The organism is Mesorhizobium sp. M0491, assembly GCF_040321265.1.
Lineage (GTDB): Bacteria > Pseudomonadota > Alphaproteobacteria > Rhizobiales > Rhizobiaceae > Mesorhizobium.
Map to the genome: position 1 here is coordinate 168457 of NZ_JAMYRE010000007.1, position 55563 is coordinate 224019.

The 55563-nt window shown below is 63.3% G+C and carries 56 protein-coding genes, 1 pseudogene and 1 riboswitch (2 of these 58 cut by a window edge); of the genes and pseudogenes, 24 read left to right on the top strand and 33 right to left on the bottom strand.

Going from position 1 to position 55563, the window contains the following annotated elements:
• On the bottom strand, positions 1-568 hold the 5' portion of the coding sequence (locus NKI69_RS11225) for a hypothetical protein (RefSeq protein WP_127288988.1). It extends 20 nt beyond the left edge of the window; the window shows 568 of its 588 coding nt (coding positions 1-568); it begins with the start codon at positions 566-568; its stop codon lies beyond the left edge, outside the window.
• Positions 569-693: 125 nt separating this feature from the next.
• On the opposite strand from NKI69_RS11225, the gene NKI69_RS11230 reads away from it, so the two are divergent.
• Entirely contained in the window at positions 694-927 is a 234-nt protein-coding gene (locus NKI69_RS11230; RefSeq protein WP_031213688.1) for a DUF2093 domain-containing protein, read from the top strand.
• Between the two features lie 120 nt (positions 928-1047).
• Here the strand turns inward: NKI69_RS11230 and lpxK are convergent, their stop codons facing one another.
• From lpxK to NKI69_RS11260, 6 genes are all read right to left on the bottom strand, one after another.
• Positions 1048-2073 carry a tetraacyldisaccharide 4'-kinase gene (gene lpxK, locus NKI69_RS11235; protein WP_352721301.1) on the bottom strand — a complete coding sequence of 342 codons (1026 nt, stop codon included), beginning with the start codon at positions 2071-2073 and terminating at the stop codon, positions 1048-1050.
• Between the two features lies 1 nt (position 2074).
• Positions 2075-3391: a lipid IV(A) 3-deoxy-D-manno-octulosonic acid transferase gene (waaA, locus tag NKI69_RS11240; RefSeq protein WP_023813559.1), complete on the bottom strand. Its 1317-nt coding sequence runs from the start codon at positions 3389-3391 to the stop codon at positions 2075-2077.
• Entirely contained in the window at positions 3388-4179 is a 792-nt protein-coding gene (locus tag NKI69_RS11245; protein WP_013532344.1) for a lysophospholipid acyltransferase family protein, read from the bottom strand. Before NKI69_RS11245 ends, waaA begins: the two co-directional genes overlap by 4 nt.
• Positions 4180-4184: 5 nt before the next feature.
• Positions 4185-4430 (bottom strand): DUF4170 domain-containing protein, encoded by a 246-nt coding sequence (locus NKI69_RS11250; RefSeq protein ID WP_013532345.1) that lies wholly within the window; start codon positions 4428-4430, stop codon positions 4185-4187.
• Between the two features lie 103 nt (positions 4431-4533).
• Positions 4534-5349: a 3'(2'),5'-bisphosphate nucleotidase CysQ gene (locus tag NKI69_RS11255; RefSeq protein ID WP_352721303.1), complete on the bottom strand. Its 816-nt coding sequence runs from the start codon at positions 5347-5349 to the stop codon at positions 4534-4536.
• Positions 5336-6679 (bottom strand): TldD/PmbA family protein, encoded by a 1344-nt coding sequence (locus NKI69_RS11260; RefSeq protein WP_352721305.1) that lies wholly within the window; start codon positions 6677-6679, stop codon positions 5336-5338. Before NKI69_RS11260 ends, NKI69_RS11255 begins: the two co-directional genes overlap by 14 nt.
• 155 nt (positions 6680-6834) lie before the next feature.
• Here NKI69_RS11260 and NKI69_RS11265 point away from each other — a divergent pair, with 155 nt between their 5' ends.
• On the top strand, positions 6835-7251 hold the full coding sequence (locus tag NKI69_RS11265; RefSeq protein WP_352442459.1) for a VOC family protein: 417 nt from the start codon (positions 6835-6837) through the stop codon (positions 7249-7251).
• Between the two features lie 23 nt (positions 7252-7274).
• On the opposite strand, the gene NKI69_RS11270 is transcribed toward NKI69_RS11265, so the two are convergent.
• Together NKI69_RS11270 and epmA are read right to left on the bottom strand one after the other, a co-directional pair.
• Positions 7275-8525, bottom strand: coding sequence for an NAD(P)/FAD-dependent oxidoreductase (locus NKI69_RS11270; protein ID WP_352679971.1), 1251 nt, complete (start codon positions 8523-8525; stop codon positions 7275-7277).
• A 112-nt stretch (positions 8526-8637) separates the two neighbouring features.
• A complete protein-coding gene (gene epmA / locus NKI69_RS11275; RefSeq protein WP_352721308.1) occupies positions 8638-9678 on the bottom strand; it encodes an EF-P lysine aminoacylase EpmA in 1041 nt (346 codons plus the stop codon).
• Positions 9679-9795: 117 nt separating this feature from the next.
• Here epmA and efp point away from each other — a divergent pair, with 117 nt between their 5' ends.
• Positions 9796-10365 carry an elongation factor P gene (gene efp / locus NKI69_RS11280; RefSeq protein WP_127289004.1) on the top strand — a complete coding sequence of 190 codons (570 nt, stop codon included), beginning with the start codon at positions 9796-9798 and terminating at the stop codon, positions 10363-10365.
• 160 nt (positions 10366-10525) lie between these two features.
• On the opposite strand, the gene NKI69_RS11285 is transcribed toward efp, so the two are convergent.
• Positions 10526-11404 carry an SDR family oxidoreductase gene (locus NKI69_RS11285; RefSeq protein ID WP_352721310.1) on the bottom strand — a complete coding sequence of 293 codons (879 nt, stop codon included), beginning with the start codon at positions 11402-11404 and terminating at the stop codon, positions 10526-10528.
• Positions 11405-11531: 127 nt separating this feature from the next.
• Here NKI69_RS11285 and NKI69_RS11290 point away from each other — a divergent pair, with 127 nt between their 5' ends.
• Positions 11532-12185 (top strand): TetR/AcrR family transcriptional regulator, encoded by a 654-nt coding sequence (locus NKI69_RS11290; protein ID WP_352553920.1) that lies wholly within the window; start codon positions 11532-11534, stop codon positions 12183-12185.
• A gap of 338 nt (positions 12186-12523) precedes the next feature.
• On the opposite strand, the gene NKI69_RS11295 is transcribed toward NKI69_RS11290, so the two are convergent.
• The 3 genes and pseudogenes from NKI69_RS11295 to NKI69_RS11305 form a co-directional block, all read right to left on the bottom strand.
• Entirely contained in the window at positions 12524-13258 is a 735-nt protein-coding gene (locus tag NKI69_RS11295; protein ID WP_352553918.1) for an NADPH-dependent F420 reductase, read from the bottom strand.
• Positions 13259-13275: 17 nt separating this feature from the next.
• A complete protein-coding gene (locus NKI69_RS11300; protein ID WP_352553916.1) occupies positions 13276-13632 on the bottom strand; it encodes a MarR family winged helix-turn-helix transcriptional regulator in 357 nt (118 codons plus the stop codon).
• A 186-nt stretch (positions 13633-13818) separates the two neighbouring features.
• Positions 13819-14020 (bottom strand): annotated as a pseudogene (locus NKI69_RS11305) (patatin-like phospholipase family protein); the annotation flags it as partial.
• A gap of 128 nt (positions 14021-14148) precedes the next feature.
• Between NKI69_RS11305 and NKI69_RS11310 the strand changes: the two are divergent.
• Positions 14149-14691, top strand: coding sequence for a dihydrofolate reductase family protein (locus tag NKI69_RS11310; RefSeq protein WP_352721312.1), 543 nt, complete (start codon positions 14149-14151; stop codon positions 14689-14691).
• A gap of 42 nt (positions 14692-14733) precedes the next feature.
• Here NKI69_RS11310 and NKI69_RS11315 read toward each other — a convergent pair whose 3' ends face one another.
• The 5 genes from NKI69_RS11315 to NKI69_RS11335 all read right to left on the bottom strand — a co-directional run bounded on the left by NKI69_RS11315 (position 14734) and on the right by NKI69_RS11335 (position 21310).
• A complete protein-coding gene (locus tag NKI69_RS11315) occupies positions 14734-15603 on the bottom strand; it encodes a patatin-like phospholipase family protein (protein ID WP_352721314.1) in 870 nt (289 codons plus the stop codon).
• A complete protein-coding gene (locus NKI69_RS11320) occupies positions 15600-16949 on the bottom strand; it encodes a M16 family metallopeptidase (RefSeq protein ID WP_352721316.1) in 1350 nt (449 codons plus the stop codon). The genes NKI69_RS11315 and NKI69_RS11320 overlap by 4 nt, the downstream gene beginning before the upstream one ends.
• Positions 16950-17199: 250 nt before the next feature.
• Positions 17200-18588 carry a M16 family metallopeptidase gene (locus tag NKI69_RS11325; protein WP_352721318.1) on the bottom strand — a complete coding sequence of 463 codons (1389 nt, stop codon included), beginning with the start codon at positions 18586-18588 and terminating at the stop codon, positions 17200-17202.
• 131 nt (positions 18589-18719) lie between these two features.
• Positions 18720-19274, bottom strand: a complete 555-nt coding sequence (gene rsmD / locus NKI69_RS11330; RefSeq protein ID WP_127266868.1) for a 16S rRNA (guanine(966)-N(2))-methyltransferase RsmD — start codon at positions 19272-19274, stop codon at positions 18720-18722.
• Complete coding sequence (locus NKI69_RS11335; RefSeq protein ID WP_352721320.1) at positions 19271-21310, bottom strand: pseudouridine synthase; 2040 nt, start codon at positions 21308-21310, stop codon at positions 19271-19273. The genes rsmD and NKI69_RS11335 overlap by 4 nt, the downstream gene beginning before the upstream one ends.
• Before the next feature lie 182 nt (positions 21311-21492).
• On the opposite strand from NKI69_RS11335, the gene NKI69_RS11340 reads away from it, so the two are divergent.
• Positions 21493-21942 (top strand): nucleoside deaminase, encoded by a 450-nt coding sequence (locus NKI69_RS11340; protein ID WP_023813544.1) that lies wholly within the window; start codon positions 21493-21495, stop codon positions 21940-21942.
• Between the two features lie 40 nt (positions 21943-21982).
• Here NKI69_RS11340 and NKI69_RS11345 read toward each other — a convergent pair whose 3' ends face one another.
• Positions 21983-22663 (bottom strand): hypothetical protein, encoded by a 681-nt coding sequence (locus tag NKI69_RS11345; protein WP_023813543.1) that lies wholly within the window; start codon positions 22661-22663, stop codon positions 21983-21985.
• Positions 22664-22869: 206 nt separating this feature from the next.
• Positions 22870-25863 carry an isoleucine--tRNA ligase gene (gene ileS / locus NKI69_RS11350; protein WP_023813542.1) on the bottom strand — a complete coding sequence of 998 codons (2994 nt, stop codon included), beginning with the start codon at positions 25861-25863 and terminating at the stop codon, positions 22870-22872.
• A 43-nt stretch (positions 25864-25906) separates the two neighbouring features.
• Between ileS and NKI69_RS11355 the strand changes: the two genes are divergently transcribed.
• Positions 25907-26164, top strand: coding sequence for a hypothetical protein (locus tag NKI69_RS11355; RefSeq protein WP_127257956.1), 258 nt, complete (start codon positions 25907-25909; stop codon positions 26162-26164).
• Here the strand turns inward: NKI69_RS11355 and NKI69_RS11360 are convergent.
• Positions 26154-26960, bottom strand: coding sequence for a MipA/OmpV family protein (locus NKI69_RS11360; RefSeq protein WP_023813541.1), 807 nt, complete (start codon positions 26958-26960; stop codon positions 26154-26156). The genes NKI69_RS11355 and NKI69_RS11360 overlap by 11 nt on opposite strands.
• A 194-nt stretch (positions 26961-27154) precedes the next feature.
• Here NKI69_RS11360 and NKI69_RS11365 point away from each other — a divergent pair, with 194 nt between their 5' ends.
• Complete coding sequence (locus NKI69_RS11365) at positions 27155-27709, top strand: HdeD family acid-resistance protein (RefSeq protein WP_023813540.1); 555 nt, start codon at positions 27155-27157, stop codon at positions 27707-27709.
• Positions 27710-27727: 18 nt separating this feature from the next.
• On the opposite strand, the gene NKI69_RS11370 is transcribed toward NKI69_RS11365, so the two are convergent.
• Together NKI69_RS11370 and NKI69_RS11375 are read right to left on the bottom strand one after the other, a co-directional pair.
• Complete coding sequence (locus NKI69_RS11370) at positions 27728-28708, bottom strand: bifunctional riboflavin kinase/FAD synthetase (protein WP_023813539.1); 981 nt, start codon at positions 28706-28708, stop codon at positions 27728-27730.
• A gap of 6 nt (positions 28709-28714) precedes the next feature.
• Positions 28715-29575, bottom strand: coding sequence for a TIGR01459 family HAD-type hydrolase (locus tag NKI69_RS11375; protein ID WP_352721322.1), 861 nt, complete (start codon positions 29573-29575; stop codon positions 28715-28717).
• A 230-nt stretch (positions 29576-29805) separates the two neighbouring features.
• Between NKI69_RS11375 and NKI69_RS11380 the strand changes: the two genes are divergently transcribed.
• Complete coding sequence (locus NKI69_RS11380) at positions 29806-31791, top strand: TadE/TadG family type IV pilus assembly protein (protein ID WP_023813537.1); 1986 nt, start codon at positions 29806-29808, stop codon at positions 31789-31791.
• Positions 31792-31922: 131 nt separating this feature from the next.
• Positions 31923-32555 carry a LysE family translocator gene (locus tag NKI69_RS11385; RefSeq protein ID WP_023813536.1) on the top strand — a complete coding sequence of 211 codons (633 nt, stop codon included), beginning with the start codon at positions 31923-31925 and terminating at the stop codon, positions 32553-32555.
• A 39-nt stretch (positions 32556-32594) separates the two neighbouring features.
• Here NKI69_RS11385 and NKI69_RS11390 read toward each other — a convergent pair whose 3' ends face one another.
• On the bottom strand, positions 32595-33464 hold the full coding sequence (locus NKI69_RS11390; RefSeq protein ID WP_164892996.1) for a LysR family transcriptional regulator: 870 nt from the start codon (positions 33462-33464) through the stop codon (positions 32595-32597).
• An 81-nt stretch (positions 33465-33545) separates the two neighbouring features.
• On the opposite strand from NKI69_RS11390, the gene NKI69_RS11395 reads away from it, so the two are divergent.
• Positions 33546-34295 carry a CTP synthase C-terminal region-related (seleno)protein gene (locus NKI69_RS11395; RefSeq protein WP_023813534.1) on the top strand — a complete coding sequence of 250 codons (750 nt, stop codon included), beginning with the start codon at positions 33546-33548 and terminating at the stop codon, positions 34293-34295.
• 48 nt (positions 34296-34343) lie between these two features.
• Here NKI69_RS11395 and NKI69_RS11400 read toward each other — a convergent pair whose 3' ends face one another.
• Positions 34344-35168 (bottom strand): DUF2189 domain-containing protein, encoded by an 825-nt coding sequence (locus tag NKI69_RS11400; protein ID WP_023813533.1) that lies wholly within the window; start codon positions 35166-35168, stop codon positions 34344-34346.
• A gap of 300 nt (positions 35169-35468) precedes the next feature.
• Between NKI69_RS11400 and NKI69_RS11405 the strand changes: the two genes are divergently transcribed.
• Positions 35469-36692, top strand: a complete 1224-nt coding sequence (locus tag NKI69_RS11405) for a TadE/TadG family type IV pilus assembly protein (protein ID WP_023813532.1) — start codon at positions 35469-35471, stop codon at positions 36690-36692.
• 142 nt (positions 36693-36834) lie between these two features.
• On the opposite strand, the gene NKI69_RS11410 is transcribed toward NKI69_RS11405, so the two are convergent.
• Positions 36835-37551 (bottom strand): glutathione S-transferase family protein, encoded by a 717-nt coding sequence (locus NKI69_RS11410; RefSeq protein WP_023813531.1) that lies wholly within the window; start codon positions 37549-37551, stop codon positions 36835-36837.
• A 106-nt stretch (positions 37552-37657) separates the two neighbouring features.
• Here NKI69_RS11410 and NKI69_RS11415 point away from each other — a divergent pair, with 106 nt between their 5' ends.
• Entirely contained in the window at positions 37658-38020 is a 363-nt protein-coding gene (locus tag NKI69_RS11415) for a winged helix-turn-helix transcriptional regulator (RefSeq protein ID WP_023813530.1), read from the top strand.
• A 70-nt stretch (positions 38021-38090) separates the two neighbouring features.
• Complete coding sequence (locus NKI69_RS11420; protein WP_023813529.1) at positions 38091-38600, top strand: CAP domain-containing protein; 510 nt, start codon at positions 38091-38093, stop codon at positions 38598-38600.
• Between the two features lie 9 nt (positions 38601-38609).
• Here the strand turns inward: NKI69_RS11420 and NKI69_RS11425 are convergent, their stop codons facing one another.
• The 3 genes from NKI69_RS11425 to NKI69_RS11435 all read right to left on the bottom strand — a co-directional run bounded on the left by NKI69_RS11425 (position 38610) and on the right by NKI69_RS11435 (position 42104).
• Positions 38610-40142 (bottom strand): DHA2 family efflux MFS transporter permease subunit, encoded by a 1533-nt coding sequence (locus NKI69_RS11425; protein ID WP_023813528.1) that lies wholly within the window; start codon positions 40140-40142, stop codon positions 38610-38612.
• A gap of 304 nt (positions 40143-40446) precedes the next feature.
• Positions 40447-41628, bottom strand: coding sequence for an HlyD family secretion protein (locus tag NKI69_RS11430; RefSeq protein ID WP_352553895.1), 1182 nt, complete (start codon positions 41626-41628; stop codon positions 40447-40449).
• Positions 41625-42104, bottom strand: a complete 480-nt coding sequence (locus NKI69_RS11435) for a MarR family winged helix-turn-helix transcriptional regulator (protein ID WP_023813527.1) — start codon at positions 42102-42104, stop codon at positions 41625-41627. The genes NKI69_RS11430 and NKI69_RS11435 overlap by 4 nt, the downstream gene beginning before the upstream one ends.
• 213 nt (positions 42105-42317) lie before the next feature.
• Between NKI69_RS11435 and NKI69_RS11440 the strand changes: the two genes are divergently transcribed.
• From NKI69_RS11440 to NKI69_RS11465, 6 genes are read left to right on the top strand one after another with little or no spacing between them, the layout of a single operon-like run.
• Entirely contained in the window at positions 42318-42926 is a 609-nt protein-coding gene (locus NKI69_RS11440; RefSeq protein WP_352721326.1) for a CDP-alcohol phosphatidyltransferase family protein, read from the top strand.
• Between the two features lie 51 nt (positions 42927-42977).
• On the top strand, positions 42978-44762 hold the full coding sequence (locus NKI69_RS11445; protein ID WP_502900172.1) for a bifunctional alpha/beta hydrolase/class I SAM-dependent methyltransferase: 1785 nt from the start codon (positions 42978-42980) through the stop codon (positions 44760-44762).
• Positions 44763-44767: 5 nt separating this feature from the next.
• The gene (locus NKI69_RS11450; protein WP_352721330.1) at positions 44768-46093 is read left to right on the top strand and encodes a phosphatase PAP2/dual specificity phosphatase family protein; all 1326 of its coding nucleotides are present in this window, start codon (positions 44768-44770) and stop codon (positions 46091-46093) included.
• The gene (locus tag NKI69_RS11455; protein WP_352721332.1) at positions 46090-46533 is read left to right on the top strand and encodes a hypothetical protein; all 444 of its coding nucleotides are present in this window, start codon (positions 46090-46092) and stop codon (positions 46531-46533) included. The genes NKI69_RS11450 and NKI69_RS11455 overlap by 4 nt, the downstream gene beginning before the upstream one ends.
• Positions 46530-47192, top strand: a complete 663-nt coding sequence (locus NKI69_RS11460; RefSeq protein WP_127257924.1) for a lysophospholipid acyltransferase family protein — start codon at positions 46530-46532, stop codon at positions 47190-47192. The genes NKI69_RS11455 and NKI69_RS11460 overlap by 4 nt, the downstream gene beginning before the upstream one ends.
• The gene (locus NKI69_RS11465) at positions 47192-48127 is read left to right on the top strand and encodes a phosphatidate cytidylyltransferase (protein ID WP_352721334.1); all 936 of its coding nucleotides are present in this window, start codon (positions 47192-47194) and stop codon (positions 48125-48127) included. Before NKI69_RS11460 ends, NKI69_RS11465 begins: the two co-directional genes overlap by 1 nt.
• 64 nt (positions 48128-48191) lie before the next feature.
• Here the strand turns inward: NKI69_RS11465 and NKI69_RS11470 are convergent, their stop codons facing one another.
• Positions 48192-48620 carry a Fur family transcriptional regulator gene (locus NKI69_RS11470; protein WP_023813521.1) on the bottom strand — a complete coding sequence of 143 codons (429 nt, stop codon included), beginning with the start codon at positions 48618-48620 and terminating at the stop codon, positions 48192-48194.
• A gap of 177 nt (positions 48621-48797) precedes the next feature.
• On the opposite strand from NKI69_RS11470, the gene NKI69_RS11475 reads away from it, so the two are divergent.
• The 4 genes from NKI69_RS11475 to NKI69_RS11490 all read left to right on the top strand — a co-directional run bounded on the left by NKI69_RS11475 (position 48798) and on the right by NKI69_RS11490 (position 52355).
• Positions 48798-49712, top strand: coding sequence for a metal ABC transporter substrate-binding protein (locus NKI69_RS11475; RefSeq protein ID WP_502896775.1), 915 nt, complete (start codon positions 48798-48800; stop codon positions 49710-49712).
• Between the two features lie 77 nt (positions 49713-49789).
• The gene (locus NKI69_RS11480) at positions 49790-50650 is read left to right on the top strand and encodes a manganese/iron ABC transporter ATP-binding protein (protein ID WP_352721376.1); all 861 of its coding nucleotides are present in this window, start codon (positions 49790-49792) and stop codon (positions 50648-50650) included.
• Entirely contained in the window at positions 50647-51507 is an 861-nt protein-coding gene (locus NKI69_RS11485; protein WP_127267054.1) for a metal ABC transporter permease, read from the top strand. Before NKI69_RS11480 ends, NKI69_RS11485 begins: the two co-directional genes overlap by 4 nt.
• A complete protein-coding gene (locus NKI69_RS11490) occupies positions 51507-52355 on the top strand; it encodes a metal ABC transporter permease (protein WP_502900173.1) in 849 nt (282 codons plus the stop codon). The genes NKI69_RS11485 and NKI69_RS11490 overlap by 1 nt, the downstream gene beginning before the upstream one ends.
• A 24-nt stretch (positions 52356-52379) precedes the next feature.
• On the opposite strand, the gene NKI69_RS11495 is transcribed toward NKI69_RS11490, so the two are convergent.
• The 3 genes from NKI69_RS11495 to NKI69_RS11505 all read right to left on the bottom strand — a co-directional run bounded on the left by NKI69_RS11495 (position 52380) and on the right by NKI69_RS11505 (position 55283).
• Positions 52380-53366 carry a FecCD family ABC transporter permease gene (locus tag NKI69_RS11495; protein WP_127289411.1) on the bottom strand — a complete coding sequence of 329 codons (987 nt, stop codon included), beginning with the start codon at positions 53364-53366 and terminating at the stop codon, positions 52380-52382.
• A 135-nt stretch (positions 53367-53501) separates the two neighbouring features.
• On the bottom strand, positions 53502-54449 hold the full coding sequence (locus NKI69_RS11500; RefSeq protein ID WP_352629671.1) for an ABC transporter substrate-binding protein: 948 nt from the start codon (positions 54447-54449) through the stop codon (positions 53502-53504).
• Positions 54450-54494: 45 nt separating this feature from the next.
• Positions 54495-55283 (bottom strand): ABC transporter ATP-binding protein, encoded by a 789-nt coding sequence (locus NKI69_RS11505; protein WP_352721338.1) that lies wholly within the window; start codon positions 55281-55283, stop codon positions 54495-54497.
• Between the two features lie 162 nt (positions 55284-55445).
• Positions 55446-55563: riboswitch (cobalamin riboswitch) on the bottom strand; it runs 89 nt beyond the window's last position.

The following is a 55563-nucleotide window of genomic DNA, read 5'->3' on the forward strand; positions in this document are numbered from 1 at the left end:
CGAACCCGAGGATCACGGCTCCCAGAAAACCGGCCATTATCGAAACAAAGCCAATTTTCACCAGCAACTGCTCAGGGTTCGGCACCGCACCATGGGATTGATTGGCCGGCCTGTGCCTGCCCGCCAATGTACCCAGGGCGGCAGCGTTGCGCGGGACTGGAGCCTGCGGCGGGATAAGCGACAGCAATGACAGCCCCGCAACCCTGGCAGGGGCATTGTCATTGGCCGTTGTCGAAAGCGGCAAGAAGGCTCGCAGCGTTTCGGCTTCGGGTTCTGCCTTTCTCGCCGCGATCGTTGCCAACGCCGCCTCTTCGCCCGTCTCAAGCTGGGCAAGATAGGCATCGACGATGCCAGCCGATGCGATCTGCTGCGATTTGACGGCCATCGGCGCGACCGGCAAAGTCAACAGCGCTGGCGCTGTCTGTTGCGCAAGCAGAGACGGCGCCGGCGGTTGGACCAGCGCCTTGACCAGTGCCGTCATGACTGGATCAGCCTGCCCCGAGGGCACTGCCTGCGGCGTCATCACTTCCCTGAGCAACGCGGGAAGACGAGTGGAGGAAATGTCCATTGCGGCCCACCAACACCATTTTTCCGCTTCACAATAAGCGTTCAGCATTGTCTCAGGCTTGTCGCATGCTTGACCTCGCCGGGAATTTATGGCGATGAAATCCTCATGAACCCTGGCGTCCCCGCATGATGAACCGTTTCGAAGGCCCCGGCGGCAAGGAAGCCCGCATCCGCTATCTGGATGGCGACTTCCAGGTTACCAGTCCCGGCGCGTTCGTGCGCTGCGCGGTGACAGGCGAAAGCATTCCGCTCGACGAGTTGAAATACTGGAGCGTCGCCAGGCAGGAGCCCTACATCAGCGCCACCGCCTCGCTGCGCCGCGAAATCGAGATGCATCCGGAGCTGCGTAAGCGCGGTTAGAGCAGTTCACCGTTTCACGGAACGGCGAACCGCTCTATCTCTTTGTTTGACGCAATTCCCAAGGGAAAGCGCTATGCGCTTTTCCCGGGAAAACCGTTTCACACTTTTCCTGGAATTGCTTTAGCCTTTCAGCTTGCGCTGGCGCCAGGCATCGAGCGTCTCGTCGATGATGCGCTCGGGAACGTGGTCGAGTTCGAAGACCGTGTCGATCTCCAGCACCTCGAGCCGGTCGAGAAAGTCCTGTGAGGCGCCGTGGCGTAGCCGGGCGGCGTCCTTGGCGGTGGTGATGAGCACCAGCCCTTCGGCGCGTGCGGTCGCCGCCAGCTCGGCAAGTTCGTCCTCGGCATAGAAATGGTGGTCCGGAAACGGCCGCGTCAACGCCAGCTCGCCGCCGGCTTGGCGCACCGTGTCGAAGAATTTCTCGGGATGGCCGATACCGGCGAAGGCGAAGAACCGCTTGCCGGCAAGCCCTGCCTTGCCGCTTGGCTCTGTATGGGCCTCGAAGATCGGCCGGCCGGCGCGTGCCGCCTGGCGGACCACGCTGTCGGCGGCGATGCCCTCGCCCATTTTCAACAGCCCGCTGGTGAAGACCAGTTGATCGACGATCCTGGCTCGGAGCGGACCGCCCGGAATGACACGGCCATTGCCGATGCCATAGCGCGCATCGACGACGACCAGCGCATAGTCGATGTGGATGCGGGCGCTCTGGAAGCCATCATCCATGATTAGGAAATCGCAGCCATTCCGTTCCAGCAGCAGCCGGGCGCCGGCGGCACGATTCGGCGTCACCGCCACCGGCGCGTGTTCGGCCAGCAGCAGCGGTTCGTCACCGACATGCCGGGCGCTGTCGTGATGGATATCGACGACATGCGGCTCGGCGAAGGAGCCGCCATGGCCGCGCGACAGGAAGCCTGGTTTGAGACGCATGCGCTTGGCCTGTTTGGCGAGCGCGATGGCCACCGGTGTCTTGCCGGTGCCGCCAACCGTGAAATTGCCGATGCACAGAACGGGTGCTTCGATCTTCTCGCGCTTGGCCCGCCGCATGCCGCGGCCGGCGGCGGCGGCATAGATGGCCGATAGCGGCGACAGCGCCAAGACCCGCCAGTCCGGCTCTTCCCACCAGAATGGTGGTGCTTCGGAGGCCACGCTAGCGCCCGTTCGCGCCCTTCAGGCGCGACTTGACGACCAGCGGCTGGATGTAGGGCTCAAGCGATTTCAGCGTGCGCGCCAGCGCGCCGCGCATCTCGTCGACGGTCGCTACACCCGCCGCCATCATCTCGTGGCGCGCCACTTCGTTGGTGAGAAGGAAATTGACGGCGCCGGCCAGCATGTCGCGATCGCGCACCAGCTTGGCGCCACCGCTGTCGAGGAGACGCTGGTAGGCCTCGCGAAAATTCTGAACATTGCGCCCGGCGAGAACCGCCGTGTCGAGCATGGCCGGCTCCAGCGGGTTCTGGCCACCCTCGGAGGTCAGCGAGCGGCCGACGAAGGCGATTTCTGTCAGCCGGAGATAGAGCCCCATCTCGCCGATCGTGTCGCCGAGCAATATATCCGTGTCGGCGGCGATCCTGTCGCCCTTGCTGCGCCGCGCGACCTTCAGGCCCAAGCCGGAAATCTGCGCCGCAAGGGCCTCGCCGCGATCGGGATGACGCGGAACGACGATCGTCAGAAGGCCATGGTGGCGCTTGTGCAGCGTCGCGTGGACTTCAGCCGCGACCACTTCCTCGCCGTCATGGGTCGAGATCGCCGCCCAGGTCGGGCGCGTGCCTATCTGCCGCCGCAGCGTCGCCAGCGCCCGTTCGTCGACGGGCGGCGGCGAGGTATCGACCTTGAGATTGCCCGACACGGTGACCGGCCGCGCGCCGAGCGCCAGAAACCGCTCGCCATCGACATCCGACTGCGCCACGACGTGAGCCAGGTTCTCGAACAACGCCTCGGCGATGTTGGCCCGTTTCTTCCACGACTTGAACGAGCGGTCGGACAGCCTGCCATTGACCAGCACCTGCGGCACGCGGCGCGCGCCAAGCTCGAGGATGGTCATCGGCCAGATCTCGGATTCGGCGATGATCGCCAGGTCCGGCTGCCAGTGATCGAGGAACCGGCTGACCGCCGGCTTGAGATCGAGCGGTACGTATTGATGGATGATCCGATCACCGAGCCGCTCGTCGGCGACCTGCGCCGAGGTGACCGTGCCGGTCGTCAGCACGATGTTGACGCCGTAGTCGAGAATGCTTTCGACCAGCGGCACGACGGCTATGGTCTCGCCGACGCTCGCCGCGTGGATCCAGATCACCGGCCCGTCGGGGCGCGCGCGGCCGGCGACGCCATAGCGCTCGCGGCGGCGGTAGCGGTCTTCCTTGCCGCGCGAGGTGCGCCAGGCAACATAGGGCCCGACCAGCGGATAGGCGGCCGCACCCGCGAAACGGTATGCCGACAGCATGGCTCGCGCCCAGCGGCCGCTCATCGCGGAGCATCCACGAGACGGTAGGCCTCGGCGGTCGCGGCATTGAGCGCGGTCGTCACTTCCTGGCGCTTGCGCTCCATTTCGGCGTCATCGGCGCCGGCCGCCACGAAGATCGGCTGGCCGATGACGATCGACGAACGGCCGAACGGCAGGTTGATGGTGGTCTTGTCCCAGCTCTTCTCCAGCACCTTGCGGCGGCTGGTGGTGATGGCGACGGGCACAAGCGGCCGGCCCGAGAGGCGGGCCAGGAGAACGATGCCAAGCCCTGCGTCTCGCGGCGTGCCGTGCGGAATATCTGCGATCATGGCGACGTTCTTGCCGACGGCGAGCGACTTTTTCAGGGCGATAAGCGCTTTTGCCCCACCCTTGTCGAGGTGCCTGGCATTTTCCCGCCCGCCGGAGCCGCGCACTGCCTCGATGCCGAATTTTTCCAGCATCAGCGCGTTGAGCTCGGCATCGGCGCTGCGCGAAACCATGGCGACCAGCGGCTTGCGCTTGGGATAATAGGCCGGCGTCAGCAGATGCTGGCCGTGCCACAGGGCTATGATGCCAGGCTCGAACTCGGTATAGGCGCCGCCCGAAAACCGCGCCGAGCCCTCGACGACGCGATTGGTGAGGCGCACGAAGCGGACGAACTGGGCGAACAGGCTGGCGATGGCGTTCTTGACGAATCGCGACTGCGCCAGCGGTTGGCGAATCTTGCGCCAGAAGGCCTTGGTCGTGCGGCTGCGTCCCCTGCCCGTGGGCGCGGCATCGCTTGCTGGCCCTTTCGCCAGGTCATGCTCCATCGAAGTCAACCGGCAGCCTTGTTGTCGGGGTCCAGCAGCCGGTGCAGATGAACGACGAAGTAACGCATGTGGGCGTTGTCCACGCTGGCTTGCGCCTTGGCTTTCCATGCCGTGTGCGCGGATTGATAGTCGGGATAGATGCCGACGATGTCGAGCCCGTCGAGATCGCGGAATTCGGTACCGCCAAGCTTCTTCAGTTCGCCACCGAACACCAGATGCAAAAGCTGTTTCTTTCCGTCTTCCGCGGCCATGTCGGTCCTTCACATATCGTGAGTTTGTGACAGGTCTAGACCAAAGCCGCCGACTTTGGAACCTTTAGGGCGAGATGAATTCATCTCGCCCGGGAAAACGCTTTCACGCGTCCAGACCGGCGATGACGCCGGCGAGCACGGCCAGCAATTCACCGCTGCCGGCAGCAAGTGCGCCGTGACGAGTCACCTCGCCGGCATAGAGCGGGGCGCGGCCATGCTGGTCGAGCAACTGGCCACCGGCCTCGCGCAGGATGAGATCGGCCGCCGCAATGTCCCAGTCATGCGCGTTCGGCTTGACGAAAGTGGCATCCAGCGCGCCGTTGGCAATCATGGCCAGCCGATAGGCGAGCGAAGGGCTGTAAGGCGCCCGCTTCAGCCGCGCCTGCCATTCGGCCGGCATCAGGTCGGTCAACTGCTTCAGCCCGGAAATCTCGGCCGTATCCGCCAGCTTGCGCACCGCAATGCGCTTGCCGTTGCGGAAGGCGCCCTGACCGGGCAGCGCCCAATAGGTCTCCTCCATCGCCGGGCATTCCAGCACGCCGGCCAACGTGCGGCCATGCTCGACGACGGCGACGCTGACACACCAGGTACGCTGGCCTTCCAGGAAACCGCGCGTGCCGTCGATCGGGTCGACGACGAAGGTGCGGCGTGCCGAAAGCCGAACCGGATCGTCGACCGTCTCTTCCGACAGCCAGCCATAATCCGGCCGTGCCGCCAGCAGCGTTTCGCGCAGATAGGCGTCGGCGGCGTGATCGGCCTCGCTGACCGGCGATGTGCCGCCCTTCATCCAGACTTGCGGGCTGTTGCCGAAGTAGCGCATGGCGATGGCCCCCGCCTCGCGGGCGGCATCGCGCAGCAGCGGCAGGTCTTCGGTGGCCCCGGAGATGGCCCCGGCTATGGTCAAGTCATGCTCCGGCAAGGGTCATGCCTTCGATCAGGAGCGTTGGGGCGGCGGTGCCGAAATTACGGTCGAGGTCATCGGCCGGCACCATGTTGAGGAACATCGTCTTCAGGTTCGAGGCGATGGTGACCTCGGCGACCGGATAGGCCAGTTCACCGTTCTCAATCCAGAAACCCGAGGCGCCACGGCTATATTCGCCAGTGATCATGTCGACGCCCTGGCCGAACACTTCGGTGACGTAGAAGCCGGTCTTGAGCGATTTGATCAACTCTTCCGGTGACCGCGCGCCCGGCTCGATGGCGAGATTGGTGGAGGATGGCGTCACGGAAGAGCCGCCGCGCGCGCCGCGGCCGTTGGTGACGAGGCCTAATTCCCTTGCGGCCGAGGTCGACAGGAACCAGTGGTTGAGCACGCCCTTCTCGACCATCAACAGCTTTTCGCCCTCGACGCCTTCACCGTCGAACGGCCGCGAGGCCTGGCCACGCAGCCGGAGCGGCTCGTCGGTGACGGTGATGGCGGACGCGGCCACCTGCTTGCCCATCATGTCGCGCAGGAACGAGGTCTTGCGCGCGACCGAGGCGCCGTTGATGGCGCCGGCCAGATGGCCGGCGATGCCGCGCGCGACGCGCGGATCGAAAACCACGTCGACCGGCCCGGTCGCCGCCTTGCGCGCGCCGATGCGGCGCACGGCGCGCTCACCGGCCTTGCGACCGATGTCCTCGGGCGCATCGAGATCGGCAAAATGCTGGCGCGAGGAGAATTCATAGTCGCGCTCCATGCCGGTGCCCTCGCCGGCGATGACGCTGGCCGAGCGCGAGAAACGCGAGCCGACATAGTGGCCGAGGAAGCCGTGCGAGGTGGCCAGCACCAGGCCACCCAGCCCCGCACCGGCGCTGGCGCCGGCCGAATTGGTCACGCCCTTGACGGCAAGCGCTGCCGCTTCGGCCGCCAATGCGGCTTCCTTCAACTGGTCGGCGGACACTTCGGTGGAGTCGAACAGATCGAGATCGCGCGTCTGTTTGGCCAGCAATGCCGGGTCGGCCAGCCCCTGATAAGGATCCTGCGGCGACACCTTCGCCATCGCAACGGCGCGCTCGGCCAGTGTTTTCGGGTCGGACGCCGCTGTCGCCGAGACACTCGCCACGCGGCCGCCGACGAAAACGCGAAGCGCGACATCCTCGCTCTCGGAGGCTTCGGTAGCCTCGACCTTGCCGAGACGCACCGACACGCCGGTCGAGCGGCTGCGCACGGCCACCGCGTCGGCGGCATCGGCGCCGGCCTTTTTTGCAGCCTCGACCAGAGCCGCGACGCGGTCGGTCAATTTTGCTGCGTCTGATATATCGGTCATGCCTGAAATCCTGCTGGTGCGGGCGTTGCCCACCCATCTATTGTTCCGGTCCGGCTTGTGCAATGGCATAGGCTTCAATCAAAATGCAGGGTGGACGCTTCAAATCGCCAACCCTGTGACGCAAAATCGGTTCGCAGCCTGCACGGAGCATTTCGATGACGCCATTCCATCTCGCCTTTCCGGTCCGTGATCTCGATGAAACCCGCGTTTTCTATGGCGAGGTGCTGGGCTGTGCCATCGGCCGCTCGTCGGCGACCTGGGTGGACTTCGACCTTTACGGCCACCAGATGTCGGCGCATCTGCGGCCGCAGGCCGCACAAGCCCCCAGTGACGGCAAGGTCGACGGCATCACCGTGCCGATCCCGCATTTCGGCGCCGTGCTGTTGATGGACGACTGGCAGCGCCTGGCGACGCGGCTGGAGGCGCGCGACGACATCGACTGGCTGGAACGGCCGATGGTGCGTTTCAAGGGCGAGCCCGGCGAACAGGCGACGCTGTTCATCCGCGACCCCTCGGGCAATGCCCTGGAATTCAAGGGCTTTCGCTCACTGGAGCAGGTTTTCGCGCACTAGCCCAGATCGAGGGCATCGGTCGATCAACGGCCGAAACGGCCCGCCGCGAAAGGTGCGAGCCGAGCCGGATCGCCGCGTCCGCCGATCAAGTCGGCGACCAGCCGCGCGGTGATCGGAGCCAGCGTCAGGCCGAGATGGCCGTGCCCGAAAGCATGGATTACGCGGGAGCTGCCGCGCGAAGCGCCGATGACCGGCCTGGAATCCGGCAGGGACGGCCGGAAGCCGAGCCATTGCGAGGCAGGCGAGCCGAGCCCGGGAAAAATTTGCCTGGCGCCACGGTCAAGCAGCGCCAGCCGGCGCGGATTTGGCGGCGCGACCAGGCCCCCGAGTTCGACTGTGCCGGCGACCCGCAAGCGGCCAGCCATCGGCGTCAGGTAGAAACCAAGATCGACGGGACAGACAGGCCGGTTGAGCAGCGGCGCGTCGGTCTGGAATTCCAGATGATAGCCGCGCTCGGTCTCGAGCGGAATCCTGTCGCCGGCCTGCGCGGCCAGTGCGCGTGACCGTGCACCGGCGGCGATCACCACCGTGCCAGCCTTGATGCGAACGCCGGGGCCGCTGAGTTGGACACCGCCAGCCTCGACCTGCAGCCCGGTGATCTCAGCCTGCTTCACCGATGCACCACGGGCGCTCACCGCGCCCAGCAACCGCCGCATCACCATTGCCGGATCGGTGACATTGATCGAGTCGGGAAAATACACGCCATGCGCTGCTGTCGCCGGCAGGCCCGGCTCAAGTGCCGCCACCTCTTCGGGAGTCAGCACCTCTTGGTGGATGCCAAACCCAGCGCGCATTGCCCGGCCGCCGGCGCCAGCGGCAAAATCGCTCTCGCGGCGATAGAGGTAAAGACAGCCATTGCGGCGCAGCAGATCGTCCAGATCGGCCTCCCCAGCCATTTCCTCCCAGGCCGGGAGGGCGTCGGCCAGCAGTCCGGCGAGCGCCAGTGCATTGGCCCGGGTGGCCGCCGGCAGCGATTGCCGCATGAACCGAACGAGCCATGGCGCCAGCTGCAGCAGCGCCGGCCAGCGCAGCGAAAACGGGCTGTCGGGATCAAGCAGCAGCTTTGGCAACGCCCGCAGCACCGCAGGAGTGCCGACCGGCATGCAGGCATATTCGGCGATCGTCCCGGCATTGCCGAACGACGCGCCGGAGCCCGGCTCGTTCGGATCGATGAGCAGAACTTCGCGGCCGGCCGCGACAAGGCGAAGTGCCGTCGCCAGCCCGACAACTCCGGCGCCGACAATGGCGATTTCGACCTTTTCAGAAGCAGCCACTGTGGATCTTCCCGATTGACCTTGAAATCCCGTACCGATCATGTGGTCTCTTGGTTCGGGGTCACGGTCCAGTCTTGATCCCTGGAATCGAATAGGCCAGATCTTTCCGCGCCTAGGCAACAGGCGTCCAGATCACGTCCTCGATCTTTTGCGCGCCGGTGGCCAGCATCACCAGCCGGTCGAACCCGAGCGCGATGCCGCTGGCAGGCGGCATGATGGCCAGGGCGGCGAGGAAATCCTCGTCCAGCGGATAGCGCTCGCCATAGATGCGCTCTTTCTCATCCATCTCGAGGATGAAACGCCGGCGCTGCTCGTCGGCGTCCGTCAGTTCGCCAAACCCGTTGGCGAGTTCGACGCCGCAGCAATAGAGTTCGAAGCGCTCGGCGACGCGCGGGTCGCTCGGGCTCGGCCGCGCCAATGCCGCCTCGGCCAGTGGATATTCGCACAGGATGGTCGCCCGCCCCTGCCCGAGCAACGGCTCGATCTTTTCCACCATCACACGGCTGAACAAATCTGCCCAACTATCGTCGGGCGCAGTGCGCAGGCCGGCCTGGGTCAACGCCGCATACAGCGCGTCGCGATCGGTGCTGCCGTCGGCGGCGACCGTTGCCAGCAGATCGATGCCGGCGTAGCGAGTGAAGGCCTCCGCCACCGTCAGCCGTTCCGGCTCGGCAAACGGATCGCAGTCGCGGCCCCGAAACGAGAAAAGAGTAGCCCCTGCCCTTGTCGCGGCCAGCGCCAGGAAGGCCGCGCAATCCTGCATCAGGCTCTCATAGGCCTCGCCCACCCGGTACCATTCGAGCATGGTGAATTCGGGATGGTGCAAAGGCCCGCGCTCACGGTTGCGGTAGACCGGACCGAAGCTGAAAATCCTGACTTCACCGGCGGCGAGCAGCTTCTTGCAGGCGAATTCCGGAGAGGTGTGGAGATAGAGCGGCGCCCTTGCACCGTCCGGCCCGACCGCTTCCGTGGCGAAGGCCGTCAGATGCGCCTCGTTGCCGGGCGAGACCTGCAGCGCTGCCGTCTGCACCTCGACGAAATCATGGGCGGCGAACCAATCGCGCAGGCTGGCGGCGATGCCGTTGCGCAGCATCAGCCGCGGGCGGCGGTCGGCGTGGACATGCGGCGTCCACCAGGGCGAAGCTTCGGTCATGCGGCTCGGAACATGGTGGAAGGGGGCTGGCGGCGGCGGCCAAGATGCGGTAGGCCCCCATCCAGCGCCGCACAAGCCGGCAAACGCCAGTCAACTCTTCTTGCAGGATATAAAACCGTGGTGAAAGTCATCGCCAGTTCGCTCCGCAAAGGCAACGTCGTCGAAAAGGACGGCAAGCTTTATGTGATCCTCTTTGCCGAAAACATCCACCCAGGCAAGGGCACGCCGGTGACGCAGCTCGATATGCGCCGCATCGGCGACGGGGTAAAGGTTTCGGAGCGCTACCGCACCACCGAACAGGTTGAGCGCGCCTATGTGGAAGAGCGCGAGCACACCTTCCTCTACCGTGACGGCGAAGGCTTTCATTTCATGAACCCGGAAAGCTACGACCAGGTCGCGGTGTCGGAAGCCGTGGTCGGCGACATGGCGCCTTACCTGCTGGAAGGCATGGCCGTGCAGGTGTCGCAGTTCAACGGCATCGCCATCTCCCTGGTGCTGCCGCAGCGCGCCACCTTCGAAGTGGTGGAAACCGAGCCGACCACCAAGGGCCAGACGGCCTCGTCCTCCTACAAGCCGGCCGTGCTGTCCAACGGCGTGCGCACCCTGGTGCCACCGCACATCGCGCCGGGCACCCGCGTGGTGGTGATGACGGCTGACGGGGCTTATGTGGAGCGGGCGAAGGACTGAGGGGGCGGCTTTAGCTTCAGGGCGAAGGCGGTTATTCCTCAGCGAGCGACCCTTAGAGACGAGGCATCGAAGGCCCGCAATCAGACCGACGGCTTTCGGCGCCCGTGCGCCGGAAGCTGACGTTGAGGTCATAGGCGGCGACGTGATGGCGGTTCCGCTATCAGATCATGTTTGACATACCGAGCGCAGTAAGCAGGTTGTTTTGAATAGGAGCGACGGCCTGATTCAGTCCCTCCACCCCGAAGTCCATGCCCTCTGGCATGACGACGGTGCGCAATGGGCGCCGTTCCGTAGCCTCGACTAGCCGTGCGATGGCGTCAGCCACCAACTGAGGGCGGGGTGGATTCGCAGGATCAAGTCCCTGATCGGAGTTGTTTTTGATTTGGCCTGGGACCAACGCAACTGCGCCATATGTCGCCAAGACCTGCTCGTCCGAGGGCGCTGGGCTAGATGGAAGCAGATTGCTCGGAAATGGCCCGGGTTCCACGATCACCGAGTCTACGCCGAAGCTGGACAGTTCATATCGATATGCCTCGGCAAGCGCTTCAAGCGCGAACTTGCTCGCGGAATAGACACCAAAGAACGGAAAGATGACACGCCCCATCAACGAGGTGACATGGATCAGCACGCCGCTGCCCGCAGCACGCATATGGGGTAGGACGGCGCGGTCGGCCCTTACGGCCCCAAAAAAGTTCACCGCAAATTGCTGCTCGATGTCTGCCACCGTGTAGGCTTCGGTCACGCCGACGAACATCGTGCCCGCGTTGTTGATGAGCGCATCAATCCTGCCGTGTTGCTCGACGACCCGATCGATCGCAGCGTTGACCGACGCTTCGTCCGTCACATCCATCTCAATGACCTGGAGCTCATGCCCTTCGGCTTTTGCAGCGTTGATTAGCTCACTGCCCGTCTGGCTGTTTTTGCCTTCGATGTCGCGCATGGTCGCGACCACTACGTGCCCGCCCCTGGCGAGCTCCAAGGCGGTGAGCTTTCCAAAACCGCTGCTCGCGCCGGTAACAACTACAACCTTGCTGCACATTTTCTCGATCCTCTCGCTTGCCCACCTAACGGGGCAAGCAGGAATATACAGACCTGTATGTCCGTTGCAAAGAGAAAATAGACAGACTATTCTGTTTCTACACCGAACGCGCACCCGGCAGGCGAGAATGAAAACTTTGGATGTGAGTGAGTACCTCGACCTGGAATCGCGGTCGCTGCACGCCTTGGCTCCGCGAGAGCGAATTCTGAAAACAGCGTCTGAACTATTTTACCGAAACAGCATCCATACGGTGGGAATAGATCGCATCATCGCCGAGAGCGGCGTCGCAAAGATGACGTTCTATAAGCACTTCCCCTCGAAGGCCAATCTTGCCGCTACCTATCTGCGCCACAAAAGCGCGCTGTGGTTCGACATGCTGGCGACTGCGACAGAACAAGCCGGACCGGTGCCGCTGGATCGCGTGCTGGCTATTTTCGACACACTGAACGCGTCCTTTCAGGAGCCTACTTTCCGCGGCTGTCCTTTCGTTCGAGGGCTGGCCGAGTTCGGACCGGACGCGGAAACGCCAGAGGTGCAGGCAACGCTCGCAGCATATTTCCATAACTTACATGAGTTTGTCGTGTCGCTCATCCAGCCCTTGAAGTTGAAAAATCAAGAGAGCGTGGTCGTCCAGATCCTAGCGCTCATCCAGGGCTCGCTCGTGAACGCACAAGCCATGAGGGGGGGCGTTGAACCTCTTGCAACGCGCGACGCGGCCAAGATGCTGCTCAAGGCTGCGGTTGAGCCGGCTGATCGAAACTTCGACGTCTGCAGCGCCTGATGGTCAGCTCAGACGAAAAACGCGGCCGCAGGCCGAGCGCCAGAATTTGGCGGCGAGTGGAGCAAATTCGGCCTCCGCTCGATGAAGAAAAAGTAAGCGCAACATCAATGAGGACGATCGATGCATATTCCAGCTAGCAAATCGAAAGAATAACGGCGAAATTGTCGTTGACGACAAGACGCCCTGGGCCACGGTTTCGTGAGGCATCAACCCTTCCAGAAATTTTCAGGGCATGTGGAGAGCGAGGGTCCATGGCGATGGCCCTAGTGAAAGAGGCGCCCCAGTAAGTTGGCGAAGGCTGCGTGCCGCCCGCTTATCGCGGGCGGCCGCAATCTAAATCAGGCAGAGAGAGATCGATTGGTTGCGACTGCGCCAGCTCGGGTGAACTCTGCATCCGGCTTGGAGAACGATGCCATGATGGCGTCGCGGTTCGAAGGAGCGCGTTTCCTGTCAGCGGCGGTGAGCGCAGTCTTGAGTTCGTGGGCGGTCAACTCAGTGCAATAGGCGGGAGTGCCCGGCTGCAGTCGCCAGGACTCCTCAAGAGTACCCGCATCCACCGCATCGAAGCCAGTGACGCTGATGAGATCGGATACAAGTGCTTTGGCCGCGGCGTCGTCACCCGAAATCGGGATGGCAATGCGACCTGGAGCACCGGCCTCCAAACCGGCCTCTGCCAATGTCTGCGTTAGCAGTGCGTTCCAAGCCTTAACAAGGGGGCGCCCCACCTGCTCGCTGGCCCAAACGGTCTCCGGCTTGCCGCTATCAACCTCGAAGATTTTGCTGTCACGGGTTGGATAGTAATTGGAGGTGTCCACCACGATTGCGCCAGCAGGGGCGCCGGCAAGAATCGTTGCCAGGTCTGGGTTCTTGGCAAAGGGCACTGACAGGATGACCACATCGGCATCCAGTACTGCCGCCTCTCTCCCAACGGCCTGGATGCCGGTGCCGGCAACTGTGTCCGCAAGACTTTCGGGGCCACGCGAGTTCGCCAGTTTCACCTGGTGGCCAGCGGCGTCCAGCTTCTTTGCAACCAGCGAGCCGATGTTGCCGGCCCCAATGATTCCGATTTTCATTTTACATCCTTTGGTTTTCAAATTTTAGCAGGGTGAGCGAAGTCATGAAGAGTGTCTCGCAGCGCTATGATCTCGTCCTCGGACATTTGACAGGCACTCTTGATCTTGCCGGAGATGCTCCAGACCTCGTCTTTGATGCTGTGAGCGGCAGGTGTGAGATCGACAAGGACCCGGCGTTCGTCCTCGGGATCTCGCATTCGCGTCACCATCCCGCAGGTATCGAGCCGCTTGAGCAATGGGGTGATCGTGCCGGTGTCCATGCCCAAAGCGTTTCCAAGATCACCTACGGACCGGGGCGCGGACGCATAGAGCTCCAGCATCACAAGGTACTGTGGAAAGGTCAGGCCCAGTGGATCGAGGAACGGCTTGTGCATGCGTGCCATCCGGCCCGCCGCCCCGTACAGGGCGAACGAGATTTGCATTCGAACCAAACGTGACGCGCTTTTTTGAGGTGCCATACCATAGCCCAAAGAGACAAGCCGACTTCACTGGCGAACTAGTATCTAGTACACTAGATAATGTTACTGTGGAGGAATGCAACCCTCCAGCTGCACTTGGAGTCAAACCGCATGCCGCGCCTCCAGCACCTTCTCCATCTGCCGCTTCAGCTCGCCATTGATGTCAGACGTCTCGTTCATCAAGGCGTCGATCTTCAGGAATCAAGCACGCGATATTTCGACACTGCCGGGCGAACCAGGATGTCAGGGCGGCATTGTTTCAGCTTGTTGGCGATGATCGACTGCACATCAATTGCGTGGCGCCGTCAGGCCAGTGAGGTCAATGCGTGTCTATGGCGTTGACCGAAAACGACAAGGCTCCGTGCTATTTTTCATGAAACGTGTCGCAAAAGGCCTGCGCATTCCGTCCTCTGACGGAAGAAGGAGAACGCCATGCGAAAACTTATCGTCACCGAATTCATCAGCGTCGATGGCATTGCCGAGGTCGAGAAGCTGCCCAGCGTGACCTGGAACGATGAGATGAACAGGTTCAAGGAGGACGAGCTTGCCGACAGCGGCGCCATGCTTTTGGGGCGCACGACCTATGAGATTTTTGCCGGCTCATGGCCCAAGGAAACCGGGGATTTTGCCGACCGGTTCAACGCGCTGCCGAAATATGTCGCTTCCACCACCCTGAAGGCGCTCGACTGGAAGCCGGCGCAATTGCTGAAGGGGCCGCTGCCGGATGCGGTCAGGACGCTGAAGCAAGGCAGCGGCGGCAACATCTATGTGCATGGCAGCCTCAGCGTCGCGCAGGAATTGCTGCGCCATGGCCTGGTCGACCGCGTCAGGCTGCTCAGCTACCCCGGCGCCGTCGGTCAGGGCAAGCCGCTGTTCCTAGCCGGCGAGCCGGTGTCGCTCGAACTGATTTCGGCAAAACCATTTAGCAACGGGGTGGTGGCGCTAGAGTATGCAACGGTGACGGCTAAGTCGTAAGACGGTTGGGCTCTCTCCTTTCAGGTGAAGGAAAGATGCACCTCACCCGACCTGTTTCCCCCGCCTCCTCTTGATCGCGGCGCTATTCCTCGCCTCCACCACCCTCTCCACCTGCCGCTTCAGCTCGTCCTTGATATCCACCGTCTCGTTCATCAAGGCGTCGATCTTCAGGAAGTCGAGCACGCGGTATCTCGAGACTGCCGGGCGGACCAGGATGTCGGGGCGGCATTGCTTTAGCTTGTTGGCGATGATCGACTGCATCATCAGCTGCGTGGCGCCGAACATCAGGTCGACGGAGGTAGGCTGTTTGCGGTCGGCCTCTTCCGGTGCGCCGACGACGTCGACGCCGATGATGATGTCGGCATCGTTTTCGATCAGGTCGAACGGCACGGGGTTGTAGATGCCGCCGTCGATCAGCAGCCTGCCGTCGCGCATCACCGGGCGGAACACGGCGGGGATGGCTGCCGAGGCCGCCAGCGCCGAGTGCAGGTCGCCGTCTTCGAAGACAGCGAGCTTGTGGCCGAAATAGTCGGTCGCCGTCACCTTGAGCGGGATTTTCAGCTCGGCGAAGGTTTCGGGAATGGCCTCGGGCAGAAAGGCTTTCAGGATGCGCTCGACGTTGAACTGGCTGACGCGGATGCCGTTCTGCATGGCTTCGGCGATGGTGCCCGGCCGCGCCCGCCACATGCGGCTCGCCACTTGGGCGCGGCGGCCGAGGATCGAGCGGGCATAATCGTGGATGTCCTTGCCGGTCATGCCGGCGGCCATGCCGGCGCCCATGATGGCGCCGATCGACGAGCCGGCAATCGCCACCGGCTGGATGCCCAGCTCGTTCAGCGCCTCGATGACATGGATATGCGCCAGCCCGCGCGCGCCGCCGCCGCCGAAGGCTATGCCGAAGGTCGGGCTCATCCCTTGCCGGCTCCGGCCAGTTTCGGGCCGATGACCATGATGGTCGGCTCGGTGGTCAGCAGCTTCTTCGCCGCCGCCTTGACCTGATCGAGCGTCACCGCGTGGATGTAACCGGCGCGGCGCTGCATGTAGTCGATGCCGAGATCGTCGAGCTGCAGTTCGACCAGCGTCGAGGCGATGGCGCTGGACGAGTCCAGATTGTTGATGGCGTAGGCGCCGATCATGTATTTCTTGGTCGCCGCCAGTTCCGCTTCGGTCGGGCCTTCTTCGGCCAGTCGCTTGACCACGTCGCGGATGATGCCGAGCGTCTCGGCCGCGCGGTCGGAGCGGGTGCCGGTGCTGACGATCAGCGCGTTGGCGTGGTCCTGGTTGATCAGCGAGGAGTTGACGCTGTAGGCCAGTCCACGCTTTTCGCGCACCTCCTGGAACAGGCGCGAGGTGAAGGTGCCGCCGCCGAGGATCTCGTTCATCAGCACGGCGGGGAAGAAATCCGCCGCTTTGCGCTTCACGCCGGGAAAAGCGAGCTGCAGGGAGGTCTGCGGCAGGTCGTAGTCGACCTCGACATGCTGCGCCAGCTTCGGGTCGATATCGGCCACCGGCCTCAGCGCCTGGTTTTGCGGCAGGTCGCCGAACACCATGTCGAGCTTCTTCTTCAACGTCTGCGCGTCGATGGCGCCGACGACGGCAACATGCAGGCCGCCGCGGGCGAACACCGCTTTGTGCAAGGCTTTGAGATCATCGGGCGTGATGGCGGCGATGCTTTCCTTGGTGCCCTGGTCGGAGCGGGAATAGGGATGATCGCCATAGAGGGCGCGCGCCCATTTGTTCTGCGCCACCGTGTCGGGATCATTCTCGCCGGCGATGATGCCGGACAGGATCTGGGAGCGAATGCGGTCGATCGGCAGCTGGTCGAAACGCGGCTCGTTGACCGCCAGCCGCAACAGGTCGAACGCCTGGTCACGCTGCTCGGCCAGCATGCGCATCGAGCCGTAGATGCCGTCGCGGCTTTCATCAAAACTCATCTCGGCGCCGGCATCGTCGAGCTTGATCTGGAAGTCTTCACTGTCAAGCGGGCCGGCGCCTTCGTCGAACAGGCCGGTCATCAGGTTGGCCAGCCCCTCCTTGCCCGGCGGATCCTGTGTCGAGCCGCCGCCGAAGACGAAGCGGATGGCGACGACCGGCACGGAATAGTCCTCGACCAGCCAGGCGGTGATGCCCTTCGGCGAGGTGACGGACTGGATGTCCATGGCCCGCGCCGTGAGTGCCGGCAGGATGAGGAATAGGATGGAGAGGAGTAACGTGAGCAGCGGGGCGATGGCGCGCCTTGGGGCAGTCGCTTCAGACAAATGATAGCTTCCAATTTGTATTCCAGACGAACGATCGCCGAAGTCGGCGCCGCCCCTCATCGCCCTGCCGGGCACTTCTCCCCGTATAGTGACGGGGAGAAGGAGGCTGGCCGCAACCTCGGCGCCCGTCTTGCGACCATGGTGATTGGCGAAACCGGCGATGACGGCGCCCCTCTCCCCGTCACTATACGGGGAGAGGATGCCGGCAGGCAGGTGAGGGGCAGCGCCAACGCTCAATCTCGTCATCAAATCAATTCCCCGCCTGTTGCTGCGGCAAGAGATAGCCGGTGGTCGACCGGGCGAGCACCAGATAGCGCGCGGCGACGGCCTTGACCTCGTCTGCCGTGACCTTGCGGATGCGGTCCGTCCATTGCTGGACGTCCTGCACATTGCCGCCGGTGGCCAGCGTCGACCCGTAAATGTTGGCCATGGAATCCTGCTTGTCGCGGGCAAAAATCATCGACCTGACATAGCGGTCCTTGGCCTTCTCCAGCTCCGATGGCGTGACGCCATCCTTGACGATGCGCACCACTTCGGCATCGACCGCCGCTTCGACGTCGGAAATCTTCGCATCCCCGCGCGGCGCGCCATAGACGGTGAAGTTGGTGTCGTCGAGCATGGTGCCCTGGAAAAAGGCGCCGGCGCTGGATGCGATACCTTGCTGGACGACGAGCGCCTGGTAGAGCCGGCTGCGATTGCCGCCGCCAAGGATCTCCGCCAAGAGGTCGAGCGCTTCCGCCTCGCCCGGCTTGCCGGTGTGATAGGACGGCACCACCCATTGGGTGGAAAAGCTCGGCACGCTGACGCGGGCATCGGCGAGCGTCACCGTGCGCTTGGTGTTCTGCTCCGGCTCGACCGGACGGATGCGGGGCGGCAGATCGGGGCCGCGCGCCACCTTGCCATAGGTCTTTTCGGCCAATGCCCGTACCGTGTCCGGTTCGACATCGCCGGCAACGATCAGCACCGCGTTGTTGGGCCGGTAATATTTGTCATAGAAGGCGACAGCGTCGGCGCGGTTCAGCTGCTGCATTTCCTGCATCCAGCCGATGACCGGGATGCGATAGGGCTGGTTCTGCCACAGCGTTGCATCGACCTCCTCGTCCAGCACGGCCTCGGGGCTGTTGTCGATGCGCGAGCGGCGCTCCTCGAGGATGACATCGCGCTCGGTCTTGATGACATCGTCGGTGAGGATGAGATTGCGCATGCGATCGGCCTCGAAACTCATCATCAGCTCGAGCGCCGACGGCGCCACTGTCTCGTGGAAGGCGGTGTAGTCGTAAGAGGTGAAGGCGTTGTTGGAGCCGCCGATATCGGAGATGGCGCGGTCGAACTCGCCCGCCGCATGGTTGGTCGTCGCTTTGAACATCAGATGTTCGAAGAAATGCGCAATGCCTGATTTGCCGGGCGGCTCGTCGGCGCTGCCGATCTTGTACCAGACCATGTGGGTGACGATCGGCGCACGGTGGTCGGGAATGACGACCACCTCCATGCCGTTGTCGAGCAGGAAATCCGTGACCTTGAACTCGGCCGGAACCGTGTTGGGCAAGACGGGGCTCTCGGCCAGCACCGGGCTGGTCATGACAAAAGCCAAAGAGGTCGCCAACAGCGTTCCGCGCAGCCATTCAGCCTGAAATGTCATCGATGGCTCCGGTTTCTTGGCGGACGATAGGCAAGGTGCTGGCGACAAGCAAAGTGAATTGTTGGTCATGTTGCCGGCAAAGGCGGCGGCAAAGAGGCCGGCCCATGAGGCCCGGCCAAGGATGCAGGCTATCAGGCCGCTTCGATAAAGCGGATAACGGTCTCGCCATAGTTGCGCTCGTCCAGCACGGAAAAGCCAGGGCCCGGCTCGAACGGCGCCACTGCCGCCTCTTCGACCACGCACAGCGCGCCAGGGCGAAGCCAGCCGCCGGCTTTCGCCGACTGCAAGGCGCGCTCGCCAAGACCCTTGCCATAGGGCGGGTCGGCAAAGACGAGGCCGAACGGCGCCAGCGTGCCCGCTTCGCCAAGGCCGGTGGCATCGCGGCGGAAGATCTTGGTGCGGCCGGTCAGGCCGAAGGCCTCGACATTGTCGCGGATCAGGCCACGGCCTTCGGCCGATTCCTCGATGAAGACGCCATAGGAGGCACCGCGCGACAGCGCCTCAAGCCCCAGCGCACCGGTGCCGGCGAACAGGTCGAGCACGCGCGCACCGTCCAACTGCGCGGCAAAGCGATGCGCCAGCACGTTGAAGACCGCCTCGCGGGTGCGATCGGTCGTCGGACGGATGGCGCTCGAACGGGGCGTCGCCAGCGGACGCCCGCGAAACTCACCACCGACGATTCTCATCTCGCTTTGGGGCCTCGGGGACCATTGCGCGGACGCTCACCGCCGCCGGCCCCGCCCGGACGTTCGCCTCTCGGCTTGCCGAACGGCTTGGCACCGGCCGGTTTGCCATAGGTCGGCTTGAACGATGCCTTGCGCGCCTTGGCTTCAGCTGCTTTGGCGGCATCGGCGTCGGCCCTGCCCTTGCCGATCGGCCGCGCGCCCGGTGCCATCCAGACATTGGCCTTGCGCTGGCCGGGCGGCTCGATCGGCCGCTGCTCGCGCTCGGACTTTTTGCCACCACCCCGAGGCTTGTCGCCGAAACCGCCGCGTGGCTTGTCACCGAAGCCACCGCGCGGTTTGTCGCCAAAATTGCCGCGCGGCTTGTCGCCGAAGCTGCGTTCGGGACGCGGGCCGCGTTCGCCAAAACTCTTCTCCGCGCTTCTGTCGGGACTTGTCGACAGTTTGCCCAGAGCCTCGTCGCGGCTGCCTTCGCGGCGTTTGCGGTTCTTGATCAGACCGCCCTCCCCGATCGGGCGGCGCTCACCGTCGCGGGTGAATTTCGGCCGCTCCGGCTCCGGCTCGCGAACTTCGGTGCGCCGCACCGGCTTGTTGGAAAACGGCTTGGTGACATCGGCGTCGAAATTGGCGCCGGATTCCTCGACCAGGCGCTCGCCGAGTTGGTCACGCAGCACGCGCCCCTTGATCTCCAGCACATGGCCCTCGGCGAGGTCATCGAGCTGGAACGGCCCGTAGGAGATGCGGATCAGCCGCGTAACGTCTAGGCCGAGCGAACCCAGGATGTTCCTGACTTCGCGGTTCTTGCCCTCGCGCAGGCCAATCGTCAGCCAGGCATTGGTGCCTTGCTCACGGTCGAGCGTCGCTTCGATGGCACCGTAGAACACGCCGTCGACGGCAATGCCTTCACGGAGGCCCGCAAGCGCGCTTTCCTCGACCTTGCCGTGGACGCGCACCCGGTAGCGGCGCAGCCAGCCGGTGGCCGGCAGTTCGAGCACGCGCGACAGGCCGCCATCATTGGTGAGCAGCAGCAGGCCTTCGGTGTTGATGTCGAGCCGGCCGATGGTCATCAGCCGCGGCAATTCAGCCGGCAGCACGTCGAAGACGGTCTTGCGGCCCTCGGGATCGCGGTTGGTGGTGACGACGCCGGCCGGCTTGTGGAACAGGAACAGCCGGGTGCGCTCGATCGGCGGGATTTCCATGCCGTCGAGATGGATGATGTCATCAGGCATGACGTTGAAGGCCGGTGAAGTCAGGGCGCGGCCATTGACCTTGACGCGGCCGGCGGCGATCAGCTCCTCGGCATCGCGGCGCGAGGCCAGGCCGGCGCGCGCCAGCCGCTTGGCGATGCGCTCGCCTGCCTCTTCCGCGCCCTCGGCGGGACGCGGGCGTGGCTTGAAGCTGCCACCCGATGCGCCTTGCGGCCGATCGCCAAAGTCGCGCTTGGGGCGGTCGCTGAAATCGCGCTTGGGGCGGTCGGCGAAGTCACGCTTCGGGCGATCGCCGGCGTCGCGCGGCGCGCGGTCACTGAAATCACGCTTGGGACGGTCGAAACGCTTTTCGCCGCCCGCTGCCGCCGCAGCCGGGCGATCGCCTCGGGGGGCATAAGGCTTGCGCGGCCCCTCGCGCTTTTCATAGGGCTTGCGCTCGCCTTCGGCGGCCACCGGGCGATCTCCACGGGGCGCATAAGGCTTGCGCGGCCCCTCGCGCTTTTCATAGGGCTTGCGCTCGCCTTCGGCGGCCATCGGGCGGTCGCCGCGCGGTGCGTAGGGCTTGCGCGGCCCTTCGCGCTTCTCAAAAGGCTTCCCTTCGGGTCGCGGGCCTTTGCTGAAAGGCTTGTCGCCGCCCTTGAAATCGCGCTTCGGCCGCTCGCCATCGGCGGCCATCGGCCGATCGCCACGCGGTGCGTAAGGCTTCTTGGCGCCAAAGGACGGCTTGCCGCCCTTGCCGGCGGCGCCATCACGGCTGCGCGGTCCCGCGGCTTTCGGCCCACTCTTGGCCGGACCCTTCCTGGGTCGGAATTTCTTGTCGTTGTCGTCCATGTGGCCTTTATCCGTTTGCGCTGCTACAGCGTGGCGCATCCTTTCGGGCGCGCAACGAACGCTGTAGCACTTTTGATGTGGCGCATGATCATTTTCGAAAACCGAGTCCCGATTTTCGAGGTCCTGCGCTCCATAACAGGATCACCGTCAGGTGGCGAGGAGATAATCAGAGTGGAAATCGCGTGAAGCGGCCCGATTTCATGGCGCTGGCGCTGAAGGAGGCCGAGGCTGCCGCCTTGCGAGGCGAAGTGCCGGTCGGCGCCGTCATCGCCAATGGCGCTGGTGTTGTCGCCAGCGCCGGCAACCGCACACGCGAACTTGCCGACCCGACCGCGCATGCCGAGATGCTGGTCATCCGCGAAGCTTGCCGCAAACTGTCGGCCGAGCGGCTGACCGGCCATGATCTCTATGTGACGCTGGAACCTTGCGCCATGTGCGCCGGCGCAATTTCCTTCGCCCGGCTGCGCCGGCTTTATTTCGGTGCCGCCGACGACAAGGGCGGCGCGGTGGTCAATGGCGTGCGCTTCTTCGCATCGCCAACCTGCCACCACAGGCCCGACATCTATCCAGGCATGGGCGAGACCGAGGCGGCCTTGTTGCTCAAAGGATTTTTCCGGGAACGGCGCGGCTGAGCCGGGCGCCCTTCGGCAAGAAATAAGAAAGAAGCGGTTTTTACAGGGACGGCATCCAGTCGAACCAGCCGCTGCCCTTCTTGCCTTCCGCCTCTTTCTTGAGACGGCGTTCCTTCTTGTACTCGTCCTCGCCAAGCTCGTTCTGCGGCGCCGTGCCGGCCGCGACACGATACTGCACTGGAGGCTCGCTCAGATATTTGCGGGTGTTCGGATCGCCCTGCTTGCTGTCGGCAAGGCGGCGCTGGATCTCGGCGGCGCGACCCTTGTCGGAATCGGCCGGTGTCCATGCCGGCGGGTGGCTCGAGCCTGATTCCGCCATTGCCCTCTTCACCGAGGCCGGATCGGTCTGCACGTCGTCGACGATCTCCGACTGGTAAGCCGGGTCGTTCTGATGGGCGGTGGCGTCGGCGCGCAGGCGGGCGCGGCGCTGCTCGGGCGATTCGGGCCATTCGGCGCTCGCCGTCTCGATGCTGTCCTGCGGGGCCGGCAGCGCTTCCTTCTGGCCTGGCGCCGGCTTCACAAGCGTCGGACGCGGCTTGTAGTCGATCTGTTCCTTGCGCTTCGGCGCGAATGAAAAGGCACCTGAAATATCGCCGGCCAGCTGTTCGCCGGCGGTCTTGTCGGTGCCGTAGGTCGGAGAGCCCATGCAGCCGGACAAAGCGAGGCCCGACGCGACAAGCGGCGCCAGCAGCGCCAAGCGCGCGTTATATCTCTCGGTCATGCCAAAAAGTCCCACTCTAGACAGCCTCTCGATTGCCGCCGGCCTTGTGGCCGGTCCCCATCGTCCAAGCACTTGCGACGGAAATCCGGCGACAATTTGTCTTCCGGAGTTTCGCGTGTTTACCTCAACCACTCGTTAAGGGCAACGCGCGGGCGGTTTTCGCCCGCCCGGCGTGGCATTTGTGCACCGATCCAGCCGACTAACCGTTAAAGTCGGCCAAGCGTCTTCAATTCATGCAGCACCGCCGCATCCCTAGCCGAAACATCCGGGAATTCCGGATCCTGGCCGACATCGGCGGTGTAGCGCCAGGAGCGTGCACATTTTAACAGGCCACGATCCTCGGCCTTCTCGACCACCACGGCGACACCCTTGACGTCGTCGATCGCGAAGGCACCAGCCGGTGCCTCGCCATGAGCGATGACCAGATCGCTGGTGATCGCCATCTCGGCCATGTCGACATCTGAAATCGCCGCTTCGAGCGCTGCGTCGTTGATTGTGACGACCGGCACCGCTTCCAGCGACGATCCGATCACCTTCTGGGCGCGCGCGATCTCCAGCGCGCCGGTGACGACGCGCCGCACTTGCCGCACCTGGCGCCACTTTTCCGCCAGCGCCTCGTTCTTCCAGTCCGCCGGGATTTGCGGGAACTGGTCGAGATGCACCGAGACGGCGTCGGGATGACGGTCAAGCCAGGCCTCCTCCGTGGTGAAAGGCAGCATCGGCGCCAGCCATTTCACCAGGCAATCGAAGAGATGGCGCACCACCTGCACCGAAGCCTTGCGCTTCAGGCTCGACGGCGCGTCGCAGTAGAGCGCATCCTTGCGGATGTCGAAATAGAACGCCGACAGCTCGACCACCATGAAATCGAGCAGCATGCGGGTGATGCGCTTGAATTCAAAGGCGTCGTAGCCCGAACGCACGACCTCATCGAGCTCGGCCAGCCGGTGCAGCATCAGCCGCTCCAGCTCCGGCATTTTCTCCATCGGCACCTCTTCGCCATCGTCATGGGCAAGCGTACCCAGCATCCAGCGGATGGTGTTGCGCAGCTTGCGGTAGGCGTCGATGTTGGTCTGCAGCACGTTCTTGCCGAGCCGCTGGTCCTCCCAGTAGTCGGTCGTCACCACCCACAGACGCAGTATGTCGGCGCCCGACTGCTTGATGACGTCCTGCGGCACGACGGTGTTGCCGAGCGACTTCGACATCTTGCGGCCATCCTCGTCCATGGTGAAGCCATGGGTGACGACGGTGTCGTAAGGCGCCCTGCCCCTGGTGCCGCAGCTCTCCAGCAGCGACGAATGGAACCAGCCGCGATGCTGGTCGGAGCCTTCGAGATAGACGTCGGCTGGCCATTTCAGGTCAGGACGATCCTCCAGCGTGAAGGCATGCGTCGAGCCCGAATCGAACCAGACGTCGAGGATGTCCATCACCTGCTTCCACTTCGAAGCGTCGTGATTGCCAAGGAAACGCTCCTTGGCATCAGCCGCGAACCAGGCGTCGGCGCCTTCCTGCTCGAAGGCGTCCATGATGCGCTGGTTGACCGCCTCGTCCTTCAGCACATTGCCGTCGGCATCGGCGAACACGGCGATCGGCACGCCCCAGGCGCGCTGGCGCGACAGCACCCAGTCCGGGCGCTCCTCGATCATGGCGCGGATGCGGTTCTGGCCTGCGGCGGGCACGAAGCGGGTGTCGTCGATGGCCTTGAGCGCCCGGCTGCGCAACGTCGAGCCATCGCCGAGGTCCTTGTCCATGTAGACGAACCATTGCGGCGTGTTGCGGAAGATGATCGGTTTCTTGGACCGCCAGGAGTGAGGGTAGCTGTGCTTCAGCCGGCCACGCGCGAACAGCGCGTTGCGTTTGATCAACTCGTCGATGACGGCCTGGTTGGCGTTGCCCTTCTTGCCATTGTCATCGATGACGCGTGCCGGTCCACCCTCGCGGTCGGGGCCGAACCCCGGCGCGTCCTTGGTGAAGAAGCCGCCATCGTCGACGGTGAACGGGATGGCGGGATCGATGCCGCGTGCGCGCAGATCCACCGCCGCGTCCATCCAGGCGTCAAAGTCCTCGCGGCCGTGACCGGGCGCGGTGTGGACGAAGCCGGTGCCGGCATCGTCGGTGACATGGTCGCCGACGAGCATGGGCACATCGAAATGATACCCTCCGTTTAACGCAAAAAACGGATGATCTAACGTTACGTTGGCAAGTTCCTCGCTTGTCACGGTGCGAAGTCGCTTAAAATTCACCTTGGCTTTGGCTGCGCTTTCATCGGCAAGCGCGTCGGCAAAGACCAGCTTCTCACCGGGCTGAGGGCCAAAGTCATTTTCGGCTGCCACGATCTCGTAAAGTCCGTAGGCAATGCGTGGCGAATAGGCTACCGCCCGGTTACCCGGGATCGTCCAAGGCGTTGTCGTCCAGATGACAACTGAAGCATGGGACAAACTGTGCGGCGGCTTTACGACAATTTTCCTGCCAGTTCGCTCACCACCTTCGTCCTCGACGTGTAAAATCGTATCCCCATCAGCAGACTGGATCGGAAACTTCACCCAGATCGTGTCGCTCTCATAGTCGTGGTACTCGATCTCGGCCTCGGCCAGCGCCGTACGCTCGACCACGCTCCACATCACCGGCTTGGAGCCGCGGTAGAGCTGGCCCGACATGGCGAATTTCAAAAGCTCGCCGGCGATCCGCGACTCGGCATGGAAAGCCATCGTCGTATAGGGATTCTCGAAGTCGCCGATGACGCCGAGGCGCTGGAACTCGGCCCCCTGCACCGTGATCCAACCTGCGGCGAACTCACGGCATTCCTTGCGGAATTCGTTGACCGGCACCTCGTCCTTGTTCTTGCCCTTGGCGCGGTACTGCTCCTCGATCTTCCATTCGATCGGCAGGCCGTGACAGTCCCAGCCGGGCACATAGTTCGAGTCGTAACCGCGCATCTGGAACGAGCGGGTGATGACGTCCTTGAGGATCTTGTTCAGCGCATGGCCGATATGGATGTTGCCGTTGGCGTAGGGCGGGCCGTCATGCAGCACGTATTTCGTGCGGCCGGCAGCGCTCTCGCGCAGCTTGCGGTAGAGGTCCATGTCCTGCCAGCGCTTGACCAGCAGCGGCTCCTTCTCCGGCAAGCCGGCACGCATCGGGAAATCCGTCCGCGGCAGGTAAAGCGTCTTGGAATAGTCGATCGTTTCAGTTGTATCGGTCATTGGTCTGCCATGTGCATTGCCCGGCGGCAAAAGAGCTCGGGCGTTGAACTATACTTTTGCGCATGTCGTTTTCCCAAAACCGGGGCCACTTTTGGGCGACATGCCTGATGATCTGGAAAAAGCGCGAGAGGCCGCGCGCAGAATTCCCGGCGGTTCCGGCGACCCTCAGGCCGCCCGGAACACCGGGCCGGTAATTCGTATCGTCAGCACGCGAAGGCGCGAAAAGCTCGTCATTGGTGGGCTTTTAGCGGAGATAGACGCAGGAATAAAGCGTCTCTCGTTCGATTCACCTACATCGTGAAATCGAAGCGGTAGGTGGTCGACACGCCAATCATAAACTGGTTGCGGTCGCCACGCTCCTTGACCAGGCTGGAATCGGCCGCCGGTCCCATCAGGCGCGAATATTCGCCAAACAGGCTGGCAGTCATCGGCTCGGTCACCTTCCAGGTGATAGCGCCGCCGAGGCCGGTCGATTTCAACCCGCCACCGGGATGGTATTCGCTCAAGCCCGAGGCCACCGCTTCCTGCGCGTTGACGCCATAATAGGCGTCGAAATAGTTGCCTGAGGCGAAGGAAACACGCGGTCCTCCCGAAATCCTGACGGTCGGCGTCACGTCGTAAAAGGCGTCGGCGGCGATGTCGGCGACAAAGCCGTTGTGGGCGCGAATGCCGTGGCGCAGCTCGGCGCGGGCGCGCAGCCAGTCCGTCGGATAGAATTCGAAGAAGCCGCCGACTTCGCCGCCCCAGCGCACCGGATCGAGGCCCTTCAGCTCATCGGCGTTGTCATCGTCGCGGGAAAACAGGAACTTGCCGGTCAGGCCGGCGCGGACACCGCCATCATCGACCAGCGCCAGCGAGATGTTGTCGTTGCGCGAGACAAAGCGGGCGGCAGGTCCGGCCTTGCCCAGCGAAATGATCGGCGAGGCGCTGAGCAGGTACTTCTTGCCGCCCTCGAAATTCGGCGCCACCATGCCAGTGGCGCCAACGGTCAGATACCAGTCGCCGGACAGCCAGCTGCCCTCGCCCGCATTGGCAACGCCCGCGCCACCCAGCATCGCAGCGGCCAACACCAGAGAGATTCTTCCGACCGGACTCATGGCCACTCCACTAACACAACACACACGGTTACCGACGACAGCTTTGACGGCCGTTTGGTAAAATTTGATTTAAACCCGAGACATACGCTCGCGCTTTGCCGCGATCCGGCTGCCGGTCATCGACTGGACGTTGGCCCGCGCCCGGATTACCTTCCATTCGCAGTATTCCGCAGCCCTCGATGGAGACCGCGACAATGACCCTGCATGGCGACGCCTTGAAAATCGCGATCGAACAGACACGGACAAAATGGGGATGGTTTGTCGCGCTCGGTGTGCTGCTGCTCATCTTCGGCGGCATTGCCTTTGCCAATCTGTTCGTCGCCACGGTGGCTTCCGTCTACGTCGTGGGATGGCTGATGCTGATGGCGGGCATCATCGAGATCGTGCATGCGTTCGGCGTCAAGACCTGGAGCCGCTTCTTCTACTGGCTGCTCAGCGGACTGCTGTACGCCGTTGCCGGCTTCTTCGCTTTCGGCAATCCGTTGCTTGCCTCGGCGGTGCTGACGTTCCTGCTGGCGATCGCGCTGGTCGCGTCAGGGGTGCTCAGGGCCTGGGTCGGCTACAGCCATCGGCCGGAACGCGGCTGGGGCTGGATCGTCGCCGCCGGTGTCATCAGCGCCCTTGCAGGTCTGATCATCGCCATGGGCTGGCCGGTCAACAGCCTGTGGGTGCTCGGTCTGTTCCTTGCGATCGATCTGATCTTCCAGGGCTGGACCTTCATCGCCGTCGGCCTCGCGCTGAAAAAATAGCCGGGATCACGCCTGGACTCAAAAAGCCATGGCCGCGTCGAGATCGGAGAGCGGCTTGACGCCGGCAAGCAGCGCGCGTGCCTCGGCTTCATCGCGCTTCATCTGCGCGACCAGCGCATCGAGCCCTTCGAACTTCACCTCCGGGCGCAGGAAACCGAAGAAGGAAACCTGACAGACCTCGCCATAGAGGTCTTCGGAGAAGTCGAAGACGAAGGTTTCAAGCAGCGGCGCGCCATTGTCGTCGACCGTCGGGCGACGGCCGAAGCTGGCGACGCCGTCGTGAAGCGTGCCGTCGGCGCGGCGGAAGCGGACGGCATAGATGCCCTCCTTGAGTGCGGCTTCAGCCGACAGCCTCATATTCGCGGTTGGAAAGCCAAGGGTGCGGCCAAGCTGCTGTCCGCCGACCACCTCGCTTTCGACGGTGAAGCGGTAGCCGAGCAGACCGGCGGCTTCAGCCACCTCGCCCTCGCCCAGCAATCCGCGGATGCGGCTGGACGACACCACCTCGGCGCCCTCGTCCCGGAAGGCGTCGACGAGCGTGACGCCGAAGCCATGACGTTCGCCGGCCGCCATCAGGTAGGCCGGGCCGCCTTGACGATCCTTGCCGAAGTGGAAATCGAACCCGGTCACGGCGTGGGTAATGCCAAGGTTCGTTTCCAGCACATCCGTCACGAACGCTTCCGCCGACAGCGAGGCGAAGTCGCGCGTGAACGGCTGTTCGACCAGCGCGGCAAAGCCCAGCAGCGACAGGAGCCTCGCCTTCATCGGCGGCGGCGTCAGCACGAACAACGGGATATCAGGCCTGAAGATCTTGCGCGGATGCGGTTCGAATGTCAGCACCAGGGCCGGCACTCCACGCCGTCCGGCCTCGGCAGAGGCCCGCTCGAGCACCGCCTGATGGCCGCGATGGACGCCATCGAAATTGCCGATCGCCACCACGCCGCCGCGCAGGTCGGCGGGAAGCGGCGCGGTTGCCAGGATGCGTTGGAAGGCTGCCATCGTCACCTACCGAAGTCTGGGAATGACGGCCACCGGACCATAGCCATGCTTTTCCAGGAACGCCGCCAGTCTTGCCGGGTCCGGGTACAGGGCATCGCCATAGTCGCGGGCATGGATGCCGCCGGAGACATAAAGAACATCGAAGCCATTGTCGGCGGCGCCCTTCACATCGGTCATCATGCCGTCGCCGATGGCCAGCACCTGGCCGCGCTCGACCGGCTGGCCAAGAATCTCGGCGACCTCTTTCATCGCGAGATTGTAGATCGGCGCGTAAGGTTTTCCAGCGATCAATGTGCGGCCGCCGAGCTGGGCGTAGTCACGCGCCAGCGCGCCGGCACACCATATGATGCGTTCGCCGCGCTCGACCACGATGTCGGGATTTGCGCAGATGAAAGGCAGGTTCCGGGCGCGCAGCCGCCGCAGGAGCTCCGTGTAATCCTCGGGGTTTTCGACCTCGTCGTCGAACAGGCCGGTGCAGACGATGCCGGACGCCTCGAACTCCTCGACAAGCTCGACGTCGAGACCTTCATAGAGGGTGAAGTCCCGGTCGGCGCCGATATGGAAAATCTTGCGCGGCCCTTCGGCGATCAGATCCCGCGTCACGTCGCCTGAGGTAACCACCCGGTCGTAGCCTGACGGTGGAACACCGATCGCGTTCATCTGCGCCACGACATCGGCACTTCTGCGCGGCGAATTGGTGATGAGGACGACGGGGATTTTCGCCTCTCGAGCCCTTGCCAATGCCGAGGCCGCCGCCGGGAAATGCGTTTCACCATTGTGCACCACGCCCCAGACGTCGCACAGGATTGCCGAATAGGCCTTCGACACGTCTTCGAGCGAGCTGATGATTTCAGGCGAATCCGCCATGCCGTTTCCTTCAGTCATGATCGTTGCGATCGCCGCGACCGACGGTTCGCCGCAGCCGGTTCGGATTAGCCGAACCGCCCCGGCCTGTCATCAGCTTTCGCCAGGCACGATTGGTTAGCGGTTGGTGAAGCGCTGCCCCGGCAATCGAGCGATTTCCCAAACACGGCCTTCAGCGTTTTGTGGAAAGCTGGCATTGATCGAGAATCCGCCGGCGGGGGCCGCTGCAAGACATGCATGGACTTTGGCGTCAGTTCTGCCGCGACCAACGCGGCAACTATGCTCTTATGACCGTCGTCGCGATGGTTCCGCTCATGGGCGCCCTGGCGATGGCCGTCGACTTCACCGAGATGAGCCGCGAAAAACAGGCGGTTTCGAATGCGCTCGATGCCGCAAACTTCGCCACGGCGCGCCGGCTGACGGAAGGTGCTACCGACGACCAGTTGAGAGCCTATGCGCTCGATTTCTTCAATGCCAACCTCAACAAGATCAACCCTGCCAACACGACGCTCAGCGTCACCTTGCCAAGCAACACCGCCGGCGGGGGCTTGCTCAAGATGAGCGCGCGGCTTGACTACAAGCCCTATTTCTATCCGGTCTTCGGTCAGCTCGTCGGCAAATCCGAAACCGACGCCAACCAGAAGATCAGCTTCAACGTCTCCTCGGAAGTGCGGCTGAAGAACACTCTTGAAGTCGCCCTGGTGCTCGACAATTCCGGGTCGATGACCAAGACCGGAACGGGCTCGGGGCAAACGCGGATCGACCTTCTCAAGACCGCGGCCAAACAGCTGGTCGACACGCTGGCCCAGCAGGCGGCGATGATCAAGCAGGTCGACAGGCCGGTGCAGTTCGGCCTCGTGCCGTTTGCCGCCTCGGTCAATGTCGGACCCGGCAACGGTAACGCGTCCTGGATGGACACCGAAGGACTGTCGCCGGTATCGAACGAGAATTTCGACTGGTCGACGCTGAACGCGGTCGACAAATACGCCCAGCAGACCAACGGTATCTGGTACAAGCGCGGCACCGGATGGGGTACCGGCGAAGGCCAGATGCTGACCCGGTTTTCGCTCTACCGAGACATGAAGGTCGTCACCAACCATGAGCGTGTCACCAACAGCAAGCGCGTGGTTTGCGACGAATACAACTCGAACAACACCTGCAAACGCGACCACGACGAATACGACTACATCGATTCCTATGGCCCGTTCGCCAGTTGGCAGGGTTGCGTCGAGGCCAGGCCCTATCCCTACAATGTCAACGACGCGGCGCCTTCCGGCGGCTCTGCGAACACCGGCATAGGGATTGGCGATCCGGCGACGATGTTCGTGCCGATGTTCGCCCCTGACGAACCCGGCAACCATTGGAAGATCACTCAGGATCCGGATGAGGCCGCGCCGACGGCCTATGGCGCTATCAACAGCTGGTGGAATGACGACCCGACAAGCAGCACCGGCCAATCCCGGTTGCGCAACATGGCCAAATATTTCCAGCCGCGGCCGATCAATGCGCCGGCGCTGGCCGCCGGCAACGGGCCGAACTACAGCTGCTCCACCAACCCGATCACGCCGCTGACCGATGTCAGCGTTGCCACTGGGCTCACGGCGATCAAGGCCGCGATCGACCTGATGAAGCCCGATGGCGGCACCAATGTTCCCGAAGGCATCGCCTGGGGATGGCGCGTGGTTTCGAGCGGCGAGCCCTTCACGCAAGGACGCCCGGAAACCGAGAGGGGCAACGACAAGGTCGTGATCGTGCTGACCGACGGCGCCAACACCTACTACACGCCTTCCTCGCTCGGCTATTCCGACCCCGCCGATTCGAAGTCGACCTATGCGTCCTTCGGCTATCTCAAACCCGGCTACAACGGCACGTCGGTGGGCCGCCTGTTCATGGGCACATCGAGCACCATTGGCCAATTCGATTATTCTAACGGCAATTATACCAACGCGCTCAACGAGCAGATGGCGACGCTTTGCAACAACGCCAAGGCAGCCAACATCATGGTGATGACTGTGGCGCTCGATCTGTCGACGACTAAAATCGCCGACCAGCAGGCGATCGAGGCGCTGAAATCCTGCTCGTCGAACTCGCGCTTCCGCAAGGATCCAACGGACGCGAGCAAGCCGGCAAAACTGTTCTGGAACGCCACCGGCGCCAGCTTGTCGAACGATTTCAAGGAAATCGGCAACGAACTGTCGAACCTGCGCGTCGTCGGCTGATCCGTAGGCACCGGCGGCTAGCTGGAACAACGGCTGGCGCCGCCATGCACTTGCGCGCGCCTGCCGGGACAGGCACATGTTGGCCGCCTGCCGGATCGTGCATCCATTCGCGGCGCGCTGGGGAAGAACAGATGCCCGAAACGGCCAATCATCTCGCCTTCGCGCTGGTCTGCCTCGGCATGGTGCTGACGCCTGGCCCCAACATGATCTATCTGATCTCGCGTTCCCTGTCGCAGGGGCCGAAGGCGGGGCTCATCTCGCTTGGCGGCGTGGCACTCGGCTTTGTCTTCTATGTGCTGGCGGCGGCGTTCGGCATCACCGCGCTGCTGCTCGCCGTGCCCTACGCCTATGACGCGCTGCGCTTTGCCGGCGTGCTCTATCTCCTGTGGCTGGCCTGGCAGGCGGTGAAGCCGGGCGGACGCTCGCCGTTCGAAGTGCGCGAATTGCCGAGGGACAGGCCGCGCAAGCTTTTCGCCATGGGCCTGATGACGAATCTGCTCAATCCGAAGGTGGCCGTGCTCTATCTGTCGCTGTTGCCGCAGTTCATCAGCCCCGGCAAAGGCCACGTCCTGTCGCAGCTACTGGTGCTCGGCGCGACGCAGATTTCGATCAGTCTCAGCGTCAATGCCGTCATCGCGGTGACGGCCGGCTCGATCGCCACCTTTCTCGCCGGACGGCCTTTGTGGCTGGTCATCCAGCGCTGGATGATGGGCACCGTGCTGGCGGCACTTGCGCTGAAGATGGCGACAGAGGCGCAGCGCTGAATTCGCCTTGGACGATGATCGCGAGCTGAGCTAGAAACGTCAGGGCGCCAGCAGCTGCACGAATTTCTCCGCGGCTGGCGAACGATTGGCCCTTGCAAGACTGACAACGAGCAGCCGCCTCTGAACACAAGGAACAATGGGAATTCGACACACGCGAGCGTCTCCTTCCGGAGTGGAAAGCTCAGGCATCAGTGTCACACCGATCCCCTGCGACACCATTTCCACCAGGGCAGCCGTATCGCGAACCGTAAGGACAACCTTAGGCGAGATGTTCACGGATGCGAAGAGCTGACGGATGACCGGCTCGCAACCAGAGCCCGACATGATGAAATTCTCGTCGGCCAGGTCGCACAATTTGACGCGCGCCGTCGCTGCTAGCGGGTGGTCGCAAGCAGCAAGAAAGACGAAATCATCCTCCAGGACTACATCCCCGACAGTTTCGGCTGATTGTTCGGAGGTCAGGCCGACGTCAACGACTGCTGTTTCAACCCATTCCAGAACCTCATGATCGGTTCCTTCCAGCAAAACCAGTTCGACGCCGGGGAAAAGCCGCTGGAAGCGGGCAAGTATTTGCGGCAGCAAACGCTCTACCGCGCTTGCCACGCTTCCAATGCGCAACCGCCCGGTCTGAGCGCCTGAAGCTGCGGCGCTCCTTTGCTGGATTCGCTCGATGGCCAGAACGGCCTCTCGCGCATCCTGAAGCACTGCTTGTCCAATTTCCGTCGGAAACACCCCGTTCTTGCCGCGAACCAGAAGCTTCACTCCAAGAACGCCTTCAAGGCTTCTCATCGCCTGGCTTGCGCCCGACTGCGTCATGCCGATCCGCGTAGCGGCCGTCGAAAAGCTCGCGTCTTCGACAATCATGGTCAGGACCCGCAGCTGAGCGAGAGTGATATTAGTGATAGTCATGATAGATATCATCCGAATGCATTTTACTTATGCATCTCCGATAACGCATCTGGAAGCTCACTTCAATTCATAGGAGCTCTCATGACACAACGACTCGCATTGGCGCTGATCGGTGAATACACGCCATCTTTCGAACCACACGCCAAGATGGACGAAGCGCTGGATCATGCCGGGTCCACGCTCGGTATCCAGTACGAACACCAGTGGATTTCGACCGAAGAACTGATCACCGGGGTCAGCGACAAGCTGGCACCTTTTGATGCGATCTGGATCGCTCCAGGCAGCCCGTACAGGAGCATGAATGGCGCTCTGAATGCCATCCGGCATGCCAGGGAAAACGAAATTCCTGCTTTGGGAACCTGCGGCGGTTGCCAGCATATGGTCGTCGAATATGCCCGCAACGTGCTGGGTTTCCAGGACGCCGAGCATGCGGAATACGATCCCTATGCTTCCACCCTGTTCGTCACACAGCTGACCTGTTCACTCGTTGGGCAAACCATGGACGTATTTCTGACGCGAGGGAGCCGGGCAGCGCGGATTTATGGACAAACGAACACGAAAGAGCGCTACTATTGCAACTTCGGCATCAATCCAGCCTACCAGAAAGAACTGGACGCCGGCGGCTTTCACATTGTCGGCAGGGATTCGAATGGCGAGGCTCGCGTCCTCCTGCTGCCATCCCACCCATTCTACCTTGCCACGCTCTTCGTGCCGCAGCTGACGTCGACAAAGCAGCACCCGCATCCAATCATTGTCGCCTTCCTGGAAAGCGCCCGGTCAAGACCGCGCGCCGCGTTTTGGGGCGGTGATGTTTCCCAGCTCAATCGCTGAACGGCCTATCGTCGTTGAGTGATTGCAAGAAGTTAGCGACAGCGCACCCTACATCGGCCGCCTTGTCTGCTGCGCCCGCTCGGGCTCGACCACCTTGCGGTAGAGATGCCAGGTGGCATGGCCGAGCACCGGCATGACGACGGCTAGCCCGGCAAACAGCGGGATGGAACCGATCACCAGAAGCACGGCGACCAGCAAGCCCCACAGCGCCATCTGCAGCGGGTTGGCCATTACCGCCCGGGCCGAGGTCTCGATCGCCGAAACGGCGCCGACGTCACGGTCGAGCAGCAGCGGGAAGGCAACCACGGTGGTGGCCAGCACGATTACGGCAAAGACAAAGCCCGCGGCATTGCCGGCAAGGATCAGCGTCCAGCCCTTGCTGGTGGTCAGCACGTCGCGGATGAAGCCACCGATCGAGGCCGGCGGCTGGTCGCCGAACAGGCCGGTGTAGATCGATTGCGCGGTGTAGAGCCATAACAGGAACAGCGCCACCAGCATGATCCCGATGACGGCGATCGACGGAACCGCGGACGAGCGCCGCACATCAAACGCGTGCCGCCAGGAGGTGTTCATGCCGAGTTCGCGCCGGCGGCTGATCTCGTAAAGGCCGAGCGCCGCAAAGGGCCCGACCAGCGCGAAACCCGACATCAGGGGATAGATGAGCTGGATGGCGTTGGCCCCGGACGTCCACTGCGTCAGGATCAGGCCGACGATGGGATAGATCAAGCACAGGAACACATAGTGCGAAGGTTTTGCCCAGAAATCCTCGACGCCGAGGCGCAGCGCATCCCAAAGGTCCGACGTGGTGATGCGGCGCACCGTTGGCTGCACATGCATTCCACGTGCGTCCGCCATGACATGAAAGCCGGCCATAACCTTCCTCCCGTGTGTCGGGGCGGTCACCGCCAGGATGGCCGCCAGAGCTGCCACTTCAAGAACGAGAGGCACGATAGCAGAGTTGGCGGCGATTGTCGCCGCGTCAATTGCCTGGGGAGCAACTCCTCGTAGTGTTCAACTCTCCGTATGGCCTCTCATATGGCGTACCTTGGCGGTCCTTCATTTTGACCAATCATTGTGCTGCATTTTAGCATTTACGCATTTTAGCATTTACTTAAATTGCTCGTAGGGATCTTTGGCGTATCACCTGAGCTTTACGAAGTTCGGCGAGGAACTATGTTCGCATTGAAAGGCTTCTGGTCTTCGGAGCGTGGCAACTTTGCCATAACGACCGCCATCGGGATGCTGCCGATAATGATTGGTTTGGCCGGCGCCGTTGATCTGATCGGCACGAGCCATGACGCCTCGCAACTACAGAACTCGCTGGACGCGGCCGGGCTCGCCATCGGCACGAAGTTCTCTCCCGATATGGCGGCCGGCGATGTCCAGCAGCTCGGGCTGCAATTTTTCGCCGCCAATATGAGCGTGGCCAACCAGCAGGAATATCTGGGCAGCGTCTCCGCTTTCGCGGCAACGGCAAGCGGCAGCCCAAGCGCCTACTTTATCTCGCTGTCGTCCAGCATAAGCCGCCCAAGCTTCATCAGCGCCTCGGCCCCCTGGCAGGCCTACCGCTCGGCCTCGGTCAAGATAAAACCTGGCGCGCAGGCCTGCGTTCTGGCGCTCGATCCGCATGCGTCCGCCGCCGTGAACCTGCAGGGCTCGACCAACGTCTCGATGGACAATTGCGTGATCGCGGCGAACTCGGACGCGTCCGATTCCGTCAACAGGGGCGGCTCCGCCCTGGTTTCAGCGGGCTGTGTCTCAACCGTCGGCGGCACCAGCGGGCTGTCGCCACCCAGCGCCAGTCTCGCCTGCGGAACGCCGCACGAACATCGGTACGCGTCTTTTGATCCGCTGGCCGACGTCGTTCCTCCCCCTTACACATTGTGTTTGCCGGTCCCGAACGGCAAAACCTACACGCTGTCGCCAGGCACTTATTGCGACAAGACATTGTCGGGAAACATCACGCTCGATCCGGGCGTCTACATCATGCGCGGCACCACCATAAAGCCAGGGGGAAACGGCAGCCTGACTGGCCAGGGCGTGACCATATTCCTCATGGAAAGCGCTCAGATCTACATAAATGCCAATGAGAAGGTGAACCTTTCCCCGCCCACCAGCGGCCCTTATGCCGGTATCACCATTTTTCAGGATCACGGCAACACGTCTGCTCTGACATTGAATGGCGGCGCAAATTCCGTGATCAGCGGTTTTATCTACGCGCCGGACGCGCTCATTTCCTACGCCGGCAACTCTGATATGAGCGCCCAGGGCAACTGTCTCAGGCTTGTCGGCAATACGATACAGATGACCGGAAACTCGTCCGTCAAGTCGGATTGCGCGGCGGCGCTTGGAAATCGCACAATGTATGCCGATCGGATGATCACTCTGGTGAAATGAGAAACGACCCGATGTCCGGCGGCGCAAGCGGTCGCGTTGAGAAAAATGGCGGTCGCGTTTAACAATGCCGGAGTGCGGCGACCGCACTCCGGCAGATCAGTGCCTCTCACAAAGTCACATCCTGGTTGAAGATGGAGTATCGCTACGATTGCGCCGGTGCAGCGAAGCGATCGATCACCTCAGTCAGCGGGACGTGGCCAAGGCAGGCGCCAGAACCGGCGGGTTGTTCGCCATCCTCGACAGCCAGCGCATAACGCACGGCCGGATCGGCTTCGATGCGAAGGCGCAATCCGGCCAGCTTGGGATAGGCAGCGCCGTCGATCGCCTGGTGAAACTCCGCCCAGCGCGCCACGCCGATCAGCGTGGTATCGGCCAGCGTCAGCCGGTCGCCGACCAGGAAATCCGTATCGGCGATCATCGCCTCGAGCCGATCATGACGTTCCGCAACGGCCTTGCGGCCGAACTCCCGCAAGGTCGCCTTCAGCGCGGGTTCATCCGCCGCCATTTCCAATGCCACCCAGAGCGGGCTGAAGGCGGCGGTGAAGCCGGTGTTCACAAAGGCCATCAACTGGTGCATGCGGTCGGCTTGCGGCGTGCGCGGTTCGAAGCTGATGCGGCGCTGCGTGTCGCGGGCTTCGAGCCATGCGGCGATGGCCATTGTCTCGGTGAGCACCCGGCCGTCGTCGGTGATCAGCACCGGCGTTTCCTGACGGCCGTTGATGTTGGCATAGGCATCGTTTTTCATCTCGGTGAGCATGTCGACGCGGCACAGGCGATAGGGTTGCCCGATGCGTTCGAAGGCAGCGACGAGCCCCATCGAGCTTCCCGCCGGGAAGCCATAAAGCAGGATAGGTTCCATTTGTTTTCTTCCGTGATTGAGGGGATCACGCCGCGCAGCGAAACTTGACCCTAAACGCTGATCGTCCCATGTAAATTACGCACAATTCTGTAACCAGGATCCGCCCATGAAAGACGTCGTCTCACGCTGCCCGATCGAAGAGACCATGCGCGTGCTCAGCGGTCGCTGGCCCACACTGCTGCTCTATTATCTGAAGGACGGCACCAAGCGGTTCAGCGACCTGAGACGCGACAACCCGACGGTGTCGCATCGCATCCTGACGCTGGAACTGCGCAAGCTGGAGGAAGCCGGCATCGTGCGGCGAACGGCGCGTCCGGGTTATCCGTTGCGGGTCGACTATGACCTTACCGCGCCGGGCCGCAGGCTTGTCCCGCTGGTCGATGCGCTCGGCGCCTGGTGGGAACGGACCGAAGACGACCGGACCGGCCGCTCGCCGGCTTCGGACGTAAATCTCGATACCGCCGCCTAGAACCGTCGGTTAGACCAGAATTTTCGCCGCCCTGCCCGGCAAAAGCCATGATCGACGTTATCTCAGGGGCATGACCATAGCGAAAATCGAAACCTACCCGATGCCGAATCTGAACAGGCGCATGGTGTTGACCGGCCTCGCCGCCCTAGCGGGACTCGCCGCCTGCAGCACTGTTTCACTGCCAACCGGCGAAGGCGCCGGGGTCTCCTCCTCCGCCACCGGCACGCTGGCCAGTATCCGCGCCTCGGCCGGGCTGGCGCCGATGGTCCCCGACCGGCAGCTCGAACAGGCCGCCCTGCAGCAGGCCGGCTACATGGCGCAGCGCCGCCGCATGAGCCACACCACCGGCTGGGGCAAGGATTTCGCCTCGCGCGTCAGGGACAATCGAATTTCCGGTGCCGCGGCGGAGAACATCGCCGAGGGCCGTTTCGATCTTGAGAAGCTGTTCGACATCTGGGTGCATTCGCCCGGCCATCGCCGCAACATGCTCGACCCGCGCTTCACCCGCTTCGGCCTTGCCTATGTGCGCGACGGCGGCGACAGCAAGCTCCGTTACTGGAGCCTGGTGCTCGGGAAATAGGATGGAAAGCTAGTCCATATGCGCTGCCGGCGCGCCGCCGGCAGGCGCCTGCTTCGGCTTGCGCAGCAGGAAAACAAACGGAATGGCAAGCAGCGTCATCACCATGAGCATTTTGAAGTCATTGACGTAAGAGATCATCATCGCCTGGAGATTGACCATGCGATCGACCTGTGAGAGCGCCATGGGATCGCCGCTCGCGGCGGCTGGAGAGACCGCCCACAGATTCGGATTGAATGGGTTGATGAAGGCCGAAAGCTCGGTGTGGTTGACCTGCGTGTTGCGCACCATCAGAACCGTCACGACCGACACGCCGATGGATGAGCCAAGATTGCGCACCAGGCTGAACAAAGCCGTGGCATCGGTGCGGAAGCGCACGTCAAGCGTGGCGAAGGCGACGGTCGACAGCGGCACGAACACCATTCCCATCCCCAGGCCTTGGATGACGCCGGAGCTGAGGATCAGCCAATTGTCCATCTGTGGCGTGAAGCTGGACATGGTGTAGAGCGATTGCGCCGTGAGCAGAAAGCCGATGACGACAAGAATCCTGGCGTCGATCCTGCTCATGAGCCGCCCGACGACAAGCATCGAAATCATGGTGCCGACACCGCGCGGCCCCAACACGACACCGATGGTGACGGTCGGATAGCCGAAGATGGTCGACAGCATCGGCGGCAGCAGCGACATCGAGGCCAGGATCAGCACGCCCATGACGAAGATGAATGCCAGCCCGGTCACGAAATTGCGGTCGAGGAAGATCTTGGGATCGATGAAAGGACGTTCCGCCGTCAGCGTGTGGATGATGAACACCCAGAATCCGGTGATCGAAAGAGCAAGCTCGATCCAGATTTCGACCGAAGAAAACCAGTCGACCTCGCCGCCGCGGTCGAGCAGCAGCTGCAGCGCACCGACACCGAGCGATAACATGGCGAAGCCGAAGAAATCGAAGCTGCGCACCCGCCGGGCAACCGCCGGCAGATAGGCGGCCATACCGAGGAAGGCGATGATGCCGACCGGCAGGTTGATGAAGAACACCCAGCGCCAGTTGAAATTTTCGGTCAGCCAGCCGCCTAGCGTCGGACCCAGAATCGGCCCCAGCATGATGCCGGCGCCCCAGATGGCCATTGCCTGGCCGTGACGTTCCCTGGGGTTGATGTCGAGCAGGAAGGTTTGCGACAGTGGCACGATGGCGGCGCCGAACACGCCTTGCATCAGCCGGAAGAACACTATGCTCTCCAGGCTCCAGGCGATACCGCACAGCATCGAAAACACGGTGAAACCGACAACCGCCCCAAGGAACAGTTCCTTGCGGCCGAAGCGATCGGCCAGCCAGCCGGTGACCGGCGTCATGATGGCGGCGGCAACGATGTAGGAGGTCAGCACCCAGTTGATGTTGTCGGGTGAGGCGCCGAGATCGCCGGTCATGGTCGGCAGCGCGACGTTGGCGATCGTCGTGTCGAGAGCCTGCATGATCGTCGCCAGCATGAGCGCGACCGTGATCAGGCCGCGATGCGGCACTTCTTTGAAGGGTTCGGGCGTGCTCATGGCATGAAACTTCCAGCAGGTAACAAAAACGTGTACAAGGGGTTTCCGGGCGGCAACGCCTTCCGTTGAGAGACCCTCGTCGCGGTGGGACGCGATTGTCGATGTGGGGGTTACATCGACTGAAAGTCTCTGATGAGCGGATGCCTGCCGCCCGGAAACATGAGGACCGACGGGGCTGCCTCGGAGATTTCAGATTTCGGCCAGGCCGCTACGCGGCACGCCCAAACGCTGATTCTCCAGTTCCTCCCATCAGACCAATCCTGCTATTCACCTCCGCCGCTGGTCCTGCGGCATTCTGTTGACGTTACTGCGCGGCCTCGCCAGCCGTGGCGTGACCGAAGATCGAAGGCAGGCCACGCGCCACGCCGGTGTCGACGGTCACGGTGGCGCTCATGCCGGTGCGCAACGCCATCTTGGCGTCCGCATCGGTCAATTCGAGACGAACCGGGATGCGCTGCGTGACCTTGACCCAGTTGCCGGTGGCATTCTGGGCTGGCAGCAGCGAGAACTCGGCTCCCGTGCCGGCGCCGATCGCCTTGACCGTCGCCTCGAAGGTGCGCCCTGGATAGGTGTCGACCACGATCTCGGCCTTCTGGCCGGGCTTCATGTGGGTGAGCTGCGTTTCCTTGAAATTGGCATCGATCCAGGTGTCGCCGGTCTCGACCAGTGAAAACAGCGGCGTGCCGGAACCGACATACTGGCCGACCTTGAACGACGAGGCCTGGCTGACGATGCCGTCCGCCGGCGCCTTGACCGTGGTCTGCGCCAGGTCGTAGGCCGCCTTGTCGCGCGCGGCGAGCGCGGCCATCACGGTCGGGTGCTTGTCGGTCTCGATATCGGGATTGCCGCCAAGGGCTGCCTTGGCGCTGATGATGCCTTGCTCGGCAACGGCCAGCTGCTGCTTGGCCTTGTCGAGATCGTTCTTGGCCTCGTCCAGCGACGATTTGGCGTTGATGCCCTTCTGGGCAAGATCGGCGGCGCGGTCGAACTGCGACTGGGCGAAGACGACCTGGCTGGCATCGGACTTCTGCTGAGCCATCGACTGGCCATAGGCCGCGCGCAGCTGCTCGACATTGAGACGCGCGCCCGCCACCGCCGCGTCGGCCTGCGCCAGCGCGATCCGGTATGGCTCGGGGTCGATGGCAAAGAGCTCGTCACCCTGCTTGACCAGCTGGTTATCGAAGATGTCGACCTTGACGATGCGGCCTGCCGTGTCGGAAGCGATCGACACCTTGGCCTGCTGCAGGTTGGCGTTCTCGGTCTCTTGGTAGCGGCCGCCGGTGACCCAGACGTAGCCGCCCCCGACAGCGAGTGCCGCGGGCAGCGCAACCATCAGCAGAAGGCGGCCCAGCCGGCGATTTTTCTTCACCGGCGCCGAGGCCGGCTGCACTGGGGGAGCAACCGCCAACGGGGCCGCGGCCGGCTGCGCCTGCGCTTCCATCTCCAGTTCGGTCGTGTTCTTGTCTATCTTGGCCACCGCGTTCATGCTGCTGCGCCTTCTGTATTCTTCACTTTTTCAATGGACGGCGTCTCGTCGTCGGTCAGGTTGCGGACCATCGCCTCGAGCCCTTCGACGAGGACGCGACGGGCTTCCGGCTTCACGCCGACCAGCGATTCCTCATAGACTTCTCCGGCAATGCTCTTGATCACGGCGTAGGCATCGCTTGCCTTGGGCGTCAGGAAGATCATGCGGACGCGACGATCGGCGGCGTCGGCACGACGCTCGATCCAGCCTCCCTCCTCCATGCGGTCGACCAGGCGCGAAACGCTGATCGGCTCGATTTCGAGAAGTTCGGCCAGCCTTGCCTGCGCGACGCCGTCTTCCTTGGCAACGCGGACCAGAAGCCGCCATTGCGCCGAAGAAAGCCCCAAGCCACTGGCCCTCGCCTCGAAGCGCTTGCGCATCAGGCGCTGCACGTCGTGGATCAAGAAGCCCAATCTGTCGATGCCATCGGAAACCATGAGCGGGATATATAATAAGCGTGCTCACTATTCAAGATGCCGCGTTGCAAAAGAAGCCGGCAGATATGCACGACAGTCATGCGATGCAGGCATGGTTACCGATTGGTGATCGCCTGTCGCCATGCCAGCCGGCTTCGCCGCTCCGCCACGTCATGCTGGTCGGGTCTGACATATTGATGTACAGCCGTTGGTCAGGATCGGGGGATCACGAAAATGCCGACGCTCTACGCTCTCAAGCCGGCCTTCCAGGGTCGACTGCGGCCGCTGGTCAATCGGCTGGCGGCAATCGGGGTCACCGCAAACAGCATAACCATCCTGGCGGCCGTGATGTCGATAACCGCCGGCGCGGCCATTGCGATCTGGCACGAATGGCGCTGGCTGCTGTTGCTGATCCCCGCGGTGATGTTCGTGCGCATGGCGCTGAATGCCGTGGATGGCATGCTGGCGCGGGAACATGGGCAGGCGTCGACGCTCGGCATGTATCTGAACGAGTTGTGCGACGTCGTTTCGGACCTCGCGCTGATACTGCCTTTTGCCGTCTTTCCGGAGTTTGGCGCATGGGGCGTCATCGCCTTCGCGATATCGGCCGTGCTGACCGAGTTCGCCGGCGTGCTCGGCATCGCTACCAAGATCGGGCGAAACTATGCCGGGCCGTTCGGCAAGAGCGACAGGGCGCTGGCGCTCGGTGTGGTTGCCGTGCTGTGCGCCGCCGGGCTCTGGCCGGCAACCATCGCGCTGTTTGTGTTTCCGGCCATGGCAACGCTTTCGCTGCTGACCGCCATAAACCGGATACGCGCTGGCCTTATTGGCAGCGCCAGCTGAGCATCGAGGCTCGCCATGCCGCCATTGGGCCGCCAGAGGGAAAAGACCATGATGCACGAACCGATCGCCGCCGCGGCCACGCAAAGCCTTGCGCGGCAAGCGCAGGAGCGGGTCTTCCGCAGCCATGACGGGGCGGAGATCTTCTACCGATTCTGGCCTGCGGCTTCGGCCGATGCCAAAGGCGCGGTGGTGCTGTTCCATCGCGGCCACGAGCATGGCGGCCGCATGGCCCATCTCGTCGACGAATTGCAGATGCCGGACCACGCCTTCTATGCCTGGGATGCCCGCGGCAATGGCCGTTCGTCCGGCGAGCGCGGCTATGCCCCGTCCTTCTCGGCGCTGGTGCGCGACATCGACTGCTTCATGCGCGAGATTGCCGCCAGGGATGGCTTCGCCACTGGGGATATCGCGCTGATCGCGCAATCCTTCGGCGCTGTGCTTGCCGCCGCCTGGGTGCATGACTATGCGCCCAAGCTGCGCGCCATGGTGCTGGCTTCACCGGCCTTCTCGGTGAAACTCTACGTACCCTTCGCCAAGGAGGGCATCGCGCTCTGGCAGAAGATCAAGGGCCGCTTTTTCGTCAATTCGTACGTCAAGGCGAAATTCCTGACCCATGATCCCGTGCGCATCGCCTCCTTCGAGAGCGATCCGTTGATCACGCGGCCGATCGCTTCCAACATCCTGGTCGAACTCTACCAGCATGCCGCACGCATCGTCGCTGACGCCCGCGCCATCCGCGTGCCGACCCAGCTTCTGCTTTCGGGCAGCGACTGGGTGGTGCGCCACGGCCCGCAGCACGAGTTCTTCGTCAATCTCGGCAGCCGCGCCAAGGAACGCCATGTGCTGCCGGGCTTCTTTCACGACACGCTGGGCGAACGCGACCGGGCGCAGGCCCTCGAGCTGATCCGGCCGTTCCTGGCCAGGCAGTTCGCGGCACCGGACGCGCCGGTCGACCTGAAGCAGGCGGATATTGCGGGCTACACCCGCGACGAGGCCGACAGGCTTGCCTCGCCGCTCGATCTGTTGTCGCCCAAAGGTCTCTATTGGGCATTCAGCCGTGCCTCCATCCGCATGGGCGCCTGGGTCTCGCAGGGCATGAAGACCGGCATCGCCACCGGCTTCGATTCCGGCTCGACGCTGGATTACGTCTACGAGAACGACGCGCGGGGTCTTACACCTCTTGGCCGCGTCGTCGACCGCATTTTCCTGGAAGCCATCGGCTGGCGCGGCATCCGCCAGCGCAAGCTGCATCTCGAAGAACTCATCGGCTCGTGCCTGGCGACGCTCAAGGCCGCAGGTCGGCCGGCGCACATTCTCGACATCGCCGCCGGCCACGGCCGCTATGTTCTCGATGCCATCGTGAAGAGCCCCGACCAGCCGGCGAGCGTGCGCCTGCAGGATTATTCCGACCTCAACGTCCAGCTTGGCCGCAAGCTGATCGCTGAGCGGCAATTGCCGGCTGATGTTTCGTTCCAGCGTGGAGATGCTTTCGATGCCGACGTGCTCGCTTCGATCGATCCGGCTCCGGACCTTGCCATCGTTTCCGGCCTCTACGAGCTGTTCTCGGACAATGCGATGATCGCCCGCTCGCTCGGTGGACTGGCCAGCGCCATGCAGCCGGGCAGCCTGCTGCTTTACACCAACCAGCCCTGGCACCCGCAACTCGAGATGATCGCACGCAGCCTGACCTCGCATCGTGACGGCGAAGCCTGGGTGATGCGGCGGCGCACGCAGGGCGAGATGGACCAGCTCGTCGAAGCTGCCGGTTTCGACAAGCTCGACCAGCGCATCGACCAATGGGGCATCTTCACCGTCTCGGTCGCGCGGCGCCGCTGAACAGCATGGTCTCATCGCCTGCATCCATGGCGCGTGCCGAACCTTATAGCCGGGTGGTCGTCAGGGCAGCCCTCTGGCTGGCATTCCTGGCGCCGTTCTTCTACCTCAGCTACGGCTTCGCCAACTGGCTGGCGTCGCGGCGCGACGATGTCGGCAGCATCGTGTTCTCGTGGGAGCACGGCATTCCGTTCGTCGCCTGGACCATCGTGCCCTATTGGTCGATCAACCTGTTCTACGGCCTGTCGCTGCTGCTCAACAACGACAGGCAAGGGGTCGACCGTCTGGCCGCACGCTATCTCACCGCGCAGATCCTCGCCGTTATCTGCTTCATCCTGTTCCCGCTGACCGCGACATTCGTGCGACCGGCGACGACCGGCCTGCCGGGCTTCCTGTTTGCCGTGCTCGGCGGTTTCGACAAGCCGTTCAACCAGGCGCCCTCGCTGCACATCGCCCTTCTGGTGATCGTCTGGGATCATTGGCGCCACCGACTCGGCGGGTTGCTCCTGCCGCTTTGGCATGGCTGGTGCTTACTCATCGGCGCCTCGGTGCTGACGACCTGGCAGCATCATTTCATCGACATCCCGACCGGCGCGCTGCTCGGGTTCTTTGCGCTGTGGCTGTTTCCGCGCAGCGGCGCGTTGCCGTTTTCAGGCTTCCGGCCGACCAACGATGCGAAAGCGCGGCGGCTGGCGCGGTTCTACGCGCTGGGCGCCGTGCTCGCGTTGGCGGGTGCTGCGCTCGGTGCATTCGTTTGCGCTGTCGCGCTCTTCCTGCTTTGGCCGGCGCTGGCGCTGGCCATCGTCGCCCTCGCCTATGCAGGGGCAGGCGAAAAAGTGTTCCAGAAATCCGCCGATGGCGGCATCACGCTGGCAAGCCGTGTCCTGCTCTTGCCTTACCGCCTCGGCGTCCGGGCAAACATATGGGCGTGGACGCGCAATCTTGCTCCCCAGGTGGCGATTGCCGACGGCGTCTTTCTCGGACGCTTTCCCACGGCACGCGAGGCCAACAACTTCGGCACGGTCATCGACCTCGCCGCCGAACTTGAAAAGCCGGCGGCAGCCGATTGCCGCTGGATCAGCTTTCCGATGGTCGACCTGTTGCCGCCGCCGGTGGCGATACGGCAACAGGCAGCCGGCGCGCTGGAGAGTGCGCGCCGCGACGGCATCGTGCTGGTGTGTTGCGCGCTCGGCTTCCAGCGCAGCGCCGGCGTCGTCGCCGAATGGCTGGTGGCGACCGGCAAGGCCACGACGCCGGCGCTTGCCCGCGAGATGCTCGCGGCCGCCGGCCGGCCAGTTCATCTCGCCGAGGCCACGGAGCGGGTGGCGTCATGACCGGCAATCCCTATCAGGACCGCACCGACCGCTTCGCCGGCATGTTGATGCGGCAGGCCGGTTGGCCGGCTGCACTCGTGGTGGCCGCGAATATTCTTGCGCCGCTGGCTGCCTCGACGCGCGGCGCTTTCGAAAACTTGCCGGCGGCCTTCGCCCTGTCGATCACCGCCGCGAGCGCTGTCGCCGTGCTGGCGCTGTCGGCGCTGCTGGCATTCGACGCGCTGCTGTTCCGGATGATGGCGAGCCATGACGACGAAGCTTCCGGCGGCGCCGCGGTGGATGACATGCTGACGCGCATGCGCCTGAAACCGGCCCCGTCCGCGACACGCTCGCTCGATGACCGCATGGCCGGCACAAACCGCTTGCTGTTCAAGCAGCGCGCGGCCCTGGCGCTGTTTGCCGCAGCGCTTCTGGCGGCGGGGTTTTGGGCGCCGCGATGAACAAGCTTTCGCTGAAAACCTTCACCTTGCTGCAGACCGTGACGTCCGTCGGCCTCTCGGCGCTGGCCTGGATGGTGACCGGCGTGCGTCCGATCTGGAGCGGCAGCCTGCCGTCCGACCGGCAGCGCATCTATTTCGCCAATCACACCAGCCATGGCGACTTCATCCTGCTGTCGGCCTGTCTCAGCGAAAGGGAGCGCGCGATCACGCACGCGGTAGCCGCCGGCGAATATTGGGGAAAGTCGCGGCTGCGCCGCTTCATCGCGCAGGACATGCTGTCGTCCGTGCTCATCAACCGGCAATGGACGAAGCCTGAGGAAAACCCGATCGAGATCATGCTGTCGGTTCTCGACCAGGGCCATTCGCTGATCCTGTTTCCCGAGGGCACCCGCAACATGACCGAGGAGCCGCTGCTGGCTTTCCGCTCCGGGCTCTACAATCTCTCGACGGCGCGGCCTGAGGTCGAGCTGATCCCGTGCTGGATCGAGAACATGTCGCGCGTGCTGCCCAAGGGCCAGTTCCTGCCGGTGCCGCTGCTGTGCCGCGTCGTCTTCGGCGCCCCGGTCGCGGTTGGCCCGGGCGAGGAACGCCGCGCCTTCCTCGAACGCGCCCACGCCACGCTTCTGGCGCTCAACCCGCGTCCCGAGCGAGACGATTGATGCGCCACGAGATCTCCATCCTGATCATCGGCCTGCTGGCGGTTTTGACCACCGCCAGCGTTGTCGCCACCATACTTTCGGCGCGAGCGCCGAAGCCGCTCAGTTCGACGCTGGTCAATCTGACCCAGCGCATCAACGCCTGGTGGGTGATGGTTGCGCTGATGACGGTCGCCTTCTTCTTCGGTCGTTACGGGATGACCATCCTGTTTGCGCTGATCTCCTTCGCGGCGCTGCGCGAATTCGTGACGCTGACGCATACGCGCCGCAGCGACCATTGGGTGCTGCTTGGCATGTTCGGCATCATCATCCCGTTTCAGTACTGGTTGGTGTGGACCGCCTGGTACGGGCTCTTCGTCATCTTCATTCCGGTCTACTGCTTCCTGTTGATGCCGGCCATCACGGCGCTGCATGGCGACACCGAACGCTTCCTCGAGCGCATCGCCGCGCAGCAATGGGCGGTGATGATCTCGGTCTATTGCGTCAGCCACGTCCCCGCCCTGCTGACTCTCGACGTGCCAGGCTTCGAAGGCCGGACCCTGCTGCTGATCGCTTTCCTGATCATCGTCGTGCAAGGCAGCGACGTGCTGCAGTACATCTTCGGCAAGCTCTTTGGAAAACATCGTTTCTCGCCGAACGTCTCGCCGTCGAAAACCTGGGAAGGCCTGATCGGCGGACTGGTGTCGGCAAGCCTGCTTGGCGCGCTGCTGTCGTTCGTGACCCCCTTCTCGCCGCTGCAGGCGGCAGCCGTGGCCTTCGTCGCCTGCTCGATGGGATTCCTCGGCGGGCTGGTCGCATCGGCCATCAAGCGCGATCAGGGCGTGAAGGACTGGGGCCATTTGATCGAAGGCCATGGCGGCATGATGGACCGCACCGACAGCCTGGTCTTCGCTGCCCCGGTGTTCTTCCACATCGTGCGCTATTTCTGGACCGTGTGATCCGGCGATCTGTTGCCGCGCCCAAAGCGGTTGCGGATGAGCATGGTGACGACCAGAAACCACGCTATTTAGCGCGTTTCCTGACATACAGTTCCAGCTTGTGGCGGACGATCTCGAAGCCAAGCTCCGACGCTATCTCGGCCTGCAGTTTCTCGATTTTGTCGGAACGGAACTCGATCACCTGACCGGTGTCGAGGTCGATGAGATGGTCGTGATGTTCACGGTCCGCGTTTTCGAACCGGGCGCGGCCCTCGTCGAAGGCATGACGCTGGATGGCGCCTTTCTCCTCCAGGAGCCGCAACGTCCGGTAGACGGTCGACAAGGAAATGCTGCCGTCGATCTGGTGGGCACGAGAATACAATTCGTTCGCGTCCGGATGGTCATGCGCATCCGCCAGCAGCCGCAAGATCACCTTGCGTTGTTCAGTCATCCGGACACCGGCGGCTTTCAAATTGCTCCGGAATCGCTCGAAAAGGTCGTTGTCCGCTTTCATCCGTCATACTTAGCCGCGTTGCCACGCGACTGCAATTAGCTACTTGCAAATCAGTTGCAACTGCAATATCAGATGCAACTCACTTGCATTAGCATGACGTGAGCAGCGCATGGGCGACGATCAACTCCAGTCGAAAGGCATCCGATGACTGTTTCTGCTTCCCCAACCCGCAGGACGATGCTGCGGGCGCTTGGCGGCCTTGTGGCCATCGGTTTTGCGACGATGGCGAGCCTCGTTCCGGTCATGGCACAGGAGACTCAGCCTTCGGCAGGGAAGGTTCTGCGCGTCGTGACGACGTTCACGATCATCCAGGATATCGCGCAAAACGTGGCCGGGACCGCGGCAATCGTAGAGTCGGTGACCAAGCCCGGCGCTGAAATCCACGATTATCAGCCGACGCCGCTCGACGTGGTGAGGGCGCAATCGGCCGACCTCGTGCTCTGGAACGGCATGAACCTCGAACGCTGGTTCGAGAAATTCTTCGACAACGTGAAGAACGTGCCGAGTGCCGTCGTCACGGAGGGCATAGAGCCGATGGGGATCAAGGAGGGACCTTACGAAGGCAAGCCCAATCCGCATGCGTGGATGTCGCCGAAGAACGCCCTCATCTATGTCGAGAACATCCGCAAGGCGCTGTCCAAGGCGGATCCGGCAAACGCCCCGGTCTATGCCGCCAATGCCGCCGCCTATTCGGAAAAGATCAAGGCAATCGACGAGCCCATGCGCAAGCGCCTGTCGGCGATCCCCACGGACCAACGCTGGCTGGTTACAAGCGAAGGCGCTTTCAGCTACCTGGCACGCGACTTCGACCTGCGCGAAGCCTATCTGTGGCCGATCAACGCCGACCAGCAAGGCACCCCGCAACAGGCGCGCAAGCTGATCGACCTGGTGCGCGAGAACAAGATTCCGGTGGTGTTCAGCGAAAGCACCATTTCCGACAAGGCGGCCAAGCAAGTCGCGCGCGAAACCGGAGCCACCTATGGAGGCGTCCTCTACGTCGATTCGCTGAGCGAGGAAGACGGCCTGGTTCCGACCTATCTGAAGCTTCTCGAAACCACCGTCGAGACGATCGTCCAGGGGTTCGGCGGGTGACCGGGGTTCGCACCGCGCTCGCTCCGGACAGCAGCCATGATCGAACATCGACCGGTAGCGGCCGGGTCGTTGCCTCCATCGACGTGGACGACGTCACCGTCAACTATTCAAGCGGGGTCACGGCCGTACACTCCGCCTCTTTCAGGCTCGGCGCCTCCACCATCTGCGCGCTGGTCGGCGTCAACGGCTCCGGCAAATCGACGCTGTTCAAGGCGCTGATGGGCTTCCTGACGCCGTCGACCGGAACAGTGCTTATCGCCGGATTGCCCGTCCGCGCAGCGCTGAAGCGCGGCCTAGTCGCGTATGTGCCGCAGAGCGAGGATGTCGACTGGAACTTTCCGGTGCTGGTGGAAGATGTCGTCATGATGGGCCGCTACGGCCACATGAATTTTCTGCGTATCCCAGGCAGAGCCGATCGCATGGCGGTCGACGCGGCACTGGAACGGGTCGGCATGACCGATTTTCGCAAGCGCCAGATCGGCGAACTGAGCGGCGGCCAGAAGAAGCGTGTGTTCCTGGCGCGCGCTCTGGCGCAGGGCGGCGAAATCATCCTGCTCGACGAGCCGTTCACCGGCGTCGACGTTCAGACCGAAGCAGCGATCATCGATCTCCTTCGGTCGATGCGCGACGACGGCAAGCTGATGTTGGTGTCGACGCACAATCTCGGCAGCATCGTCAATTTCTGCGACCATGTCGTCATCTTCAACAAGACGGTGCTGGCCTTCGGACCAACAGAGACAACGTTTACGCAAGCCAATCTTGCGAAAGCTTTTGGCGGCGTGCTGAGGCATCTGCGCCTCGGCGGCGCCGATCTTCATGACGACCCCGACGCTCGCCACCTGACCGTGCTGACCGATGACGAGCGTCCTCTGGTGCTTTACGGCGAGCGGGATCAAGAGAAGATGATGAAGCCCGACAGCGGATCGCCAGCCCCGTGATCGACATCCTGCTGGAACCCTTCACCTACAACTACATGGCCAAGGCCATCTGGGTCAGCGCCCTGGTCGGCATGGTCTGCGCGTTCCTGTCCTGCTATCTCATACTAAAGGGCTGGGCCCTGATGGGCGACGCGCTTGCCCACTCGGTGGTGCCGGGCGTTGCGGCCGCCTACATGCTGGCCCTTCCCTATGCCGCCGGCGCATTCGCCTCCGGCCTCATCGCCGCACTCGGCATCACCTTGGTGCGGCGCGTGACGCAACTTCGCGAGGACGCCGTGATCGGCCTTGTCTTTACAACGCTGTTCGCTGGCGGGCTGCTGATTGCGTCGATCAGTCCGACCTCCGTAAACATCCAGTCCATCGTACTCGGCAACATCCTCGCAATCTCCGACGAGGATGTAACCCAGGTCATCCTCATCGCAGCGGTTTCGCTGGCTGTACTGGGGCTTCGATGGAAGGATATGATGCTGGTGTTCTTCGACGAGAACCATGCGCGCGGCGTCGGCCTGAATCCGTGGCGGCTGCGGGTCCTGTTCTTCGTGCTGCTCAGCGCCTGCATCGTCGCCGCGCTCCAGACCGTCGGCGCGATCCTCGTGATCGCGATGGTGGTAACGCCTGGCGCCACCGCCTACCTGCTTACCGATCGGTTCGGCGTCATGATCCTGCTCGCGATGGCGATCGGCGCGGCGACGAGCGCGGTTGGCGCCTATCTCAGCTTCTTTCTCGATGGCGCGACTGGCGGACTGATCGTGGTGCTGCAGACCGTGGTCTTTCTGACTGCCTTCGTCTTCGCACCCAAACATGGGCGGCTCGCCGCACGCCGGGCGGCACGTGCCGCATCGCAGGTCGCGTCATGATGACGATCTGGTCCTGGATCGCCGAACCGCTCAGTCACGAATTCATGCGTCGCGGTCTCGCCGTCGCCGTTCTGGTCGGCGCCATTTGCGTAGTGTTGTCCTGCTATCTCGTCCTGAAGGGCTGGTCGCTGATGGGCGACGCCGTTTCGCATGCCGTGCTTCCGGGTATCGTGCTCGCCTATATCGCCGGGATCCCGCTTGCCTTCGGCGCCTTCGTGGCAGGACTTGGCTGCGCGCTGGCGACGGGCTACCTCAAGCAGCACAGCCGGATCAAGGAGGACGCAGTCATGGGCATCGTCTTCTCAGGCATGTTCGCGTTTGGCCTGGTGCTGTTCGTCAAGGTCGAGACCGACCAGCATCTCAATCATATCCTGTTCGGCAACATGCTCGGCGTCCAGTGGCGCGACGTGATCGAGGCGGCGGTCATCGTCGTGCCGGCGATCCTCATCGTTCTGGCAAAACGCAAGGATCTGCTGCTTTATTGTTTCGATCCGGCCCATGCGCGCGCGATCGGCCTGCCCGTCAACCTGCTGCATTTCGGGCTGCTGACGCTGCTCGCGTTGACCATCGTGGCCTCGCTGAAGGCTGTCGGGATCATCCTTGTCATCGCCATGCTGATCGCGCCGGGAGCGATCGGCTTTCTTTTGACGAAGAGCTTTGAGCGCATGCTCGCCATTGCCGCCGCGGCCGCCATCGGGTCGAGCGTCGTGGGAACGATCCTCAGCTATCACATCGACGCAGCCACCGGCCCGACGATCGTCGTCGTTCAGGCCGGCGTTTTTTTGCTTGCCCTGTTCCAGTCGAAGCGCCCAAAGCAACGGGTGCAACTGGGCATTTCGGGAGAGTAATCGCGGCCCTGACCCAGGCCGCACTCAAAGCCGGTTGCGGATCAGCATGGTGACGACGAAGAACGCGCCGACCGAGCTGGTGATGATGCCGATCGGCAGTTCCTGCGGCGGCAGCAGCGTTCGGGCCAGAAGATCGCTGGCCAGCAACAGCACGGCGCCGAAGACGGCGCAGCTGGCAACCAGGCGCAGGTGCAAGGGGCCCGCCAGCGGCCGCGACAGATGCGGGATCATCAGCCCGACGAAGCCGATGACGCCGGCGACCGAGACCAGGATCGCCGTCGAGAAGGCGGCGACGAGAAAGGTCATCCTTCGCATCCGCGCCACCGGCACGCCCAGGCTTTCGGCGGCGTTTTCGCCGGCCAGGAAAGCATCGAGCCGGCGGTGGTTCCACAGCGCGTAAGCCAGAATGGTGCCTGCTCCCAGCGCGCCCAGCCAGATATTATCCCAGCGCGCCAGGCCAAGGCCGCCCATGGTCCAGAACAGCACGGAGTGGGCGGCGCGCTGATCGCCGGCAAAGACAAGATAGTTGGTCAAGGCGGTGAACATGAAGGACACGGCAAGGCCGGCAAGGATCAGCCGCTCCGGGCCTTGCCCCCTCACCCGCGCAACCAGCAGCAGCACGACGCCGGCAGCCAATATGCCGCCGGTGAAGGCCGCGACCGGCAATGTCCAGATGCCGAAACTGTCGCCGAAGACGGTGATGACGGAAACCGCACCCGCGGCGGCGCCCGACGACAGGCCGAACAGGAACGGGTCGGCAAGGTCGTTGCGGGTCACCGTCTGCAGCAGCGCACCGACGACGCCGAGACCGGCCCCGACGCAGATGGCCAGGATCGTGCGCGGCAGCCGCAGGTCGACGACGATCTTGCCGACCGGCCCGGCCACGTCGTGCCCGCTGAAGCCGACTGCGCGGCCAAGCGCGGCAACAACATCGGTCAGCGGGATCAGCGTCGAGCCGTAGGCGATCGACAGCAGAGCGAGAGCGGCGATCGCCGCCGCTCCCACCATCATGGCCAGTGCAAATGCCGGATGACGCAAGCCTGGAAATGCGTCGTGTCTGTCAGGACGCGTGCGACGCACTTCCAGCATCTTTTGTTCATGCATGTCGTTGCCCCAAAACCGCTGCGCACTTTTGGGCGACAGGCATCAAAACGCTTCCGGATGCATGGCCTTGGCGATCTTGTCGATCGCTTCGATGTTGGCCGGGCCCGGCGTCAGTTCGGCATAGCGCAGGGCGACGAAGCGCTCGTTCTTGACCGCGTCCGTCTCCTTCATCGCCGGATGCGCCTTCAGGAAATCGAGCAGTTTCCTGTAGCCACCGCCATCCTGGTAATCGAGCAGGATGAGGAATTGCGGATTGCGCGACGCCACCGTTTCCCAGTCCGTATTGCCCCAACTGGTATCCATGTCGGCCATAATGTTGTCGCCGCCGGCGGCTGATATCATGGCGCTGGGGATGGCGAATTTGCCTGCGGTGAACGGCTTGTCCTCGCCGGAATCATAGAGGAAGACCCGCGTTCCCTTGGCGTCGCCGACCTTGGCGGTGATGTCGGCGAGCCGCGTCTTCCAGCCGGAGACAAGCTTCTCAGCTTCGGCCTCCTTGCCGAAGATCTTGCCCAGCTTTTCGACGTCGCCATAGAGCAGGTCCATCGAGGCGGCGGGGCGGCTCTTGTCGAGATGGACGCAGCTTTCCGTCAGCACCAGCGTCTTGATGCCGTGCGGAGCAAGCGTGTCGGGCGTCACTTCACCACCCGGCTTCATGCCATAATACCAGCCGGCGAAGAAAAAATCGGGCTCGACCGCGACGAGGTTTTCGAGCGTCGGATATTTCGGCGCCAGTTCCGGGATCGAACCCTGCTCGGCCTTGAACTCAGGACCCACCTTGTACCATCCGGTGATGCCGGTCAGGCCGACGATCGACGGCTGCAGTTTCAGCGCGAAAGCCATCTCGGCCATGTTGAGATCCTGGATGACGGCGCGCTTCGGCGGCGCATCGAAGGTCAGCGGCTTGCCGCAGCTGTCGACAGTTACCGGGAAGGCCAGGGCTGTCGAGGCCAGCAGCGAGAAGGCAAGCGAAAAAGCAAGGCGTTTCAAGGGTTTGCTCCTGTGGACGGGATGATCGATATGGGACGGCTTCAATCAGGATGGCGGCGCGGCACGGTTCGGAACATCGAACACCGTCAGTTCGCGGTCTTCGGTCGGATGGCGCAGACGCAGCACATCGATGCCGAAAATTTCGCGAATCAGCTTTTGGGTCAGCGCTTCGCGCGGTGCGGCGAGCGCTTGCAGACGGGCATGGTTCATCACCGCCACCCTGGTGGCGAACGGTGCCACCAGCGCCAGATCGTGCAGCACCGCGATCACCATCATCTCGAAGCCGGCCACGAGTTCAAGCAGTTCGCCGCGGGCGCGCGGGTCGAGATGGTTGGTCGGCTCGTCGAGGAACAGGATCTTTGGCTGCTGGGCGATGGCGCGCGCCAGTTGGGCGCGCTGGCGCTCGCCGCCCGACAGGGAGCCGATGGTGCGGCCAAGCAGCGGCAGCAGGCCGGTCCGGCGCAGCGCATCGACGACAATGTCACGCTCCTCGCTCCTGCGCCGTAGCCGAGCGTGCGGGACCCGGCCCAGCTCGACATAGTCGATCACCGCCAGCCGCGGATCGGGCTGGTCGGTCTGGCCGACAACGGCGATATGCAGCGCCCGCTCGGCGGCGGAAATCCCGTCCAGCCGGCGCCCGCCGAGGTTCACCTCGCCGGAGCTCGGCCGCAGCATGCCCGACAGCATGCGCAGCAGCGTCGTCTTGCCCGCGCCGTTGGGACCGATGATGGCTAGGCGATCGCCAGCGGCCACCGAGAAGCTGACCGCCTGGACCAGATCCCGCCCATTGGCCATGGCGCAGAGGTCATGTGCTTCGAGAAGCGCTACGGTCATCGGCTGCCCGCCAGATTGCCGGGATGGCAAAGCGTGCACACGATGATGCGATGATCGATAGAGCCGTCCAACTTTCCGTCACTTTCCAAAACTGGCGACGGAAGGAAGCTGGCGAAGCGGCCGACAAGACCGGGATTCGCGTTTCCTCCCGGCACACCCCGTCCGGTCAACTCAGTGATGGCAGGTCTCCTGGCTCGCGGGTCGTTGCGCCATCCTGCCTTCCCAGCCTTGCCGGCCAGTGGCATTCACGGATTTTGCTCGCCGCTTACAGTTGCGGGGG

What these genes read in the sequence shown, in the direction of transcription:
- NKI69_RS11375 (WP_352721322.1), bottom strand. Translation starts at nt 29,575, where the DNA reads ATGGCGGATTCGCCTGAAATCATCAGCTCGCTCGAAGACGTGTCGAAG.
- NKI69_RS11505 (WP_352721338.1), bottom strand. Translation starts at nt 55,283, where the DNA reads ATGACCGTAGCGCTTCTCGAAGCACATGACCTCTGCGCCATGGCCAAT.
- NKI69_RS11450 (WP_352721330.1), top strand. Translation starts at nt 44,768, where the DNA reads ATGGTCTCATCGCCTGCATCCATGGCGCGTGCCGAACCTTATAGCCGG.
- NKI69_RS11495 (WP_127289411.1), bottom strand. Translation starts at nt 53,366, where the DNA reads ATGATGGTGGGAGCGGCGGCGATCGCCGCTCTCGCTCTGCTGTCGATC.
- NKI69_RS11245 (WP_013532344.1), bottom strand. Translation starts at nt 4,179, where the DNA reads ATGGAGCATGACCTGGCGAAAGGGCCAGCAAGCGATGCCGCGCCCACG.
- NKI69_RS11420 (WP_023813529.1), top strand. Translation starts at nt 38,091, where the DNA reads ATGACCATAGCGAAAATCGAAACCTACCCGATGCCGAATCTGAACAGG.
- NKI69_RS11415 (WP_023813530.1), top strand. Translation starts at nt 37,658, where the DNA reads ATGAAAGACGTCGTCTCACGCTGCCCGATCGAAGAGACCATGCGCGTG.
- NKI69_RS11390 (WP_164892996.1), bottom strand. Translation starts at nt 33,464, where the DNA reads ATGACTATCACTAATATCACTCTCGCTCAGCTGCGGGTCCTGACCATG.
- waaA (WP_023813559.1), bottom strand. Translation starts at nt 3,391, where the DNA reads ATGAGCGGCCGCTGGGCGCGAGCCATGCTGTCGGCATACCGTTTCGCG.
- epmA (WP_352721308.1), bottom strand. Translation starts at nt 9,678, where the DNA reads ATGACCGAAGCTTCGCCCTGGTGGACGCCGCATGTCCACGCCGACCGC.
- NKI69_RS11365 (WP_023813540.1), top strand. Translation starts at nt 27,155, where the DNA reads ATGACCCTGCATGGCGACGCCTTGAAAATCGCGATCGAACAGACACGG.
- NKI69_RS11295 (WP_352553918.1), bottom strand. Translation starts at nt 13,258, where the DNA reads ATGAAAATCGGAATCATTGGGGCCGGCAACATCGGCTCGCTGGTTGCA.
- NKI69_RS11405 (WP_023813532.1), top strand. Translation starts at nt 35,469, where the DNA reads ATGTTCGCATTGAAAGGCTTCTGGTCTTCGGAGCGTGGCAACTTTGCC.
- NKI69_RS11310 (WP_352721312.1), top strand. Translation starts at nt 14,149, where the DNA reads ATGCGAAAACTTATCGTCACCGAATTCATCAGCGTCGATGGCATTGCC.
- ileS (WP_023813542.1), bottom strand. Translation starts at nt 25,863, where the DNA reads ATGACCGATACAACTGAAACGATCGACTATTCCAAGACGCTTTACCTG.
- NKI69_RS11465 (WP_352721334.1), top strand. Translation starts at nt 47,192, where the DNA reads ATGCGCCACGAGATCTCCATCCTGATCATCGGCCTGCTGGCGGTTTTG.
- NKI69_RS11290 (WP_352553920.1), top strand. Translation starts at nt 11,532, where the DNA reads ATGAAAACTTTGGATGTGAGTGAGTACCTCGACCTGGAATCGCGGTCG.
- NKI69_RS11410 (WP_023813531.1), bottom strand. Translation starts at nt 37,551, where the DNA reads ATGGAACCTATCCTGCTTTATGGCTTCCCGGCGGGAAGCTCGATGGGG.
- NKI69_RS11260 (WP_352721305.1), bottom strand. Translation starts at nt 6,679, where the DNA reads ATGACCGATATATCAGACGCAGCAAAATTGACCGACCGCGTCGCGGCT.
- NKI69_RS11455 (WP_352721332.1), top strand. Translation starts at nt 46,090, where the DNA reads ATGACCGGCAATCCCTATCAGGACCGCACCGACCGCTTCGCCGGCATG.
- NKI69_RS11380 (WP_023813537.1), top strand. Translation starts at nt 29,806, where the DNA reads ATGCATGGACTTTGGCGTCAGTTCTGCCGCGACCAACGCGGCAACTAT.
- rsmD (WP_127266868.1), bottom strand. Translation starts at nt 19,274, where the DNA reads ATGAGAATCGTCGGTGGTGAGTTTCGCGGGCGTCCGCTGGCGACGCCC.
- NKI69_RS11440 (WP_352721326.1), top strand. Translation starts at nt 42,318, where the DNA reads ATGCCGACGCTCTACGCTCTCAAGCCGGCCTTCCAGGGTCGACTGCGG.
- NKI69_RS11490 (WP_502900173.1), top strand. Translation starts at nt 51,507, where the DNA reads ATGACGATCTGGTCCTGGATCGCCGAACCGCTCAGTCACGAATTCATG.
- NKI69_RS11325 (WP_352721318.1), bottom strand. Translation starts at nt 18,588, where the DNA reads ATGACATTTCAGGCTGAATGGCTGCGCGGAACGCTGTTGGCGACCTCT.
- NKI69_RS11430 (WP_352553895.1), bottom strand. Translation starts at nt 41,628, where the DNA reads ATGAACGCGGTGGCCAAGATAGACAAGAACACGACCGAACTGGAGATG.
- NKI69_RS11300 (WP_352553916.1), bottom strand. Translation starts at nt 13,632, where the DNA reads ATGCACAAGCCGTTCCTCGATCCACTGGGCCTGACCTTTCCACAGTAC.
- NKI69_RS11285 (WP_352721310.1), bottom strand. Translation starts at nt 11,404, where the DNA reads ATGTGCAGCAAGGTTGTAGTTGTTACCGGCGCGAGCAGCGGTTTTGGA.
- NKI69_RS11250 (WP_013532345.1), bottom strand. Translation starts at nt 4,430, where the DNA reads ATGGCCGCGGAAGACGGAAAGAAACAGCTTTTGCATCTGGTGTTCGGT.
- NKI69_RS11445 (WP_502900172.1), top strand. Translation starts at nt 42,978, where the DNA reads ATGCACGAACCGATCGCCGCCGCGGCCACGCAAAGCCTTGCGCGGCAA.
- NKI69_RS11230 (WP_031213688.1), top strand. Translation starts at nt 694, where the DNA reads ATGATGAACCGTTTCGAAGGCCCCGGCGGCAAGGAAGCCCGCATCCGC.
- NKI69_RS11435 (WP_023813527.1), bottom strand. Translation starts at nt 42,104, where the DNA reads ATGGTTTCCGATGGCATCGACAGATTGGGCTTCTTGATCCACGACGTG.
- NKI69_RS11335 (WP_352721320.1), bottom strand. Translation starts at nt 21,310, where the DNA reads ATGGACGACAACGACAAGAAATTCCGACCCAGGAAGGGTCCGGCCAAG.
- NKI69_RS11345 (WP_023813543.1), bottom strand. Translation starts at nt 22,663, where the DNA reads ATGACCGAGAGATATAACGCGCGCTTGGCGCTGCTGGCGCCGCTTGTC.
- NKI69_RS11470 (WP_023813521.1), bottom strand. Translation starts at nt 48,620, where the DNA reads ATGAAAGCGGACAACGACCTTTTCGAGCGATTCCGGAGCAATTTGAAA.
- NKI69_RS11460 (WP_127257924.1), top strand. Translation starts at nt 46,530, where the DNA reads ATGAACAAGCTTTCGCTGAAAACCTTCACCTTGCTGCAGACCGTGACG.
- NKI69_RS11425 (WP_023813528.1), bottom strand. Translation starts at nt 40,142, where the DNA reads ATGAGCACGCCCGAACCCTTCAAAGAAGTGCCGCATCGCGGCCTGATC.
- NKI69_RS11360 (WP_023813541.1), bottom strand. Translation starts at nt 26,960, where the DNA reads ATGAGTCCGGTCGGAAGAATCTCTCTGGTGTTGGCCGCTGCGATGCTG.
- NKI69_RS11385 (WP_023813536.1), top strand. Translation starts at nt 31,923, where the DNA reads ATGCCCGAAACGGCCAATCATCTCGCCTTCGCGCTGGTCTGCCTCGGC.
- NKI69_RS11370 (WP_023813539.1), bottom strand. Translation starts at nt 28,708, where the DNA reads ATGGCAGCCTTCCAACGCATCCTGGCAACCGCGCCGCTTCCCGCCGAC.
- NKI69_RS11265 (WP_352442459.1), top strand. Translation starts at nt 6,835, where the DNA reads ATGACGCCATTCCATCTCGCCTTTCCGGTCCGTGATCTCGATGAAACC.
- NKI69_RS11395 (WP_023813534.1), top strand. Translation starts at nt 33,546, where the DNA reads ATGACACAACGACTCGCATTGGCGCTGATCGGTGAATACACGCCATCT.
- NKI69_RS11475 (WP_502896775.1), top strand. Translation starts at nt 48,798, where the DNA reads ATGCTGCGGGCGCTTGGCGGCCTTGTGGCCATCGGTTTTGCGACGATG.
- NKI69_RS11400 (WP_023813533.1), bottom strand. Translation starts at nt 35,168, where the DNA reads ATGGCCGGCTTTCATGTCATGGCGGACGCACGTGGAATGCATGTGCAG.
- NKI69_RS11315 (WP_352721314.1), bottom strand. Translation starts at nt 15,603, where the DNA reads ATGAGCCCGACCTTCGGCATAGCCTTCGGCGGCGGCGGCGCGCGCGGG.